This is a genomic window from Propionispira raffinosivorans DSM 20765 (assembly GCF_000381065.1).
In the GTDB taxonomy this organism is placed as follows: Bacteria; Bacillota; Negativicutes; order Selenomonadales; family Selenomonadaceae; genus Propionispira; species Propionispira raffinosivorans.
Window position 1 is genome coordinate 1 of the sequence record NZ_KB905860.1, and the last position, 57,671, is coordinate 57,671.

A 57,671-nucleotide genomic window follows, 5' to 3' on the forward strand; every position below is an offset into this window, starting at 1 on the left:
GCCAACCGAATGATTTTGTTTACGGTTTTCTTTGAGGCACCGCAGCTATATGCGATGTTCTGTTGGCTGAATCCTAATACGTGCAGGCGTAGGATTTCGCGATAGTGAGTCATAGAAATAACCTCCATAAAAATGAATTTACACCGAATGGTGTATAACTCCATTATAGGTCGAATTGGTTTCCATGACCGGAATCGCGGTTTCCAATTTTCCGGTAGGCCGGTTTCCTAAAGCCGGGCTGATGGTGTAGTTTGGACCATATTATTCAGCGGGATAGCAATATGATTGCCTAAACCCGTTTTCCCTTCCTTTTCACGGCGGTATACATCTTTCACAAAAAGCGCCCGATCGCTCACTTTTCCTTCTTTGTACAGACTCTCGGTTAATTCCCAGATTGCCTCTTCTTTGGTGGTCGCTTTCATGTCTAGATGAATCAAGTTTTCATTCACAATTTCCGTAAGATCCATCAGTGAATCCCTCCTATCTTTTTTATGCAAATCTTGCTCTCCCCCGAGTTCCCTCTCACCTCCTTATGTTGACAGAATTTTCCGATTTTAATTTCCAATTTATGGCCTGCGGACTTTTACCTGCAGGGCAATGTCAAAACCTAAAGCCTTAGCCAGCTTCTCTAACGTTTCAAGCGTTGGTATTACATTTCCATTTTCAATATTAGCTATATGCACTTGACTGACGCTGCTTTTCAAAGCCAATTCGTTCATGGTAAGATTTTGTGCCATACGTTCCTGTTTGATATACAGTACCAAGTCCCGTATCACGGTTCCTCACCTCGATGTTTTAATTTTCCTTATGGCAGGTACGGCATTCCCTCTTTAAGATTGCCTCATATTTTGGAAATTGAACCGTACCCTTAAAAACGTAGAAACTTTTACCTGCAAATTTGGCATTATTTATGTTAAAATAACGATAGTACATTAAAATAGGGAATTATAGAGTATGGATAGCACCGCTAAAAATTACCTTAAGAATCCTAGAACTTTGCCAAGAAAAAGGTCTTACGCTTAATAAATTAACTGATTTAGCTGGTCTAATAACGACCTCAATAATTTACCAGAATCCGTCAAATAAGAACTTGCTACAGTCAAAGCCTATGTGCTACATAAACACGGTATCAAAAATCCAAATGATACTAAATCATAAAATTTAAGTTTTTAAAGATACTTTATTTTGATGGTAGAGGAATATATATCTACCGTCTCGAACAGTAAAATTAAGGTTATTGAACTGATGACCTCAATGTATCAACCGCTTCATATAAACTATCTATACGGATGTTTTGCGACAAAATGTATCTTTATATTTTATATAATACAATACATTTTGTCGCAAGTCAATATTTTTCTACTCCGTTTCGTAGCAAAAAAATATAAATTTCAACTGATTTACTTTTATGAAATAATATTGGAGGAAAACTCATGTATGGCGATAGAATAGCAACATTACGCGAAGAAGCTCACTTAACACAACAAGAACTTGCTGATGAAATTGGAATCAAACGCTCTGCACTCTCCCATTATGAAAAAAGTCGACGTGAACCAACGTATGATGTGTTACAAAACATAGCAAACTTTTTTCATGTTACAACAGATTATTTACTAGAAAAAACCGATCTTCCAATAGTGAACAGCCCATCTACAGATACAGTAAAAAATAATGCTGTGATTTCACAACAAGCAATACATAAAAAACTCAATAAACTCTCAACGAAAAATTTAAACTTAGTGATGCAAATCATCGATGCCTTGTCGATAAACAAAAAATAAAATTGTGTGCAAAAAAGCGATATAGAGTTGGCGTGTAACTGCCAACCCTATATCGCTTTTTTGGTTTTTAGCTTTTACAATTGAGTAGTACGATGATTTACATTTTTTATACGACAAAATAAAATTCAGAGATGTATTTACACTACTCGCATCATCCCCAGTATATACTTCTAATATTTTTTACCACTTACAATCGCATTAGTATGTATTTCTGTTTCTCCTTTTTTATCTAAAATGAATTTTTTTACAACCCCAAATACCTCCAAGTGTCCTCCCCTATTTTCAATTACGCCATCGACTATACCATATATATAAACTTGTGCAGATGGACTAATATATACATCTCCATTTAATATGCCATTAACATCTAATCTTTTATTAGAACTAACAAATGCGTTACCATTCAACATACCGCTTATTTTAGTATCTTCATTAACCTTAATATCGCCCTCAACTAGATTCTTTATCTCAATCATAATCTTTCTCCTCTACTATTTTATATTAGATTAAATTTATAAAAATTAAACTCATTTCATCATCTTTTTGTAATGTTCCGCATAGCCAAGTTCTACAAAAACTAACCTAAAAGCTTCTTTGAAGCTAGCATAATCAAACTCTTTTAAATCAAAAACATTTTGCCCTTTTGAATGTGATTCTCTATTCATATATCTATAAAAAGCATCAAATCTTGTACTTCGCAGGTTTGGCTTTTGAAAAACATTAGAAAAATCTTGTTTCTCAACGAAGTTAAAAAAATACTCCATGATATTACGCATACAATTAGCTATTAAAGCTGAATGTTGATTCTCATCTTTAATAATATGCCAATATGCCTGATAATCATTTTGTATTTCTTCATATTTCATCTTTAGAAAAACACTACCATTTTTATTTTTAATGAGACGAAAAAGTTTTTGAGTTTTTTCTCGATCATCATGTTGCAAGCATGTAAGTTCATAGTAAAAATATAAACTATGTGTCAAAATAAAAATTTGATCATATTTATCAGTTCTTAAAAATTCATTATGAATTAGTCGACCTATATTGAATATATATATATGTGATAAACTTGAAATTGGATCATCAATCATAACAATTTTATTCGTACTAATCTGATCTGTAGTTCTCTCACCTTTACATAATTCAATAAAATATAAAAAACTAATAACCATCTTCTCACCTTCACTCAATGATTTAAAGACATTTTCTACTTCGTCTTCTCTTCTTAAGTGATATAATGCATCTTCTTCTGAATACTTTTCTATACTAAATACATCAATGCCAATATCGAGCAACCCTTGATTTATATTGCCAATTGCCTCATCAAGATTCACTGTTTGTTTCTGATTAAGAGTGAGCACCTTCTCTTGAGATTTTATTTCTTGTTTTATAGTACCAATCTCACCCTCTATGGTAGCTATTGATTTTTTAAAAAAAATATCATCTTTTTTTAAAGTTTCGATAACTGAATCATATTCCCATCGCATAAGTTGCCAAAACTTTATTTTTATTTTTTCTAATTCTTTCTGTCTGTTTGAAATTTTATCATTTAAAATTTTTATTTCTTCATTTATTTTTACAATTAACGATGCAAGTGCACGGCTCATTTCTTCCGAAGATTCGATTTCTATTTCAGCACTTGGTTCTTTGCATTTTTGTTTCATTTTTTGGATATTTTTCTCAACCACTCTTTGTAAACTATTAAATAACAATCTCAAATCTTTTTCATGCTTTTTCCCTACAAAATTATTTAAATAGATCTCTAAACTTGATATTATTTGAGATTTCAAATGATATTCTTCTAAGATCTTATTTATTTTTTGAATATCTGATTGATAACTCTCATCAAAGTAGTCTTTAATACTATTCAGTAATTCATTATTCAGCGTTTTGTTTTGACAAAATGGACATACCCTATCGTCGTCCTGCATTTGAACATATTTTAAGCCTTCTTGCACCCAATCTGAATTTCCCAACTTATCTATAACTTCAGACACTGTACTATTCTTATTTCCTACAATGATTTTTGAAAAAAGTTTTGCCCCCTCAAGTTCACTCATATCGAAAGCAAAGTTAGGTACATATGAATAAAAATCATCACCATCTTGTAACATTTTTGCCTGTTCTTTCAAATCATCAATTGTATACTTAGGCTGTAGATCAACCTTTTTAATATTGCCAATGTGATCGGATAAAGCTTCTTTTCTACTCTTTAAATTAGTTAAACAATATGCCAGTATTCTATCACCACCAGAATATTCTATTTTTATTTTCCAAATTTTATTTTGAGCATTTTCCACTTGCTTAACATGTGTTTTTTGTAATAATTCTTTACTTTCTTCTTTTTTTCTTATTTTCACATTTAACTGCTTTAATTGAAGTTTTGCTTGTTCTATATTAATTTTTGCTTTTGCATTGGTTTTTGACAAAGTAAAAATACCCTGTATATCTTCTGTCTCATAAAAATTATCATTAATAAATCTTTGGTTATATACTAAAACATCATCTATGTCAGCTAACCCGTCAACACTACAAGACGCATATTTTGAATCATTCATATTATATAGATAATTCGATAATGTACTTTTCCCAGTACCATTTAATCCATAAATTAAATTTATTTTTTTATCGGTTAACAATTCAGCTTTCTGCTTATAACTAGCTATATTTTCCATGACAATTTTATTAATCAAAGTTATTCGCCTCTTCAATACGCCAACAATGACGCTTCTTTTTTGTCATTTTTACTAAACATTATATTTTCCACAACGCAAAAACAGACGACTGAAACCATACTATCTAGCCATTCAGTCGCCTTATAAAAATCTTACGATATAGTAAATTTTGTTTCTCCCAATGGATTTCACCATTTGCCAAGCATCTGCCATTTCGTCACTTCTTTTCGTATTGATTGCCGTGCATTTTCTTACAAAAATCGAACAGTTCCATACTTTAAGCGTTACAAGAATTCTTGATGTCGACATAAAAATCAACAAAACTTACATTTTTAAATTTATTCAAAATAATTAATTTTCATACAATTATAAACCTTTTGTCCTATGAGTTCAAGTAAACACAATAAAAAACTACCATTAATCTTTTTCACGAATAATATATAGATCAAAGGTTGTATATATTAAAACAATAGCGCCTTATTATTCACTTATAGATTACAATCAGAATTCCTTAATGTTGGTGCATTTTTATCCCCTTCTGAAAGAATAGGTTTTAAAATATTAAACGCAATGTTAAGGTCAGGATCTGCATATGTGATCGTTCGTGATAACGCTGCATCAAAATAATTATCAATTTGCATAACAACTTGAGTGTCATCCTCTAAAGATAGAAAAGCGTGTCCAAAGCCTGCGGGGATATATATTTGCTTTCGGTTTTGAGCCGATAATTCGACAGAAACCCACTTTTTATAAGTAGCTGAATTTCGTCTTAAATCTACTGCAAAGTCAAGCCCACTCCCTTTAATACAAAATAAAAGTTTGTTTTGCGCTCTGGGATGATTTTGAAAATGAATTCCATACAATGTTCCTTTTTTTGAAGGACAATTTAAAATTTCTTCAACAAATTCCGTATAAATGCCAACTTCTTCTAATTGTCTTTTTGAAAAAAGTCGATAACCAATCCCCCTATTGTCTTCTTTTGTATCATAATTTAAAACACATACTTCTTTTAGATCTAAATGTGTCAAATGTATCATAACTACCCCGCCTCCCTTTCTAACTTACAAATTTAGAGAACTATTGCCTGTATCAACAGGCATAAATTTACATGCATTTCCCACAACACAAAATTAGATGACTCAAAGAATATTATTTATTCATTCAATTTGAATTAATTTATTTGCCAAAGTAATCACAAAAAAATGAAATAACAGCAAGTAAAATCAAGCAGGAATCTCTGTATATCTTTATAATACATACAGAGTGATCAAAACGAGGTGAACATCAAATGTATGAGTGGCAAAAACAAATTCAAATAATTGTTGATGAAATTGACAAATGTATTAAAAATTATAAGGATGAAGCCTTAACATTACGCTTTCTTTCTCGCAGTCTGGGCTATTCCCAATTTTATACAACGAGAAAGTTCAAAGAAATATCAGGTATGCAATTCAGAGATTATCTGCGGCATAGAAAATTAGCCTTTGCATTAAAAGAGGTACGAGATAGTAAAAAAAGCTTTTTGGATATTGCTTTTGATTATGGTTTTTCGTCACATGAAGCTTTTACCAGAGCTTTCAAGGGAACCTACGGTATAACTCCAAGTGCATACCGAAAAAGCCCTAAGCCTGTCGTTCTTCGTACAAAAATAAACCCTTTTGATCGCTACTTTTTCGGATTTGGAGAGATTGGTATGATGAAATCTACAGATGATGTTAAAATTTATTTTGTAACCATTCCCGCGCACAAATTTTTGCACATTAAAAACTATGAGAGTAATGGGTATTGGGATTTTTGGCAAAAACAAAGTCTTATTCCAGGGCAGGACTACGAAACAATTTGCGGCTTACTCGATAGTATCAAGGGCAAATTAGATGACGATGGTGGAAGCGAAGCGAACAGCAGCAGCGGTCAGATCATGGCATACATTAATGATCCGGACGGCAGACTCTGTGATTGGGGTATTCCACGTACAGAGTGTTATGGTGTACGTCTTCCTGCTGATTATAAAGGCGAATTACCCGAACAAATGCTTCTGATTGATGTTCCCTCCGCCGAGTATATTGTTTTTGAACATGGCCCATTCGATTATGAGCAAGAAAATCGTAGTGTAGAAGAAACGATGGAAAAGGCAATGGCAACTTTTGATTTTGCAGGTACTGATTACTGCTTTGATACTTCCCCCGGTAGAATAATTTACTTTTCATTTAATCCTGAGCGGTTTTGGAAATATATCCGACCTGTACGAAAGTAAAATCATTATTTTTCCAAACAAAACTAAAATACAAAGGAAAAAAGTAACTTTTAAAAACACCCATATCAAGTAAATGAAAACAATATGCTTTAAGAGACTGTAACGATTCCGCTCTGGTCTTATATTGTCACACCTGATATATGTTTTGTTGAGTCTGCTAGACTTATACATTTCACAGTTATTAATTTTTACATATAAATACAAAATTCCTGCAACTTGTTAAAATATGTTACAGAAATTCCGTCCCTTCTAGATTTTTATCTTTTATTACAAGCATTTTTCGCCGTTACCAATGATACTTCGCTTCCTGTCTAATATTAAACGTCAAAAAAAGGTTATTTGTCTATTATCGTAAAAATTGAATTTACATGGTGGAGGCGTGCCGTGGCCCTACACCCCACCTTTTTAACTATGTCAAAGTCATCGATTGATCATTGTTCCATAACATGGCATCAATGGCAGCACGAATATCCACTACTAAAGAACACTGGCTTATTTTCTCGCTTTGCTTTTTCAAATGCTTCATCGCACCAAGGATACCAATCTACTGTATTATAGGCATGTTGGAGAAGATACGGGCTCTTTTCCTTTATCAAACGATTAGGCTTTTTGTCCACGAAATCACCCCTATGTATTAGTTACATTACATGGCACGTTCATGATTAGTATATACAAAAAAGTATCAGCATTACGCCAATACTTTTATTAAAAAATTTACCCCCTTAGAGGCTTTTCCTTAAATACTGAATATGTTTTCTTTACATTGAATCCAGCATATTTATCTTTGGAATAATCAAACCTGGAAATTATTAATGTTTCTTCATACTTTATAATTTAACATTTTATGTAATTCTCTAAATCTCTCTAAAAACCCTTTACAATTTCTATCTCTTGAATATCCCTTATTTTTTGATAAAAGAAATTCCTTTAATAATTGGCAATATATCGTTTTTATAAAATAATCCTCATATATTTCAAAACTATATTCCAAAAATATATCCTCTTCTTTTGCTTTATAGTAATTTTTCAATTGTTTCAAATTAATGTTCAATTTATGATGTTCTTTAGAGTTTCTATTTATTATCCATAAAATACTTCCTGGTTCCTCATACCAAATTATTTTTATTTCATTTTCTCTATTAACCAACTTAATTAATCCATCAATCAAATCGTAAGTTGGGTCTGAAAAAACATGAGTAATCAGAAATTCTATTGCAATATTATTACAAACTACTTCACACTCTGTCCAACCATGTTTCTTGATTGAATAATGAAATTCAAATTCTTCAATAAAACCAAAATCTCTATTATTGTCTTTTTCATCAAATAACCCCATTTTTTAATACCTCGTATTATTCATATATTTTAGATGCAAGCAATATACACCCCATTAATTTCCAGATGCCATTTTTGATGTATCAATATTGCATCTCACATCCATATCTTCTTTTCATGATTCAGTTTTACCATTTATTCGAGGTCATTGCCACCTGCATATAAATCAATGTCAATATCTAATCCTAAATCGATAATTTCTTAATGATTTTCTTATCAAAATGAAAACCCCACATCTCATCTTTATATCCATAATATGTAACCTGTATTTCAACAGATGCAACATCTGAAAGCTTGCTAATCTCTTCTTTATAGGGTAACAATCTATTTAATAAATTGGTTAGCTTATCTTCTACTTCTCCAGTCTTTTTTTCTATAGGTTGATATATAATTCCGCTTTTCTTCCTTTTTCCACCAAACTTTGTTTTATCGTTTATATTCCATCTTTCAGTTGGCTCAAACCCTAAATAACCAACTAATTCTTCAGTACAAGAATTTCTGAACAAGCAAATAATCAAACTCTATTTCCTGCTGACATACCCATCCAATTTACTTCTAGGTTTTCAACATAAATTACAAAATAGAAATTTTCTTTTTTTATCGGAAAGTAAACAGCCGCTGTGTTTGCATCTCTGTCTATTTCAACATCATCAATCTGAGGGATATTGTTAGAAAAGCATCATTCATTCGCTTGCAAATATTGTTTAGTTAATTCAAATGTTGGATTTAATACTTCATTAATAGCAATTTCTTTTAATCTACTAATATCCATCATATCTCTTCTTTCCACAACAATTTAGAGAAAATTATTTGTGATTAAAGCTCCAGTCTACAAATCTGAGTTATTTGCCATTAAATATACTATCGATAGAATCGCGCCAATAATTGACTATCCAGTTATTATATTTATGATACATATAAGCTAATTTATCCGATGAATTCGAATAAACAATACAGCCTCTATCATCGTACATATGAAATAAAATGTCTTTCTCAAGATTAATGAAATAAACAGCTTGGCTGATTGATGGTTCCCGTCCTTGTTCATAATGTGCAATACCTTTAAGTATTTCTTTATACGGAATTCCTCCTAAACGTTCATACAATAACCTGACATTGTATTCTTGCGTAATTTGTACTGTGTTACCCATTTCATCAATATCTTCATCAACTTTGTACAAAACCTTTTCCTCAAGAACATGGTTTGCAAGCAAACGATATATATAGTTTGGTGTTGTATTACCAAACATTGGGTCATTTATTATATCCCAATCCTGAATATAAATATATATATCATCTTCCGCATCAAATAAATCTTCAAATATTGAAATCACTCTTGTCATTACTTGATTGATTCTCTCCTCAGAACCATTTTTAAAAGGTTCACCTAGTTCATATCTTATATTAATTTCATTATGTAAGTTAGGAAAATTCTCATCTATATATTTAAACAAATTATCTTTCATTTGATTTCTCCTATTAAAAAATTACGCTTACCTCCGAACCTATAAAAACATTATAAATGTCCATTTTGGGTACAAATAATCAAATCACTTAATGACCCCATTCCACCGTAAGCAGAAATATGATGATGAACAGACTTTTCATTTTCCCATTCATCTAAATCTTTCTCAATCCATTTTGCTCAATAATGCACTTCTGTTTGCTCAAAAATAAATTTCAAAGCACGTAACGATTGACAATAATGTATTTCAATATCATTTCTGTTAAAGTTCATTTTAATTACCTCCGAATCATTCCCATTCCTAATTCCAATATTAAACAAAACTGCATATTAATCCTGCAAATATAAAAATCAGCACGCAAATGCTGATTTTTACTAAATGTATTATAATATAAATAAAGTCTAAGTATATGGGGGCAAAAATGAAACCGAACTATTCTAATTATGGGTTGTCCATTTCTATGGGAAAACTTTTGAGAAAAGAAGTTGAAACACAACTAATAAATGATTTAACAAAATACGGTATAGATAATAACGAGCTACTTTTTGATTGGTCTGATAGTTGTATTGAAGGCCGTTGTGCAAACTATTTAGATGGTTCAGTTGACTGTTTTTCTGTAATAAAACTATTTGATACAAATGATAATTTAATTGTTGACGGATGGATGGACTTTATATCTGAAAAATCTCACGATATCTTTATCGTATACTGGGACTTTCTAAGTATCTACGAAAATAAGAAAAGATTAAAAATAAAAGAGACTCCAGGAATTCCATCTCATATCATTGAAATATTGCCAGCTAAATTAAAAGAAAATTTTGCGCTCTGGGATGGAAATGTGCATGTTCGTTGCAAGCAAGTTTATCCTTAACGGCCCAAATAGCAGTATCGGTGTCATGTACTGAAAAGCAGTAGCGCTCGTATCGGCAGTTCGCTACTGAGCATACAAATTATTGGTCGCTTCCACTACTTTGCCTGATGCGCTATTTTATAGATATTATCAGCACAGTTGAGAGCTTTGAACGGTGTGTTTTTAATATTCGATTGCAAAACAGCGGTATGTAAAAATGATTGCTTTTTTGCAAGAAAAGAACTATACTTTATATCATAATTAATAACGTAAGCGTTCACGTAAGCCAACGCACTGTTTGCCATGTGGCAGATGGTGCGTTTTTTTTGTACCATTTTACTAGGTGGTTTATAGTCTAAGGGGGTCATATGTCTCAAGTATCATTAAAGCAAAGTCTCGCAAAACTTGGTTTTGCAATTTTTCTCACCTATTTATCCGTCGCGATGGCACTTCCTGTTGTTTCTGTATTCGTAACAGAAGAGCTCAAACTTCCTAACTGGTTAGGGGGAGCCGCTGTCGGTGTCTCCTTCGTTGCAACGATTCTTTCCAGAAAGCACGCGGGGAATTTTGCTGATGCAAAAAGCAGCAAAAAATGCTTTATGCTCGGCTTTTTCTTCTACATGGCTGCTGCACTTGTTTGCATGGCTGCCGATACAAGTGGAATGAGTGCCTCAATCGCATTCGCAATTCTTATCGCAGGACGGCTCCTGCTCGGCATAGGAGAAAGTATGGCAACCGTCGGGCTTCTAAGTTGGCATTTCTCACGCCTCGGCCCTAGCCAGTCAGGAAAGATACTCTCGATTTTGGGGATGGCAATGTACGGTACATTTGCATTAGGCGGTCCTGTGGGACTTACACTCTATAAGTATTTCGGTTTTAGTTCGGTCATGCTAGCGTCATCCATTGTGCCAATTCTCGGCGTTATCATGTTTCTCACCTCTCCTGAAGTTGTTCCTCATAAAACTACCGAAGCGAAAAAATCGTTTCTCAATCTTTTGGGAACAATCTGGAAACAAGGATTTGCCGTTATGCTTCAAGGAGTCGGTTTTGCGGTTCTCGGAGCGTTTATCTCGCTTTATTTTAAAGATCAAGGATGGCCATATGCCGGTGTCGGTCTTTCGTTATTCGGAATCGGATTTGTGATAAGCCGGATTCTTTTCGGTTCTCTACCCGATAAAATTGGAGGAGTAAAAGTCGCTCTCGTTTCGCTTGTAGTTGAAACGGTTGGGCAAAGTTTACTCTGGCTTGCACCTCATTATAGTCTTGCATTGATTGGTGCTCTACTTACCGGTCTCGGCTGTTCAATGATATACCCGGCTATGGGTGTAGAAGTTATAAAGATGGTTAGCCCTGAACAGCGCGGCACCGCTTTCGGAGGATTCTCAATGTTTCAGGATATTGCTTATGCCTTTTCTGCACCGATTGCGGGCCTTCTTGCCGATAAATTTAGCTATTCTTCAACCTTTCTTTTCGGTTTTATTGCTGGAGTCGTTGGTATTATTATAGTTCGTTCAATGCGCATCAACAATTTGCCAAGCAACAGTACCGCGAATTAGCATTCTCGGTATTGTTGCTTTGACTCTTGCGTTGATTTTCGTCCGAGAATACGGCAATTGAACATGTCTTCCCGTACATGGCATTAAAAATCACATTTTTCAGGCTCTGATCCCATACGTTGTATGGTTTCGAGTCTTTATCAATGTACTTCCATGACATTCCAATCTGCATAATTGAATCAAAAAATAGACATTAGACAATCATTTGCCTAATGTCTATTTATATTGGCATCAACAAAATTATTATCTGTAAGCCCCAGACACCCCAAAGGTACTTGTGCCCATTCCACTAATAAAAACTTATAATACCTCTATATTTGAGTTAGGTGTTGTTTTTTTGTCTTTTAAGTAGCTTAAAAGTGACTTTCTTCCCGTTACACATTAACCAATTACTACTGTTTCCATTGAAAAAAGCGAACCCACAATCACAGCATTTTTTGCATTTTTTGCTTTTTTCTATAGCGCATTCTCTAAAATTTTTCGGCTCACATCCAGCGAAAGATCTTGAGTTTCTGAGAGTGCGGTCATGCCATGCGCCTTTAACTGTTTAATGATAACCAGTAGTTGATCTTTGCCAATATTATAGTCGGACAGCCGTGTTTTTACGCCTAGGCTTTCAAAGAATTCACGCGTTTTTTGTATCGCTGAATTTATTCGAACAGCTTCGCTTCCTTCCGTTATGTTCCAAACACGTTCGGCATATTGTAGAAGTTTAGCATGTTTTTGCTCACGGCGGATTTCCAGCAATGACGGTAATAGGATGGCTAATGTTTGCCCGTGATCAATGCCGTATAAGCTGGTCAATTCATGTCCAATCATATGAGTTGCCCAGTCCTGCGGAACACCTGCACAGATTAATCCGTTGAGTGCCAGTGTTGCGCTCCAGACCAGGTTGGCACGCGCATCATAATTTTCCGGTTCGGCGATTGTGTTTTCACCTATTTCGATCAATGTTTGCAGGATACCTTCCGATATACGATCCTGAATTCTGCCATCTACAGGATATGTGAGATATTGCTCCGTCGTATGTACAAAGGCATCAATTACGCCGTTTGCTACTTGGATCTTGGGTAGTGTAAAGGTGAGATTTGGATCCAATACCGAGAAACGAGGAAAGACTAATTCACTGAAAACCGGGTATTTACCTTGTCCGTAACTAATTACACCACCGCAGTTCATTTCTGAACCGGTAGCGGGTAGTGTCAGTACGGTACCAAGTGGAATCGCTGTTTTTATAGTATCCGGGCCAATGGGCGTAAAACCGTAATGCAAAAGATCAAGTGGTTCTCCTTCGTATGAAGCGGCAAGAGCAATGAATTTTGTTCCGTCAATGACAGAACCGCCGCCGATAGCAAGTAAAAAATCAATGCGGTTATGGCGCACTGCCTCTACGGCTTTTAACAGGGTTTCATAATGAGGATTTGGCTCTATACCTCCAAAGTAATGAATTCTTCTGTTTCCCAGTGCGGTTTTTACTTTTTCCAGCGTCCCGTATTTTTTTGCACTTTCGCCTCCATATGTAATTAAAACATTTGCGTCGGCTGGAATAAGTTGATCAATGTTGTTAAGCATGTCCTTACCAAATAAAATGCGCGTTGGATTATAAAAATTAAAATTTAACATAATAAGCACTCCCCTTCTATATATATAAGGATAAAGCATTATAGAAGCTCTAAGTCAAGAATATTTTTATAGTAAGAAAACAAAAACAATAAATCCGCGCGATATCTTAGATATCATAGCAACTGCGATATATAATTCGTACTTAAAAATCCAAATTTATCGCGTATATTCTTGTTGGAAAATTCATTCTATGATAATATCTACATAGAGTCACTCTAAGATATCCTTTCGATTAGGAGATGAATCAATGGCAATTTCCATCAAGCAATTTGCAAAAGAAACAGGTGTTTCCGAGTATACTTTACGTTTTTATGAAAAGGAAGGCGTATTGCCTTTTGTAGAGCGTGATAAAAATGGCAATCGAATCTACAACGAACAAAATTTCGAGTGGATATACTTTATTATATCTTTGCGCGAAACAGGTATGCCTCTTTCGGAAATCAAAAGGTATGCGGAATTATTTAAACAAGGGGATAGTACAATCTCGGAACGCAAACAGATGATGCTGGAGCATAAAACAAAAGCAGAGGAACAACTGACGCAGATTCTAAAGCATCTGGAAAGAATCAACTATAAGCTAGCATTATATGATGTAATGGAAAAGACAGTTAAATTCCCATAATCCAGGTTGGTTTACTCCATATAATTATTGTTCGGTCTTAATGATGGATACAATAATAGCACTTATTGTTCAAATATAAAATGTTACTTTGATGGATGTGGCACCAATGGCATGTAATAGACTGCCTCAAAATCAGTCGCCAATCAACCAGTTTCTAATAGGGCACTAGCTATTACTAGGAGCACATCTGTCACTTTGTTTTAAATTACTACAATTATGTATGGATTCCCTTGAAAAATCCACAATTGACAGAATAATTAAATTATTATAACATTAACTCATCTCACTGAATGCATTCAATTAAATAGGGGGAGTATACAGTGCAAAAATATCAAAAGTTATTCGAACCAGTAAAAATAGGTTCCATCGAAATTAAGAACCGTTTTGCCATGGCTCCAATGGGCCCTTTGGGCCTCGCAGACTCGGAAGGCGGCTTTAATCAGCGGGGTGTCGAATATTATACGGCGCGGGCACGTGGCGGAGTAGGCCTTGTTATTACAGGCGTTACCTTTGTTGATAACGTAATCGAAGAACACGACGTCTGTCATGTTCCTTGCTCTACTCATAATCCTGTTCATTTTATCCGTACCGCCAGAGAAATGACGGAACGTATCCATGCCTATGACGGCAAAGTCTTTCTTCAACTAAGTGGCGGATTTGGCAGGGTAACCATTCCTACAAATTTAGGTGATCATCCTCCGGTTGCACCATCTCCTATTCCTCACCGCTGGCTTGATAAAGCCTGCAGAGAATTAGCTGTTGATGAAATTAGACAGATTGTACATAAATTCGGCGAAGGCGCTTACAATGCCAAAAGAGCTGGCTTTGACGGTGTCCAAATTCATGCTGTACATGAAGGATACTTAATCGATCAGTTTGCCATTGCCTTTTTCAATCAGCGTACTGATGAATACGGCGGTTCTTTAGAAAATCGCCTGCGTTTTGCCAAAGAAATCGTCGAAGAAATCAAAAAAACCTGTGGAGCAGATTTTCCGGTAACGATGCGTTACAGTCCTAAAAGCTTTATCAAAGATTGGCGTGACGGAGCGCTTCCAGGGGAAGAATTTGAAGAAAAAGGCAGAGACATCCCTGAGGGAATTGAAGTAGCCAAGCTTCTAGCAGCGTTTGGTTATGATGCCCTTGATATCGATGTAGGCTCCTATGATTCCTGGTGGTGGAGTCACCCGCCTATGTACCAGGCAAAGGGTCTTTATATTCCTTATGCTAAGATTATAAAGGACGTAGTAGATGTGCCTATTATCTGTGCCGGGCGCATGGATAATCCTGATTTAGCATTAGGTGCAGTAGAGGATGGCGCTTGTGATATGGTAAGTCTTGGGCGTCCCCTACTAGCTGACGAAAGCTATGTAAATAAGTTGCGTAGCGGAAAAACAGCTAATATTAGACCATGCTTGTCCTGTCAAGAAGGCTGCATGGGACGTATTCAGGAGTTTTCTTCCTTAAATTGTGCGGTCAATCCTAGAGCTTGCCGGGAAAGAGAAACGGAGCTTATGCCGGCACTGAAAAGCAAAAAGGTACTGATTATAGGTGGTGGAGTAACAGGCTGTGAAGCAGCCAGAGTTTTAGCCCTTCGCGGACATAAACCCGTAATTTATGAAAGCACCGGGCGCTTAGGCGGCAATTTGATCCCAGGCGGTGTGCCAGATTTTAAAGAAGACGACCATGCTTTAGTCGATTGGTATGAAACTACGTTAAAAGAACTCAATGTGGAAGTTCACCTCAATACTAAAGCTACCGCTGAATTGATCCGTAAAAATCAAATAGATGGGCTAATTATTGCCACAGGCTCCAAACCAAAAATGTTTAACCTTGGCGATAATAGTAAAGTTTACTCTGCTGCCCAAGTGTTGCTGAAAAATGTGGATGCTGGCAACAAGGTCGTAATTGTTGGTGGCGGACTTGTTGGCTGCGAGCTAGCTCTTTGGCTGGCTGATCAAGGGAAAAAGATTACAATCGTAGAAGTACAAAATAAGTTGCTGGCAATAAATGGTCCACTGTGCCATGCTAACTCGGAAATGCTGAAAAGATTGGTTCCCTTTAAAGGCGTGGAAGTACTAACATCCGCTAAAATCATAAAAACTACAGACAAGGGTGTCTTGTTGGAAGTCAACAACCAAACAGAAGAACGCCCTTGTGACAGCGTAATCCTAGCTGTTGGGTATAGCTCTGAAAATTCTCTTTATAATGAACTTAAGTATGAATTTTCCGATATTCATGTAATTGGTGATGCCCGTAAAGTTTCAAATATCATGTATGCCATTTGGGATGCCTTTGAAGTAGCCTCAAGAATGTAACCCCTTATAATTTAAATATCCCCTGGTAAGATCTTTTGCTTATCAGGGGATATTTGTGTGCTGCTATTCTTTTATTTATTGAAAATGAAATTTGAATTATATATAATTAGGCTAATTGTAAAAAGCCCCAAGCAGTTCCTATACTATATGAGGTGAAAGTTTATGACAAAATTGACGAGCCGGGCGAAACAAGCTGAGGCGTCAAAAATGCCGTTACCTTGACAACAAGTCAGTTGGTAACGGCATTTTTGACGCTTATTGAATAATGATCACCCAGCTAATCTAGAAGCACTTCAACCTGTACAATTGATATAAAATATTATACTGGCTGGTCTGAACTACTAGATAGCACCACAGTTTCGGCTTAGTTTTTTTCTACATTTTTATTAATGTTACGTCCGATTCCTTTACTAGCCATACTGTTGCTGTCTACAAATTCTATCCACGTAATCAAATTTTATGCCTCAATTTTAATATTCTTTTCCTGAAAAACTTGTTTTACAACATGTAATGCATTTAAAGTTCTTGGTAAACCAGCAGGAAGTGAACAGTGGACAATAGTTTCAACTATCTCTCTAGGAGCAAGTCCAACATTTAAGCCAGCATAAATATGCGTGCTAAGCCAAGACTCGCAGCCTCCCAATGTCGTAAGAGAAGCAATTAATATAAGCTCTCTTTGCTTAAGACTAAGACCATCCCTGCAAAAAATGTCCCCGAAAGCAAATTCAATAATGTGTTTACCAAATCCAGGTGCTATTTCCTCTATAGACTGAATTGCCGCTTGATTCCCCTCGCCAAATACTTCCGCGAATGTTTCTTGCCCTTTTTGAAATTTATTATCCATTTCTTTCAACTCATCCTCTCTATATATTTATAGTTACACTATACAGAAAGGACCTAAAAATTTCATTAACCTATGTTAATGAAAACAAAATTCATATAAATTCTGCTCAAAGACACTGGTAAGACTGTGGTAAGCGGTAAATTATTAAGCTATGTTAATTTGATTTTATATGCGTACGAATTCTGCTCAAAGACACCGGTGATACCCCGACATATGAGGCAATATGAGATTGCTTTATCCGATGCTCTAAGCTGGGAAAATCTTGTAGAAAGTTAAAATATCGAGTTTCCGCATCTGCTAGTAACAACTGCTTGATTCTACGTTCTTCAATTGTATGTACATGTTCGATCTCTTTCGCAAATATTTCTTGCCAACAAGGATGTGATAAACACTCCCGTTGTTCTACCCGATCAATCTTTAACACAGTTGAGTCTTCTAAAGCTTGAAAATAATAGTCGGACTCCTTTTTCACAAAATCCTTATCAACAAGTGATCGGCTATTCGCCGTCATAAAGTCATTTTCCTTAAAAAAATGTTTTGTGAATTCCGCCCCTGTATCATCAACATGAAATCCTCGAAAAACCCCCGAAATTATAAAACCAAGCCAAGGTTCTAGGTCCCCCGCTTTGATGAAATACTCACTTTTTTTCACTTCTACAGGGTGCGCAACAGTAATGAATTTGATCAATTCATCGTCAGGAACACTCGCATATGTGTTTATGGCCTTAGATAACTGGATAATATAACTTTCACTCATTATTAAGTACTCCAATCCCCAATTAGATCAAATAATTCTATAGCTCTTCACCAAGGCAGTAACCATTATATTTTTTTAGTAAACGGTTGTAAATTCACTTTCGTCTTAATGCATTATAGATTTTTGCTGATTCGGTTGCTATGAAATCACTAGAATACTCATGATCGGCTGTAACGGTATAGAAGCTGATTAATATGGGATCATGCCCATCTTGAACGACACCCACATCACAAAGTACTTGGTCTAATTCCCCCACTTTATGAAGAACTGGGGTCATCATATAACGTGGAATTTCATCGTGAAAAATTGAATTAGCTAGTTCATACTTTAACGTTTCATTTTTGTCTTTATCCAGATACTTATCCGTATAAATTTTTTCGAATACTTTTGCCATTTCGTAAGGTGTCGTTACACTATGATAATTATACTTTTTAAAAGCATCCTCACTATGAATTTGTGTCTGACGAAGATGGAGATCTTTAATCACCTTATTCAACGCATCTTTCTGATTGGCATCCATCTCATCTAGTAGACTCTGAAATGAATCATTGTCACTAATTGTCATCATTAATTTTATTTCTTGGTCATACTCACTGGTTTTCTCTATTCCAGCATTGGGATAGAGGTATTTGTATGTAGCCAATGCCACAACTAATTTACTGGTGGAAGCTGTAGGGAAAACAACATCTTGATTAAACGCCATAGTTTTCCCAGTATTTAAGTTTTTAGCAAAAAATCCTGCCGTCCCACTAAAACCTTTTAAATCGTTCTTTATTTCCTTTTCGAATGAAGACGCCGCTAAAGCAGTTGTACTAAAGATAGTTAGTACAACTAATACCGCAACAATTATTTTTTTCATTTTCATTTAGTCACCTCCATGAAAAGTATTTTATTCATTATTATACCACTGTGGCTCATTATTTTCTGCAAGTCTGTATAAATTATACCTCCAAGCCCCTTATGTCGTTCAGTCGCCTTATAAAAAACCTACGATATAGTAAATTAAAGGTTTCTACGGATTAATCTTTTGTCTCTGGCATAATTCAAATGACTTTAGCAATCAACTGAACAAGATTAAAATACTTTCCGCCCTCAGCCTTCATCATTTTGATGTCCTCAGCGACAATGGGATGATCCCCTGTTTGCCATTCTTCCCATGCCTGTCTGCAACAGGCCATTTCGCGACTGTCTACCATTTCAATGCCCTCAGTTCTCTGCCACAAATCTTTCCACCAAGCAAGAGAGTGCAGGGTTCTTTCCATCTCACTATTCCAAAAAGGCTGCATATCATCGGGAACATTTTTCCCAAATTCGTATTTTAAACCGGGAATAGCCACAGCAATATAGCCGCCCTTTTTCACAAAAGGAAGGAGCGACGGTAGCATCTCCTCTGTATCACCAAAATAGTGGTAAGCATCCACGGTAAACAGCAGGTCAAAATATCCGTTTGCGAAAGGCAATCCTTTGGTCGCGTCTACTGAAATCGGAACAGCTTTATCGTCAAGCCCGATCGCTTTGAAACGTTCATAGTTTTCAGTCGGTGAAATCCACAAGTCGGCGGCAAAAACTTTTGCGCCGTATTTTTGTGTCAGCAAGAGCGTGGAAAGACCACACCCACAACCGAGGTCAAGTATACGCATATTCTCATTGATATTTAGGTATGACGCTAATTCCTCTGCTACTCGCATGGCATTAGGCCCCATCATGGAAGCTTTCAAAAATTCCATGTTATTCTCACTGGAAATAAATTGATTTGTAAATGTGTACATACTATTCTTCCTCCAATAATCTTTTATCTTACTGCTATAAATCAATTATAGGAGTTGTATTATGACAATGCACCCTGTAAGATATTTCAGAAACAAAAAAGCGACACGGCAAAATCACCATGTCGTTCTCACTTTTCATATAAAACTGCATTTAAAGATTCTAACGCTTAACAATTCCCCGTAAAATCAGTTACATTACATGGCACGTTCCTAATAGTATATACAAAAAAAGTATCAGCATTACGCTAAAACTTTTTTAAGAAATAATAAAATATCTTTACTGGCTATAAGAGTTGATTTATTATTATAGTTCTTCGAAAATTGGTTGGCAAAGCCATGCTTACCATATATTTTTATAACCTTGGTATTATTTAAACAATTTAATTTCACAGTCAAATCGTTCACATCGAAAGCTATTTCTTCAGTAGGAAAAAACAGTAAGACAGGGCATTTAGGCTCTATCTCAAGATAATCTCGTATCCTTGAACCATAAAATCCAACATTAAAATTACATAAACCAGTTTCACTACACAACCACGCAAGTGTAGCACCTACGCTATAACCAAGCACGTAAACCTTTTTATAATTGGCTCGTATATTATGTAGAACTTCTTTTACTTGATTAAACGCACTCTCAATACCAATATTATTCATAAAATAATGATATGCTACCATTTCTTGGTCATAACTAAATGCCCCTCTACCATTAAGCAAGTTAGGAGCAATGACATCATATTTATATTTTGATAATTTTTCACATACATTCACGATATGTTCATTAATCCCATAAATTTCATGAAGAACAATAATTACTGTATCTGATTGATTATTATGAGTCAGCATTGATAACACCTCACTCTAAGAAAAGTTTGAATCGTCAAGCCGTTCGCAATGTATTCAGCGATGATTTTCGTCCACTTTTGCAGACGATATCGATGATGTTTAAACAAAATCAAATTTAACACGTTTGTTAAATTTGCTAGCAATTTCTGTAAGTGTTTTTGTGGATGGACTCATATTGCCGTTTTCTATTCTGGCAATTGTTGATTGTGGTTTAGCAACAATATTAGCAAATTCTCTTTGAGATAATCCATAGGATTGTCTAAAATTCTGCAGAGCAATTGCTATATCAAGATTACTTGATTCTTTAACAATTCTATCGTAAATTTCCGGATCAGTTTTAGCTTTTTTATCTATATATTTTCTAATGTCATTCATTTAATAGTTCCCCCTTTAAATAAGCATCCAGTATTTGTTTAGCATGTTTTATATCTTCAGCAGGTGTCTTTTGTGTTTTTTTAGTAAGTCCATGCGTAATAATATATCGATTATTCACAACATGAAAATAAAAAGCTCGTTGAATGTTACTAGCACGTTTAGACCGAACTTCAAAAACATGATCAGTAAATTTTTTAACCCATTCCATTTTACTTGCTGTTATAATACCAACTTCCTCAATTTTTAATATTAATGCTAATAGTTTATCTCTATCTGGATTTGGTAAACTATCTAAAAAATCTTCAAATTCACAGGACCCATTTTTTTACGTGCAAACTCAAAATTAATATTTTCCATAACTTAATGATAGCATATACGCTATCACCAAGCAACAAATAATCTATATTTAAACTAAACAATTGACGAGAGAAACATTTATTGTGAAAACATTTCCCAGAAAAATTCGTATTAAACAGACATAATTAAATGGGAATTTTTATAAATCAATTATAGGAGTTGTATTATGACAATGCACCCTGTAAGATATTTCAGAAACAAAAAAGCGACACAGCAAAATCACCATGTCGTTCTCTCTTTAGCATAACTTTTCATATCAACCCAATATTTAGGAAGACAATAGGACTGTTTATTTTTCCGGCAAAGCAAGATCCGCACCATTTGTACTAATAATTTTTTTGTAGTAGTCAAAAGAGGCTTTTTTACGACGTTTCAATGTGCCATTTCCATCGTTGTCTTTGTCAACATAGATAAAACCATAACGTTTCTTCATCTCGCCGGTACCAGCACTTACGATATCAAATGGACCCCACCATGTATAGCCAAGAATATCACAGCCGTCCGCTATCGCTTCACGCAATGCAGCGACGTGTTTCGCAAGGTATTTCATGCGATCGAGGTCGTAGATACTGCCATCTGCAGCTATGGTATCCACTGTGCCAAGACCGTTTTCGACAATAAAGATTGGCTTTTGGTAGCGGTCATAGAGTTCATTGCAGGTATATCGGAAACCAATCGGGTCAATAGCCCATCCCCAATCCGATTTTTCAAGATAAGGATTGTCAATACCGACGCTGCCACCCGTATTGTATTTCATCTCCACGTTAGAAGCAAAGTTAGAGGTACGATAATAGCTGAAGCCAAGATAGTCATTTGTATATTTTGCGATAAGCTCAAGTTCACCTTTTCTGATATCTAGCTTGACACCCATTTCCTCCATCATTCGCAGTGAGTATCCAGGATATTTACCTCGCATCATAACATCTGAGTAAAAAAGCGAGCGCCGGCGGAAGTTGTAAGTTTCAAAGATATCCTCAGGTTTGCAGGTATTAGGATAGACGTTGCTCAACGACAGCATGCAGCCAATACGCGCGTTAGGCATAAGCTCATGGCATAGTTTCACCGCCTTAGCGTTAGCAACAAACATATTATGACTGGCCTGAAAGGCATCTCCAAACCAAGAAGTATCCTTGTTTTTAATATCGATGGCTGCCGCCAAATATGGAAGACGAAGCGTATTATTAATTTCATTAAAAGTCATCCAATACTTGACCTTGCTCTTATAACGTTTAAAAATAGTTTCACAGTAATGTTCAAAGAGCGGAATGAGCTTTCGGCTTGCCCAGCCATTATATTTTTTTGCGAGATAAAGCGGTGTTTCATAGTGTGAAATCGTGATGACTGGCTCTATGCCATACTTCAGACATTCGTCGAAAAGTTCATCATAGAATCTTAGTCCCTTTTCATTTGGTTCTATTTCCTCACCAGTTGGGAAGATACGTGCCCAGGAAATCGAGGTGCGAAAACATTTAAATCCCATCTCTGCCATGAGTTTAACGTCTTCCTTATAATGATGGTAGAAGTCAACAGCTTCATGTGATGGATAGTAATTTTTCTCGTCAATTTCCGCTACAATGTGCGCAAAACGATCACTGCCACCCGGAAGTACATCTGAGATATTTAATCCCTTGTCATCTTCCAGATAAGCTCCTTCACATTGGTTAGCAGCAACTGCACCACCCCAAAGAAAGTCTTTTGGAAAAGTTGTTGTCATTTGAAACCCTCCTCTACTCCAGATCATCACCATTGGAATCGATGACTTTTTTGTACCAGTAAAATGATTTTTTGCGTGAACGGTTATAGGTTCCCCTGTTCTCATCGTCGAGATCAACATAGATGAAACCATAGCGCTTGCTCATTTGGCAGGTTGACATACTCACCATATCAATACAGCCCCAGGGTGTATACCCCATAATATCAACTCCATCATCAATGGCATCAGCAATAGCCTGAATGTGCTGACGGAAATAATCAATACGATCATCGTCTATTATGCTGCCGTCCGGATGCAAAACATCTTTGCTGCCAAGTCCATTTTCTACTATGAAGAGTGGTCGGCGATAGCGATCATACATATCGATGAGTGCATAGTGCAGCCCTGTCGGATCGACCTGCCAATTCCATTCGGTTATGTCAAGGAATGGATTCTTAACCCCTTGTGAAAGATTGCCATTAACCTTTTCTTTTTTTGCAGCGTCGATACTTGAAACCATCGACATATAATAGCTAAAGGAAACGAAATCGACTGTATAGCATTTGATAATCTCTTCATCCCCTGGTTCCATATGAATCTGGATGTTTTCTTTTTTCCAATAATTTTTTATGAAAACCGGATACTCACCGAAGACCTGTACATCGGAATAGAAATAGTTATTACGATTGTCTTTAAGTGCCAAAAGACAATTCTTGGGATTGCAGTTTTCCGGATAAGTAAGTGTGCGCGTTACCATGCATCCCATTTTGGCATCCGGAATAATTTCATGCAGGTATTTCGTAGCAAGCGCACTACCGACAAATTGATGATGTAGTGCCTGATAGATAATTTCCTCCTGCTTTTCCTTCGGATAGCGGTCTGTTACGACGCCTATAGTCGTAAATGGATGACGGAAGACGCTGTCGATTTCATTGAAGGTCAACCAATATTTGACAAGATTTTTATAGCGCTTAAAAACAACCTTGCAATACTTTACAAACAGATCCGTGACAGGACGCTGGTACCAGCCGTCATAATGGTTAACAAGGTATAGAGGCATTTCGTAATGATGCAGCGTAACAAGCGGCTCAATGCCGCGCTTTTTCATTTCACTAAAAAGGCTTTCATAGAAGGCCAGTCCCTTTTCGTTGGGTTGATCCTCGATTCCAGTCGGAAAAATGCGTGTCCACGCAATCGAAACACGCAGAACTTTAAAGCCCATTTCAGCAAACAAATCAAGATCTTCCTTATAATGATGGTAAAAATCAATGCCATGACGTTTCGGATATTGCATAATATCATCTGTCTTCATAGCCTTTTCAATATCAGCGGCGGTAATGCCGTGCTGAGCCTTGTAGTCTTTGGGATCTGCCTTTGGTTTGTAGTTGCTGCAATCAGCAACAGACATCCCCTTGCCATCTTCATTCCAGGCACCCTCGCATTGGTTGGCCGCTGTAGCACCACCCCATAAAAATTCTTCTGGGAAGTTATTTTTTCTCATGCTGTATATTCTCCTTTTGATGTTTTTAGACTTCTTCCGCTTCAGCAGCCTTCTTCATTACTTCTTTCTCTGCTTCCTTATTTGCCATAAGAACAAAAGGAATCCATGTAACGACAGCTACTGCAATACTGATAATTTGAACGACAGTTCCCTGCCAGCCGTGGCCTATAAAGGCCCCTAGAATTAATGGCACACCGAAGGGAACGTCAACAATATTACATGGCATGAAGCCAATTTTAGTAAAGAAAAGTGCAATGGCACAGGCAATACCGGAATTGAAAATAAACGGAATAGCAAAAGTTGGATTTAATACCAGCGGCAATCCAAATACGACCGGTTCACTAATGTTGAAAATCGCCGGGCCCAAACCAAGTTTTGCAATCATACGGTGGTCTTCGCGTTTCGAAAACATAAAGATTGCCAAGATGAGTGAAAAAATCATGCCTGCGCCACCTGCTACAACAAAGTTCATCCAAAAGCCATAGGTAACTGCCTGATCAGGAACCTGACCATTGGCGGCCGCGGCAATGTTTGCAGCGATAGCAACAGCCATGAGCGGATTACGGATTGGTGAAATGACGAGCCCGCCATGTATACCGAGGAACCAAAAAAGCTGAGAAAAAATGACAATAGCAAGAATACCAGCCGGACTCTGAAAAACAATCTCAAGCGGTGCTTGCAGAACCTGATAAACAAACTCATTTATGTAGACACCGGTTGCAAGATGAAAAAGTGCTCCGGCGACACTTGCTGTGACGAGCGTAACCATAATAGGAATGAGCGTATTAAATGAAGTTGTAATGCCTACCGGTACAGATGGCGGCATCTTAATCTTAATAGCATTTATTTTGGTAAGTTTCGAGAACAGTCTTACAATTACAATTGTAAGCAGCATACCAACAAAAAGACCTTGTGCACCAAGTGCTGCGCTGGGAATACCAGCGGCTTTTCCCGTTACACTATCCACGGTTATAGTTACAACTTCCGGGATAACAGAACAATAGGAAGCTACAGCAACAACACCTGTGATGTATTCCGGATTTTTATCGTGTTTGGCAAGATTCATTGCAATAAGAAAAATAACAGGAATACTCATAATACCTAATGTAGCAAAGTTCATTGCCGTAAAAGCTACACTCAAATTGCTCAACCAGGGAATCCACTGTGCAAGACCCGTTTTCGGGCTGCAGAGAACCGAATTGAGCAACACGGCAAACGAACCGGCGATAACAAAGGGCATAAATACAGTGAAGGAATCTTTTACACTATTGAGATATTTATTCTCATCGACTTTTTCAGCAATAATCATCAAAGTATCTTCAAACTTTTTTGAAAACATGATATCATCTCCTTTTTTCAGTGACCTAAAGCAGAACCGTATGCTTCTTTGTAACCATATTTTATTATTTTTTATTTACTAACTTCTCTGCTTGTTCGAGTACCGCTGCTCCATCACAGCGTCCATAGGATACAGAATCAATGACATCGACAGGAACTTGTCCGTCAAGAATTTTTGTGACTCTTCGCAGCATATGGCGTACCTGCGGTCCAAGAAGCAATACATCGAAATTACCAAGTTCTGCTTCGATTTTTGTCTGGTCAACAGCCCAGATTTTATAGACCTTCCCTTGTGCCTTAGCGGCTTCTTCCATTTTACTGACAACAAGATTTGTCGACATTCCTGCACAACAAGCTAACATAATATTCATAATGAACACCCTTCCTTTTTGTTAATCTTCCACAATATTTTCTATTCCTAATTTATCGGTTACTTTTTTAAGCATTTTATAGATATGAATAAATTCTTCAGCATTCTTGGTAGTTTCAATAGCCATCGTCAAATGATCCTGCGCATGAACGAGAATAATATTAAGGACAATAGGCTTACCAGCGGCCTCTTGCTGGAGCATTTCGGTCTGGATGCGATGCGCCTCGCAGATGGCCTCCGAGGCTTCTTTCATATTGTTTTCCGCTCCGACAAAATCAAATTCTCGAGCCGCTTCGATGGCCATAAGAGCCGACGAACGTGCAGTACCAGCACTCGTGATCAGCTGAAACGCAACGGTATAATTTTCTTCTTCCATATTCATTCCTCCAGTTCGTTTTCTACCTCGGCAAGCAACTTCTGCAATGCCGAATAGCTTTTTTTCTTGATAAGCTCTGTAATGCCTTCTTTATTTAGAAGAAATTTGGATGTTACACGATAGAATTTTTGCAGTTCTTTATCGGGTTGCTGTCCGATGGATACAAGAAATACAACTTGGACCTCCTTGTCATCCCACCATACAGGCTTTTTAAGAATACCAACACAGACAAATGTACACCGGGTAAGTGCCTTATAAGGATGTGGCATTGCTACACGATTACCGAACGCTGTACGGGCGAGTTTTTCACGCTTAAGAATAGCCTCCAAAAAGTTTTCCGGAAGCTCTTGATATTTTTTAATATGCCTGCACATAAAGTCAAGAATTTCTTCTCGTGAGCCTGTTGGAACCTCTGCTATAAATATTTCCGGACTGAAATAACGTTCACATATACCGGATGGTCCTTGTGCAAGAGCTTTCTTCATAACCTTGATATCCTGATCATCCAGGAAATATTTAATTTCCATAATTGGAACAGGAACCTTGGCAACAATCGGTACCGTAGTAAATATATAATCAATATCGGAAAAATCAACGGTGGCTACAGAGTTGACATTTGATGTTCTGACTTTTTTAATCTGGTCCTTGAATTTTTCCTGGTATTGATATGCCAGAAGCTTTGCGCTGCCCTTGCCAGAAGAACAAACAAGCAAAATGTTTTTCTTTTCCCTCTTCCTATTTTGGCGTTCCAAAGCCAATGCAAAGGAAAGAGCAATATAGCCGATTTCGTCATCTTTAAGTAACTTTTGATAACGATCAGCAATAATGCTGCTGGCCTGGCTCGCCATCGCATAAGCAAGGGCAAAACGTTCTTTGATATCCTTTAGAAGAGGATTACGAAAATTCATGCCACATTGCACACGAACCTTAAGCGGTATAAGATGCTGACAGAGTGCCATTCGAAGCTCAAGATCCCCGCTAAAATCGAACTTGAAGGCCTCATATACGGACCTCAGCATTTGAATAACCATTTCACTTGTTTCATGATCAATTACGATGTTATTACTGCTTTCGTCACCCAACGTGCGCTTCCCGGCTAAATGCAGTGCAGCATAGCGCACTTCTGACTCTGGAAAAGTTAGTTGAAATTTATCCTGGATTTTCCCAACAATATCTTTAGCGATATTATACTCTTCCTGCCCGTAGATTACAGTAAGCCATTCCTCTTCGAGCAGCACATAATGATCTGTTTCAATTCTTTTCACGGCAATAAACAAATGCACAATGAGACTTTGCATGGCTACGTCCGAAAGATGGTAGCCAGATTTTTCCAGACAGCTTAGCACGCATTCAGTTATTACATTTATACCGCTTCCCCGAATAATTTTTGTGAGCGAGTTCTGTGCAACGTAGTTCGCGAGACAAAGTCGCAGATTTACTTCTTTTCCCTCAATTTTGATACCATGCTTTGGCCTGCGAATGAGCTCAATCTGATATTCATGCAAAATATCTTCGATTTCTTTTATATCATTTGTCAGAGTACGCTTAGCGACATAAAGTGCTTCACTCAAATCGTCAATTCGTATATATTCCTTCCGGTGCGACAGATATTCCAGAATATACTGAATTCTTTCCTTATGCGATTGTGGCAGCCCAAACTGTTCAAATTGCTGGCGGGATGTAAGGAAAAATTGATTCCAAAGGCCTTGGTTATAAATCTCAAGCCTATAGCCCACACTAGCCTTGGATTTAACTCCGGCTCCATGATGTTTAATTTCCTTATCAAGCTCCTTTAAAAGATTTCGTACAGTTTTGCTGCTCACATGCAGTTTTTCGGCAAAACATTCTGCCGTCTGGTACTGGTCTGAAAGAGCTCTGATTAATACATACAGGCGATTGTCACTCATTTAGACCCTCCCCTTATCTTTTCCGTAATTTATTATAGCAAATAAAAAAATGAAACTCTACGACGACTTTTTCCATTATAAAGGTGGAAAAACATGCGCGCATAATTCCATTCACTCTGTCAGTTAACCCTTAATTATTCACGTAAATTACAAAATTCAACCCAATACCAATAAATTCAATCATTACATTGTTTGTCGTTTTTCTAAATATTTACATTTTACCCAACGCAAAAATAGGCGACTGAAACCATACCCGCTAGCCATTCAGTCGCCTTATAAAAACCCTATGATAAAAGCTGCTGCATCGTTAATTCTCGAAAGGATTCTCACTGTCCGTAACTTCTGAGTTTCAAATGCTGTTTTCATTGCTAAAGGAACCATTCCATGCCACGTTCTTGATATCAATTTTTATTAAGTCTCTTATTAAACATAATTCATCCTGAACTATTCATCGTGAAGCCAATCGAAAAAGCAGTGCCTTCGCTCGAATATATCGAAGATCTGCGAACTGATTATCATCATATGGAAAGTTTATCTGTAATTTTTGAAACTATATATGTTAATTAATTTCCCAAGTATTGTCCTCTTTAAGTACTGCTGTCAACTTATAAATATTTTCACCAAATATAACTTGTATACTTTGAGGAATTGTCTGCTCTAAAATAGTTCCTTTCTCAAGATCATTATTACTTACAGCCACATAATACATAATCTTAGGGTTATATTTTTGAGGTGTATTTATGAAAGCCGCCTGTACAATGGTACCTATTTCAGACATCCCAATTCCTGTAGCAAAAGCTCTATTAGGAATCATTTTACCTCCCTGAATTGTAAAACTCCCTGCTTCCCCTTTATTTGTCGGTACAGAAAATTTAGGAACCCCATTTAAAAGATCAAATGTAGTGAAATTCTCATTATTTACAGAACAAGACTCATAACCACCTGTAAAAAATGTATTTCCAGGCTGCAGCATTGTCATTTTAGCATCATACCAAACAAAACAGTATTCTTCTGTCCATTCAAATCTTATTTCACTATTAGGTGCCATTTTATAAGGACTTACAAGCCATGCAAGTGAAAAAACATCGTCTGACTGTTGTAATAGTTTTTGGTACATATAAAATGTCCAATCACATGAACTGCTGTTTTTGCAAGTTAAACTATATGCAGGACTGTCCGTATTGGATAACGTAGCATTTAAAATATACATAAAATTTCTCCTTTAAGTTGCTAAATTAATTACAGTCATAACCAAAAAAGTTTATGTAATATTTAATTACACAAACTTTTTCAAAATCCTATTAATTTGTTACAAATAACACTAATAGAAACGTTTTTTCTATTAATCACATTGTAAATAGTTCTTAAGTAGTATACAGTTACCATCGGATTTAGTCTTCATATAAAACCCTGTTCCATTTCCCCCGCTATTGCCACATGCGTAACTATTGTGATGATTACAAATAGGAATTAAATATACCGAGCTCCCCTTCTCCACTATTTTAGCCTCACAACCTAAAATAATATGACCACCTAAAATATAATCACTACACTTATAACCATCAAATGCTTTGTTTGTCTTTGGATCATAAAATTTACCATCTGTAACACATTCCGTACAGGCAATACCATTATTCGTCAAAAGTTTTAACCATGACGAGCTTGGGTTCGGATCATCCTTACTGCCAATAATATTTGCAAATTCCATGCCAGCTGCATAACCTTGAACACTTCCAAAAACGGAACGAACTGGCACAATAATATATTCTTCATTATAATCATTGATCGGATTCCATAAATCATGAAACCTGTATATTTTGGGATCATCCGTCTTTTTATAAACTACTTTACATAAATGTTCTTGTTCATGAGTTAATTTTAAGCTTTCCCCCGCTTCGGTTGAAGGTAAATAAATATGTTTATTTTCCATAATAATTACTCTCCTATATTCGTTTTTAAGATTAATAATTGATTTAATGGTCATATGGTATCAAATCAAATAGAGCCTTGTTATTTTAACAAAACTCTATTCAATTCGATTTTATTTAATTTTATTTTTTCATAGCTGCAAGTAATCTTGCATTACTTGCTTTTAGAGTTGTACTTTCCGACCAAGTATTATTTTCATTGAATGTCAAAGACTTAGAATATACATTTATTGGATATGCAACTTTCATTGTTTCGCTAACCGCATTTAAATCGATAACTACACCTTCTTCATAACGACCAAATGCAACCCAATATTCTGGATGCGGCAAGAAAGAAAAGTTGAAGTTTGGTGTTGCCGGTATCGCAAAAGTAGGATTTCCAGACATTCCTATACCAATAGAAGCTTCACCATCTGGTATTGTCGCATCTGTAAATATAGCTAACGATCCCGCATTGGCTGATTTTGTAGCAGCAGTAAACAAATATGCACCATTTTGTTTTGAAAAGCCCGTGGTATTCTTACTTGTATCTGATGGATCACAATCTTTTAATTCTGAAGCATCAAAATAAACGCCTGGTGACAATATCCCCGTTTCACTCCACGCAAAACTATAATCAATTGTCCATCTAAATTTAAGGCTTGTCCCAGGATGGCATGATTTTGAAAACCACGCAAGTGAATATAAGTTATCATACTGATCTTGATTCGGGCATTTCTGATAAACAACGACACTTCCACTTTGTTTAGAACTGTTTGTTACATTTAAAGTATACTGGGTTGACATAATAAACCACTCCTTTTAAAATAAAATTATTTTTATAAAAAATGAGTTTCCCCATTTTCTAACAGGATAAGACTAACTCTTTTAAATAATCTTTTTTATTAAGGTTTATCTATTATCAAAATAAAATCAGTAATGATTATATTTATTACTTACTCTCTATGCATGCAGTATAGCATTATCAATCGGAATAAAATTGGAATATTTTCCGATTTATTCTCGTAAATATTCTAAAATATCTTCAGCGGCTTTTTTTAATCCTTTATTTTCATAGTAAGTTGCTAATTTATCCAATAATTCTAGATAACGAAAATCATAATATGCTTCTAATACTTCTGTCCATTCATAAGAATCTTCCATCAAAAGAGGTCCCCTATAAAGCCCTAAAGCTTGTTTCCAAGCCTCTTGATTCTCATTTTCTTTATACAGTACATCAAATTCGATAATATCACATCTAAGATTTTCTAAAACCAACGACAATTTACCATATGTTTCTAAAATAATTTTTTTTTAAAACAAGAACGAATATATTGACAAATTTTATACAAACTATCTAATGCATGTTTTGAATCAACATCTGGCCATAATCTTTCTGAAATAATTCTTTTTTCTAAACCAACTCCACGTTCACATACTAATAATGCAATCAATTCTTCAGCCTTTTTATGTTTTAAACAAATAGGCTTATCATCTACAAAAATACCAAAGTGTTTAAAGCACTGTATAAATATTCCTTCATTATAGATTTTTATGCTTTTATAGTCTGAAAATTTTTTTATTTGAATCTTTTATACTATCGTTGCATTTTTTCTGTTCAAACCTAACTGGTGATAATACAATATCATTTTTTTCTATTCTACAATTTATTTTATCGCCTTTATTTAAGTTTAATTTACGAACGATTATAGCTGGAATAGTAACTTGTGATTTACTCCCAAATTTTATTATCATAATAAATCAGTCCTTTTTAAATTTTTAGTTGAATATTATTTGATAACTTGCATTCAATTTAGATAAATTATGCATTCCCCCTATATTGTCACTGTTACTAAATATTCACACTTTTCACAGCACAAAAATAGACGCCCAAAAGAATATTACCTATTCGTTCAGTCGCCTTATAAAAATCCACTATATCGTAAGTTTTTAATTTCACCTATTTGCCAAGCATCTGCCATTTCGCCACTTCTTTTCGTATAGATTGCTGTACATTTTCTTACAAAAATCGAGCAGTTCCCTACTTCAAGTGTTACAATGATTCTTGATGTCGACATTAAAATCAAAAAACTTACATTTTAAAATTATTCAAAATAATTAAATTTTATTCAATTATAAACCTTTCGTTTTGTGATTTCAAGTAAATACTAGATAAAAACTTGCATTCAATTATTGCTTCATTCTTTTCCTTTATTTTAATGATTTTATAAAAAAGTACATAGGCTGCCCATTCGGACTTATCCATTCACGATATATCTCAAAGCCTAATTTCTTTTGCAATGCAATACTGGCGGGATTATCGACTCGTACATTTCCAGCCGCAATTTTATAACCAAGATTTTTCGCATATTCCAGGGCTAACTTTTCCCCTTGAAAACCATAACCCTGCCGATAATATTCCAGAAAAATTTCAAGACCAATGCTTACAGCCGAACTCGTATGCTGATAAAGAGAAACGGTTCCTTTTATCTTTTGATCTTCTGTAATTGCAAACATTTCAAAATAACGCCCTTGATAGTCCTTTTTATTCCACTTCTCGATCATAGTCTTTACCTCTTCAATTGGCTGATCATAGATCGGTTGCTTTTGCAATATAGCTATATCCTGCAATGTAAAATTTCGAATAGAAACCATGGCTGTCTCCTTTTTATGGTAGTAATTATCTACCAATTTCTGTTTATTAATAAACCTACAATAAAGCAAATTACTGTCGGATTCATATTATTTATTCTTTTCGTTTTACTACAAAACCCCACTTCTGGTAATAATTATATTACCAGAAGTGGGGTTTTAAACTTTTTTACAAGTCTGCATTTATAGAAAAATTAATTTTCTCAATTATTCAACCGTTACTGATTTTGCAAGATTACGTGGCTTATCTACATCACACTGACGCGTAATTGCAGCATAATAAGCAAGCAATTGAAGCGGTACTACCGTTAAGATCGGAATCAAAAGTTCATCGGTTTCCGGAACTTTAATTACATGATCGACATATTTTTCCAGTTCTGAATCATTAGCTGAAGCAATACCAATTACAACAGCATCGCGAGCTTTTACTTCTTTGATATTGCTCAAAGTTTTTTCATAAACATTTTTCTGTGTTGCCAAAGCAATAACAGGAACACCTTCGATGATGAGCGCTAACGTACCATGTTTGAGTTCCCCTGCTGCATATGCTTCCGCATGAATATAGGAAATTTCTTTTAACTTCAAAGAGCCTTCCAAGGCTACAGCATAATCTAAAGAACGACCAATGAAGAACACATCTTCATTAAAACCATATTCTTTAGCAAATGTCTTGATCGGTTCTACGTCTTCTAATGTTTCACTGATCTGCGCTGGAATCTGATGAAGCTGCGTAAGCAGTTCTTTCGTGCGTTCTGGCGTAACAGTACCTTTGATGCCAGCCATATACATTGCTAACATGAACATCGTAATAAGCTGCGTTGTATATGCTTTAGTTGATGCTACAGCAATTTCCGGACCTGCCCAGGTATAGATAACCTGATCCGCTTCACGAGCGATTGAAGAACCAACTACATTGGTAATAGCCAATGTTTTTGCGCCTAAACGTTTTGATTCTTTAAGGGCCGCTAAAGTATCACTTGTTTCACCAGATTGACTAACCACGATTGTTAACGTACGATCATCGATGATTGGGGAACGATATCTAAATTCCGAAGCAATATCGACTTCAACCGGAATTCGTACTAATTTTTCAATATAATATTTACCAACGAGCGCTGCATTATAAGCTGTACCACAAGCTACAACAAAAATCTTCTGGAATGAATCTAAATATTCTTTATTCCATTTGAGTTCCTCCATAATAATGGCACTATTGTCTTTCGCAACACGAGCTGACATTGTTTCACGAACTGCTTTTGGCTGTTCATGGATTTCTTTGAGCATGAAATGTTCATAACCGCCTTTTTCAGCTGCTTCCGCATTCCAATTTACTTCAAATATTTTTTTCGTTACCGGCTGACCTTCACGATTTGTAATCCAGATTGAATCTTTTTTGACTACAGCAACCTCACCATCATTGATGATATACGTTTTGCGAGTCCGTGCAATAATAGCCGGGATATCGGATGCAATGAAATTTTCACCATCGCCAAGACCAATAACTAATGGATTATCTTTTTTCGTGCAAATCAATTTATCTGGATCATTTTTGGACATAAATACCAAAGAATATGAACCATCAATACGTTTTAATACTTCACGCACCGCAGCTTCAAAATCGCCAGTATACAATTCTTCCAATAAATGAGCAATGACTTCTGTATCTGTTTCTGATTTAAATTCATGACCTTTTTTAATAAGCTGTTCTTTAAGCGACATATAATTTTCGATAATCCCGTTATGAACCACAACAAAATCACCAGAACAATCTGTATGCGGATGTGAATTACGATCCGAAGGACGACCATGCGTTGCCCATCTTGTATGACCAATACCTACACAGCCTACCGGTACGTGTCCTTCAAGTTTTTCTTTAAGAGCAGCTAAACGTCCCACTGTTTTTTCAACATTAATTGTTTCACCATCAAAGACAGCAATTCCTGCGGAATCATACCCACGATATTCTAATTTTGTTAAACCTTCGATAAGAAATGGCGCTGCCTGTTTTGTACCTACGTAACCAACGATACCACACATAATGTATATCCTCCAATAATTTTTCGTAATTTTTTACATTTTAATAAGATGCTGCATTTTCAGCATCTTTGCCAATCTTATCCTGTTTGTCTGCCATTTATAAACCGTATTGTTCCACAAGTCACCTTGCGGGTTTATCGGCTTTTTTCGACTATGGCTTAGCCGAGAGGCATCCGCTGATAATTCGACAACCTCTTCCTCGTCCTCTTGCTTCACAAGCAAGAGCTAGCGCTAAAGTTTTCACTTTTTCCGTAAACTCGTTTTCCCTCCAGTCTCAATTCATCAAAATAAACAACAGGATCAATTTAATTCAATTTTATTATAACATTACAAAGGAGCACGCAAGTGCTCCTTCGCATGTTTCATATTCTAATATATCTTGATCAAATAATCAAGCCCTAAGATTTTTAAACAGTTTGCTCACCAAGGAAAAATTCTCCATATTCTAATTTTTAATGACCGTAACGCTGAAAAATATAACATAAATTCACTTTAATTTTTATTAAAGTACCTTTCGAAAAACATATTTTGCAACAACGGCCTGAAACAAGAACAAAATGGTAAGCATTCCAAAGGCAGCCGTCAGACTAGTCCGTTGTGCGACAAAACCTATCACAGCCGGCCCCATAAGTATCCCCAAATATCCCATAGTCGTAACCGCAGAAACCGCGATTGGAATTGGCATCACCTTTTGGCGGCCTAGCAAAGAATAAAACACCGGAACGATATTTGCAGCCCCTGCACCAACAAAGAAAAATCCAGCCAGCGACAAGATTGCCCCTGGTGCCAGCATCGCCAGTAAAAATCCAAAGCCGGCTAAAACACCGCCACCAATTACAATGTATTTTTCGCCAAATTTCTGCACAATTCTATCACCAGCCAGCCTTACAATTAACATTGACCCTGAAAAAGCTGCATAGGCAAAACCAGACAGCGATAAATCAAAATCACGCACCGAAGTCAAAAAAACGCCCCCCCAGTCAAGCACTGCACCTTCTGCTAAAAAAGAAATAGAACATAATATCCCGATGACAGCCACAATTCCTTTTGGAAAGGCAAGTGAGGACGAAGCAGGCCCATCACCACCATAAGGCAGCAAATGAGGCACAAATATACCTAATACAACAAACATAATAATCACAATACTCAAGATCGTCGTGATCGGAGATAACCCCATATACATAAGCATACTAAAAATAGCCGCCCCCATAAAACCACCGACGCTCCAAAGTCCATGCATTCCCGACATCAATCGTTTACCCGAAGCCTTCTCAACAAGCACAGCGTGAAGATTAACTACAACATCCAAAGTTCCCATCGCTGCACCAAAAATGAATAATGCTCCAATCAGCATTGTCAGGTTTGTCATCAAACTGATAGCAAATAAAACCAAGGCATACAAAATACCCACCAAGCCTAGAACCACTCTACAGCCAAAACGTGAAGCCATAAGGCCAGCCAAAGGCATTGTAACCGCAGACCCCAGACCAATACATAAAAGCAGCAAGCCGAGTGTATCTTCCGCCAAGCCAAAGCGGATTTTGATAAAAGGAACGAGCGGTGCCCACGCGGCAACACCAAACCCAGCAATAAAAAACAAAGCTTTTGTCGCTCGCTGCTGCCAGATACTCGATGGCACACACTTATGTTGTCTTACATTCTCTATAATTTCTTCCATAATAATCTCCAATATATATATTTTCAATCTCCATTTTTTCCTTTTTGTCGTAATAAAATAATCGACTAGAGATCACTTTTTTTATTATGTTCCTGTCTATCATGGATCAGCCTAAGTAGGCGAGACAACATTTCGGATTCTTTTTCCATTCCCATTTTCCCCAAATGAATAGCTGGTTTTGTCGCACCATGAAAATCACTGCCAATTGTTGCCAAAAGGTCATATTCTTTACATTTTTTCCGATAAAACTCTACTGTTTCTATATCATGATAACTACTATACACTTCAATGCCATCAATACCCTCATCAATGATCCCTTCGGCTAGTTTTTCATCCACACCGATATTAGCTCCCGGGTGAGCCAGTACCGCTGCACCACCAGTATCATGGATGATTTTAATTGCTTCACCTAGTTTCATGAACTGCATCGGTACATGTGCCGCCTTTCCTTGTGCACAAAAATCCCAATAAAAATTCACATATGGATTATCACTGCGGCTGCCACCAGACCGATAGGGCTGCAGCAATATATTTTCATCATTTCTTCTATCACTTAAAGCAACCTCTGCAAGTATTTCAGCCGTAACAACACCACGAACAGCAAGTTTCATAACTTGTTGTTCATCAAATACAATTCCCAAATCTTTTATGAGCCGCATATATTGACGTGAAGCTTGTTTTTCCTGTGTCTGAACTGCTGTTTTAATTTCAGCAAAAATCTCTGCTGAACTATCAATTCCATAGCCTAATAAATGCAAATTACGTCCTAAATGTTCACAATCCAATTCAATACCGGAGATCAACTTCAACCCGCATTTATTTGCTACCGCCTCAGCTTGCTTAACACCAGAAACCGAATTATGATCTGTAACAGCTACTGTTTTTAAATTCGCAGCCGAACAGGACTCCATAAGCTGTTCTGGTGAAAACTCACCATCATTACTGTTATTCGAATGCATATGCAAATCTAACCAATATTCCATACAACAACCTGCTTTCTATTTTTTAATGGGTTTTACATTTTCCGTCAAATTTTCCAATGCAAGCTGACGGATTCCTCTGGCAAAATCTTCATTAAAGTTTTTATTTATAATCAATTCAGGTAAAAAGGCTTGGTTTATTGATTGTTCACACAATCTTGAAATTTCCTGCTCCATCCCTTGGGAAAAAGCTTCCCCGTATAAAATAACCTTTGACGGATTGTATAAACTGGTAATAGCAAGAATCATCCGCTGTGAAGCTTCTTGGAGGGAAAATTCCGTGGGCCCAATCTCGTTCCACTTAATCCCTATGGGCAGATATTTAATCTCCCCGGCAAAACCATCCCGCCCTTTATAAATTTTCCCATTTATAAAAATCCCGGCTCCTGGTGGATAGTTCGTTGGAAAATAAATGCCCACCACACATTCATCCGTAAAATTTTTTTTGGTAGAACAATACCCAATAACTGCAGCACAGACATCATTTTCAAAAATGACTGGCAAATGAAATTGTTCTTTGAAATGATCCGTAAACGCGATGCCGCGCAGTCCCCTATAATCAAAAATGGAGAGCTTCCCATTTATTTCTCTGCCGGGTATTCCACAAGCAAGCAAGCTGATTTTAGGATATTTCTGCAAATAAAATTCAACAATTTTATCAAAATCATCGATTTGAATATTTTGCAGAGTTTTTATCTCTGTTTCAATACTTTCACCGAATAAATTATCAACAGAAATAAACGCGGTGTCTTTGCCATCCACTTCACGCATATAAATCGTTAAGGCCAAGCGATGATTTTCATTAAAATGATATTCTGCTGCGGGTCTGCCCCCAGTGGCTGCTATTGTAGAACCCTCAAAAACCTCACCATTTTCTAAAAGTATTTTAATTAAGGTATTGATCGTAACCACACTAAGTCCGGTTAGCTCCGCCAGCTGTGGCTTAGATGCCTGTTTACAGCTTTGTATCGTGCTACGCAATACATTGAGATTCATTTCTCGCATAAGCGTAATATTTACACTCATTATCAAAATTCACGTCCTCTCCGCTTAGTAAAGTATATTTATAAACATACTTTACTAAATAAATTATAAAATGTCAAGCTTTTGATAAACCTATATTTCCGCTTAACGCGCAGCCACCTCCATATAAACGCAAAAAGCCCGCACAACCTGCGGGGCTTAAATTGCAAATGATGCGGAACACAGGACGTGAACCTGCACGTCATGGGACGATTGTGCTTTTCGTTGTTGCTCTGCAATTGTATCAGCTTGACTTTCTGCTCTCATTACCTTCCATATCGATTAATCTTTTTATCTTTCTTTCATTGAAAACCTACGGCTGCAATGTTAAAATACTATGAATATTGTATAAAACCAATCCGGTTTAAACATTTTATAAACAAGCAAAAAAATCATTGTAAAGAAGTGGATATATTATTTTGAAAAAAATCATTTGTATGATCATTGTTCTAATAGTCATGCCATCTTATTATTTTATTCAAAAAGATCTTAATCATAATGAACAAAAGGAGCCACAGTCTGAGCCAACATCCACATTTACAGAAACACTTGCCCCATCAGACACTTTTGTGGAAATAGGCGATTCTTTTGTATATAAGGATCAATCCATTCAGTACATGCTTATTTTCCCTGCAAAATATACCAAAACTGAAAACGAATGGCCTTTAATTTTCTTTTTACATGGTAGTTCTCTCCGTGGAGAAAATTTAGATTTAGTAAAAGAATATGGTCCAACGTGGATAGCTGAACAACGCCCAAATTTTCCATTTGTCGTTCTCGCACCACAATGCCCTGAAGGTGATGATTGGGTGAATAAATCAGACATTCTTATTGCCCTACTTGATGATGTTTTAAAAAAATATCGTATCGATCAAAATAGAGTTTATTTAACTGGAGTAAGCCTTGGCGGTAGAGGTGCATGGACACTAGCTTCTCATTATCCAGAGTACTTTGCCGCACTAGCACCATTAGCTGCTGCTAGTCAAAGCCTCCCAGCTTGTTGGAACAAACAATTACTTACTATACCGGTTTGGGCTTTTCACGGTGAAAAAGACCCCATTGTTCCATTGAAAAATGATGAAGCACTAATTGATTCACTGCGTAATCAAGGCGGTACACCTCGTTTCACAATACTGCCAGGACAAGGGCACAACATTGCTTGGGTATATAAAAACAAAGAACTTTATGATTGGTTTCTGAGTAATACTCGTCACCCTTGATACACAATGCCATTTTACGATAGCATCCCGCCCTTTGATAAAACCGTGCAGTTTGCTTTTGCAAAAGTGAGGAATTTTCACTTGCAAGTCAAGACCGCCTGTAAAACAGGCGGCTTGCACCGAGCCTATAAGGCTCCTTTACTTGCCTGCACCTAAAAGTGCTGACTTTCTCTTTGTTCAAGCCACTTTGCACTTATTACCTAACTAACCCCTAAAAGGGTCTTCTAACTCTTTTACACTTATTTTATCTATCATTTGATCCGTTTTTTCTTGTTCTCGAATATATTTCGCTATTGTTGCTTCATTAATGCCTACTGTACTCACATAGTATCCTCTAGACCAAAAATGTCTGTTCCCAAATTTATATTTCAAATTCGTATGCCTATCAAATATCATTAACGAACTTTTCCCTTTTATGTATCCTACAACATTTGATACACTATATTTAGGCGGTATCGACAATAATAGATGTATATGATCTGGCATTAAGTGCCCTTCTATTATCTCCACGCCTTTGTACTTGCACAAATCCTTAATAATATCCCTTATATCTAATTTAATTTATTGTATATGATTTTGCGCCTATACTTCGGCATAAATATGATGTGATACTTGCACATCCATTTTGTGTGTGCTAAACTTTTATCCATAGATCTCATTCCTCCGTTTATATAATGTGGCCTGAACAATCACATTATATCTCTTCGAATGAGATTTTTTTGTTTAACATATCATATTATCCACCCGTTTAACGGGTGGTTTTTAGTTTCGGCTTATGGGCCTCAACTCGCTGAAGCGTACAAGAAAAGGCAGCCTATTCATAAGCTGCCTGCATTGTGCTATAATATTGTCTGGAGATAGTTGATGGTGTCGGTTTTTCCTACTCCCAGAGTAGGGGGTGGTTCTATGACAATTTTTGAAGCTTTATCGTTAATGATAAGTTTCGGTATACTGATCGTAACCATTCTTTCATCCCGTAAATAACGGCATGAAAAAAACCGCCTAAACGGTTAAGCGGGTTCTTTTCAAAAGATTATTTTAGAGGAGAGCCGACGCATCCGACATCAACTATCTCTTTGTTTATATTATAGCAAAGTCTTGATAAATTATCAATGGATATCACTCGCTACGGCGGGTGATTTTTTATTTGCCGTAAAATAGAATTCATACAAATTTTCTTCTTCATCAATATTCTAATAAATTATCTTACTGTTGTTTTTCCCTCTTACTCAAATTGCTAATGTTTCGCTCTTTGCTGGTCATTTCTTTCTTTTTGCGTTCATCTTTAACCGTCTGAGGTTTGACCCCCACGTCTTTGAGCTTTGCAGCATTGTCAGAAGAAGGATCTTTAATGTACCCATCAAGGGCTTTTTGCTTTTCCTTTATTAATCTGTCTTTATCAGATATTGCTATGGATTTTATATCAGACATTTTAGATTCTTCAATACTTCTAAAGCCGATCGCTTTTAATAATCGGTCATCCCATTCATCATGCGTTTGATGATATTTATCGCTGTCGTCGTTGATTTTTTGCTTGCACGCCTCCCCTGACAAACACGACCTTTAAAATTCCAAAAGTCAGCATAGCCTTTGCCGATGACTGCAAAGAAACTTTATTTTCGGCAGGCATTGGCACCACCGCCTCTACTCCGTGACATCATCGACGAGCACCACAGGAACAGCACCATTGGTCTCTTTCGATTTATTACTGCGCATTAATTCTAGCTTCTGCCGATCAAGATCAAGCTTAGCGATATCCATGCGCTCTTTCTGTAATTGGGCTTCAATCTTTCGTACAAAATCAAGGCCACGCTGAATCGATTGCTCGTAAAAATCATCCTTGAGGCTATAATTAAAGCCGGCAGAAAAACCTTTCAATTTTTCATCCGGCTTTTTGTTTTGCTGTTCACGAATTAAGCGATTGACTTTATAGCGGGCGACCTGCAGCTCATATTCCAAACTGTCGATCTTGCCCGACTCCTCAAACAGTTCCATATCGTCAATAGGGATGATCTTCGCATACAAGCCATGCGTAACAGCGTTATGATTACCTGGTGGCGCATGACCACCTTTGTTACCTTTGGCATATTGATTGCCCTTTGGTGCCGGCTTTGGCGCACTCTTTTTTGTGTGCACACTTTTTTCATTTTGTGTGCACACCTTTTTTGACCACTTATATCTCGTTTTCCATGACTTGACGGTATTGAGAGATACACTGTATTTCGCCGCGATATCCTTATATTTCAGGCCTGCAACATAGTCTTTCTCAGCCTGCTGTATTTTGTCGTTGCTCACATAATCACCACCACCTCATTGAGTGTTTGTTTTGTTTTTGGACATTAAAAAAGCACCCCGAAAGATGCTTATAGCAAATTGCAAAACGTGCAAGTTACCTTTTATATTATTATTTTTGCAATATAGATAAATGGTCAAAATAGTCTTTGGCGTTTTCTACTACAGTATAATAACTAAGCGTTTGATCCTCATTGTTTATTAATTCACCTATCTCTTTTAGTTCCTTATTATATTGGTCATAGCTTTCCCTTAATCTTTCAATTTCCGCCTTCCCAATCGGGTCGTCAATAATCATTCCTACCGTTGATTCTAATTTACCACCAACAAAACGGCTCACTTCTGATATTGCTTTAAAATCATTCAATTTCTTTACTACTTCTAAAATCTTAGAAGATAAGTTTTTATTAATATATAAATTATTTTTGAAATAAAATATAGAAAAATCTTCTAGTTTAGAACTAAAATCTGTTATAAGTTCCTTATATTTTTGATCGTCAAATGACATTTGATAATGATAAACATTTTGGGTTAATATAGCACATTCATAAATATATTCTAAAACTTTACTAACAGATTCATATTCTTTGTCAAATCGTTGTTGTGTTACATATTTTTTTACATCAAGTTCTGCTTTCGTTTTTTCTATATACGATTGAATAAAGGTGTCGGTAATTTTTGCACCCCAAAATTTTATTATAACTAGAATTGCTCCTGTACTGCCAAGCAATGTACCCAAAAACGATGAAATATCCATATCTATCATGTTGTCAGCTCCTTTTATCTTTGTTTATAATATTTGACAAAACAAAAGGGATATCCTGTAAACTTGACTTTTTTCTCTTTGAACTCCATGCAAATCAGCAATAGCCATTCAGAATCAAAATACACAACAATTGCCCCACCAAAGATTAACCACGCAATAAATGCCATCATCAAATCCCGATCTTTATTTACCAGCTTCCATATTCACTCTTAACCAGTTCCTTAATCTCAACCGCCTTTCTTTCTAGCCACTTTTGCTTAGCTTCCTGCACTTCTTTATCAGTATTTGCATAGGCATTGATGATCGTCTGATTTCCCGCTTTGAGGTCTGCTCTGCAATTGCGCCAATCTTTGCCGTACTGAGCAAAAGACCATTGATACTATACACCTCAACAGCCTTGATATTTAGAAAAGCACGTAGAAAAAGCCACCAGCAGAGTTGCCAGCGGCTTATGTGTGATTCTTCACGTTCTCTTAGTATATCATATAAAATGGGGATTTTTTTCCGAAATTATCTAATATTACAAGCATTTATTTTATAAATTATCCCATTCCATTCTCATTGAATTACCATATGCTTGTTCAAAAACTGCAATCGCAGCCCTATTTACCGTAGAGAAATCAGCAAAATCTCTATTTTGACCTGTTATTTCATTCGCATGAAGACCATCTTGTATTTGTTCCGCTGTATTTATTAAATTAAGATATACAGCCTTTGTATTGTTATAGCTATCACAAGTCAACCCATCACATTGTTTTTTCAAACAATATAAATAATGCCTATGCGAATCGCTTTCTTTGTAGTTTGTTACCGATGGAATATTTCCATTAAAAAGCACCTGACAATATTCATTCATCATTTTTTCTGATGGCTTCAAGAGTTCTAAAACATTAAGTCGTTTTGCTATATCCAAAAAAATAACTTTATATTCTGATAAAACTTGTGGCGCATAATACCATAGTGAACGTTGCCCTCCACCGGAAATTAGCGTCTCAAAATGTTTCGATTGAAACCATCGTAAATTCAAAAAACTACCTGATGCAATTGCATCACATTTTGCCAAACTCAAACAAAGCAATTGATGATTTGCATACCCTACAATAACTTTTTTATTAGATAATTTTATTCCTGCAACCAAATTCATCAAATTAGCAACCCAATTTGGATTTTCTACCAAATACTCACTTTTTGTATTCTTATTAGTCATTGGGGGATGCTCACAAACAATATATACACCTTCCACGTCCCACTTTTCAACACATTGGATAATACTTTCAACTGCACTTTCATCATTAAGGATGTTGCTTCCCAAGGCTAAAGTATGATAAATCTTTTTATTCCCATATTTTCGCCCAAAATCTATGATTTTATTTTGTATCGTATTCCATCTAGCATCAAATTTATTTATAATTTCTGTTGGCAAAATAAAAAAGTCTGTACTTGCCATTTCATTCAATACATGTAATTTTTCAATTACAGTGTCATAATTTCCATTTTGCATATATGTTATATTTTCATTTGGCCAATAATCATACAATTGAAGATTCTTTTGATGTTTTCGAGGATAATATAATTGTGGGTCAATAACAATTTTCCCATTGAAATTTTTTGCTGATTTTGCAAAAGTTTCTATTTTTCCAGGTTTAATATTCATTGGGCTAAGGATAATTGAACCCCCACTGAATTTTTTTATTAAATCAATAGATAATTGCTGCGTACCATGACCCATTTGAATGTATAGTTCCATTTTAACAACTCCTAATAAATAAAAGTTTTTTCTGCCGTAACTAACCATTCCAGTGCTTTCTTAGAATTACGAGGACGTCGAGATGGATATTTTGACATCATAGAACTTATCAGTCCCATAAACTGTTGTTCTTGGTCTCCAGCTAACACATAATTAATTGGAATTATAGTTTCCGTTCTTTGAAGAATATCTAGATGCCCATTAGCACCCTTAGTAAAAGGATTTACACCCGTCACACATTCATAAGTCACCACTCCCAATGAAAAAAGATCTGCCCGTGAGTCAATGTCCATCTTTAAATTATTGAATTGTTCTGGAGCTGAATACCCTGGTGTGTGTGGGCCCATCATTGCTTGAGTTGCTGTTAACGAGGGTAATTCTAAATTTCTAGCTATTCCAAAATCTAAAAAATAAACCTTTTCATTATTAAGGATAATATTATCTGGCTTAATGTCTCTATGCACAACATGTATTTTTTCTAAAGCAGCGATAAATTCCAAGCCCTGTTTTAGAAAGCCTGCCGCATCTTTCAATGAAAATTTATATCCACTGTTTATTTGCGATTTTAAATCAGTACCATTTATTTTTTCTTCCACAATGTATAGCGTCTCCGCACCCTCATAGCAAACATACCCTGAATCATAAATCTTAGGTACAGCCTCACTATTTATACCCCTACAAATATCTATTTCACGCAAAACTCTTGGATCCCTTGGTTCATAACACAGCTTTATTACAACATCTCCATATATAAGATGTTTTCCTAAAAAAACCTTTTTCTGTCCACCTCTACGATACATACTCACATCATCATAATCTTTAATTAATTCTTCAAATGTATGCATAAAATATTAGCTCCTTAATCTAACTATAATAGTTTCCTATCCACTCGTTAAACTGTAAAGATAAATAACTTACTGGTGAAGAAAGTTTTTGAGCTGGAACAATTTTTTTAAAATTTCTTTTTTTACAATATAAACCTATTCCTATTTTCGAAAAATTTTCTATTGTATTTTTCTGTGGTGAATTAGAATTTGTTAACGCATATGATTGTGATGCAAACCATGTATTTATAAAAGACTGTTTTGCAACTTTTTTTATATCACCAATTTTAGCCTCGACTGAAATTAAGTCTTTTATACTATAAATCTGTTTAATCTCTTTTGCACGCCACGAGTATCCCCTACGATAAATTAGTTTAGAATCATATAATTTTTCAATTGATGTTATTATTTGCTTTTCTGGGAATTTCAGCATATCAATTAGATTTGCTCCACTCATTCCCTTCGAGTGGACAATTTGGAATAATATTTTTAAGTCATATAGATTAAGTGTCTTTCTAGCTTCAGACCACATATCAACAATATTGGGGTTATATACAGCAAAAACAATATCTGGAAATCCTGACAATATTCTAGGTTCAATGAATACCGCTAAATTATAACGATTACCTTTCTTTAAAAAATTATCACTATAATAATCTATAAAATCATTTACTAAATTTAGTTCGGCCCCTTCTGTACTATTTCGCTTATATAACCCTATAGATGATATATCGTGATTGAAAATTTGAATACGTTCCATCTTGTCCCTGCTTTTCATTACTTTTTTTGTAGTTTATTATAACATACTTTTCTTAATTCTAATTTAAAGTTTTCTAAAATACTCCCACCAGCACAAGCCAATGCATACTGCTGATACGCCTTACCATTAAACCTGTATTTCGACAAATCCCTAGCAATTCCTCCCTGATAATTTCCATATGTAATATCAACCACTTGTAGCCACAGCTCCGATTGCTTCATCGCCTCAATCTCATTTTTGGTATAAAAAAACATACTGAAGAATGCTTCAATCTTTAAAGTGGTGCTCATTAAAAAAATCATCTACTTTATATAATTCATAAATATCTTTTTTATATAATGCAGATAATTGCCTCGTATTTTTTAATAGTAATTCATAATTGTTTTCTCCATATTCTACAAGTTCAAGCTCATTACTTGCTGACGATAATCCTTTATCAAGTATCTCATCTATTTCATATATTTTACAATATATTTCCTGACTAAACCATGGATTGTTATCTGCCGTAGATAAAATTTTCGAATGATATTCATGACAATCTTGCATCGTAGTGAATATCGTATGACGTTCAATGTATTTGTCATCAACCGTTCGAGCAATCCATGAATTTAGTGGAGCCAACACTTTATTAAATATTTCTTCATAAGCAAGCATCCTTTTATCTATAACCTTTTGTAGCTATTCAGTAGCCACTTAAAATGGTCATTTTTTTCATTTGGCTAACAAAGCATTGGAAATAAGAAAATTTGTGTAAAATTCTTTGAAATCTGTGGATAAGTATAGCTTGTACCCCCTTTAACATCAGCGCTTCTATCGGTATAATTAATTGTATTAAATGGTAGAAGGATGTGTTTACTTTGAACATACAAGAGGAACGATTTATACAGCAACTCATTGCTACGAATGCTCACTTATCTCAGCAAATTGCATCCTTAACGGCACAAGTCACAGCCTTGACGGAGTTAGTTGCTCGTCAAAATGAACAACTCCATAAGAATAGCAAAAATAGTTCTAAACCACCTTCTTCTGATGGTTTGAAGAAAACTAAGACACGCAGTTTGCGTAAATCTACCGAAAAAAAGCCTGGCGCCCAAAAGAATCACAAGGAAACAGGTCTTAAACTTCCTCATAAACCAGATGAACTCATTGACTGTGAACCAAATGAATGCCTGCATTGTCCTAATGCTCAGCTCTGTACCTCAAAAGTGAAGGAATCTCGCTATGAAATTGATCTAAAAACAGTTGTCATGGTACGTCAATATCGGCAAATCATGCGAACTTGCAAACAGCATTCTGATATAGTCCTTACGGGTGAATTCCCTGTAGGAATTACTGGCACAAAACAATATGGCAATGGGGTTAAAGCAATGGCGGTTGCGCTTACTTCTGACGGTGTTGTTTCCATAGAACGTACACACAATCTTTTGAGTGCTGTCAGCGGTCTTTCTATTAGTACTGGTAGTATTTACAAGATGAACCATGAATTTGACACTGGTTTGACCGATGTCGTTGAGAATATCCGGTTGGCCTTACTCCAAAAGACTACGCCTGTACATTGCGATGAAAGCGGTGCGCGGACAGCTGGTCGTTTGGTCTGGGTTCATAATGTATCCGATACAGATTTTACGTATCAGACGGTAAGCTGGAAACGCGGTACCTAAATATTTTCCGTGCCATTCAATTTGCTTTGGATGGTGCACCGGAAAAAGCTGTTTTTATTGGGGCTACTGAATAGTTACAATCATTCTTATACTCTAATTCTTTAATTTCTCTTTCTCTATTTTCACTCCACATATAATACGCACCGACCCCAGCTATAGCAGGTGAGCATTTCGCAACCACATCGAAGTAATAATATCCCCAGTTATTAGACCAGCAATAGTAGAGCGCACCTAATAAAATAATAATAATAATACCTGTAACGCATTTATATTTTTTTATTAAATCCATAAACTCATCTCCTCCAGCCTATTATACTCTTATAAAAGATAATTTTACAAATATCATCCAATGCCACTATTACAGCAGCAACTTCCCTATAATAATAGGCAACCCTATGTTAGCGGTTGCCTATTATACATCGTTACCTCAATCGGTCCAAGACCACAATTACCACGATCAAAGTAAGAATACCCCATAAATCATGCATAACCATCACCTCCAATGGTTATCATAATCGACAATAGGATTTTTAAAATCTTATGTTTTTGCTCTTTTTAATTTAGTACCGTAGATATAGGAGAAACGCCCTTAACCAAATTAGCGCGTAGAAAAAGCCACCAGCAATTACTAGTAGCTTGTGTGTAATTCCCAGAATAAGACGATTATTTATAGTAATGTATATAAATTTGATTTTTGAAATAGTACGTTATGTTGATCAAATCCCCTATTTTTGCAATATTCTAGAAATGTTTTCTTATGACTTTCAGGTGCTCTAGGATCTAGTATAACTTCACATATACTATCAATAGGAACATCATAATGTATTACAGGTGGAGTCTGTATTTTTTCAAAAATATCAGCCAATTCTATCTCGCTCATCATTGACGAGTTATTTTTTCTCATTGTATCCGCTAATTTAAGTGAACATGAAATTCTATATTCCGCTTCATGTTCAAAAGCAGGTCTTTTTAATTCACAAATTGCTTTATCTGTCATAATAATCCCCATTTTGTCTGGGGTTCTACAATTATCTACATTGTAACCTTGATGATACTTCACTTTATAATGATTTACCTTTATAGTTGAATTGATTTTAGTAACGGCTTCTGTTATTTGTTGAAGAATCTGTGCTAGTTTTACCGTAATTCTTACACCTAACTTATCTTGGCTATAAATTCTCCACATGGCATCAGATTCTTCCCGAGTATCAGTCCACGACTGTGCATATGTATGTTGCAACACGCTATTTTTCCCTGCCTCTATTAATTTTTTATTCATCTTTTCAACAACCCATGTTGGTATTCCCTCATTAAAATTTTTTTTAACAGGAAACCCTTCATAAGGGTCCTCCCAAAGGGTTATTTTAGTTAAATACAACCGATGCAATTCTATTAACTCTACAAATCTACTAAATGATATATATTTATATAAGAACACATCATTTTCCATTAAATAATCCTCCTCCAAAGTTTTAAATTAAACTAATTAAACTCGTACCGGTCCACCTGGCAAGTACAAGCCACTGCTTACTGTTGCACATATGTAAGCATTTACTGTACTGTTTTATAAATAAAGAGCTGGAGGAATATCCGCATAATATGCCCTGAATTTCCATTCCCCAATTCCTATATATCGAACATAATCAACCTTTATTTTATCCGTTTCTTGGCTTTCTAATTCAATAATATAATTACCGCAGTTATTTTCATTTAGCCATTTCTCAAAATCAGCGTAATTGTCAACTTTGATTTTTATATTAATATCTTTATTGAATGTAATCATGTTAGTGCCATCAGCAGCGATGTCTCTCCCCGTCTCTGGAGTTATCATTTCAATTATCAGATATCCTTTATAATCTGATAATTGATACGGTGGCAATCCGTTACCCTTTTTATTTTCTATGCTGACCCGGTATTGTTCAAAATCATATTTTTTCCCCATACACTCAGCTCCTCCATATTGTTTGCAATTATTTGCAACTTCCAATATAGCATGAGACTTTTCATACAGCAATAGCAAACACGTCCATTTTCAAAATCTGCCTTACACTTCCATCTTCCTAATTTCCACAGTATTCTATGACCTGCCGATATTAGGGTAACACAAAAGCCGCTCACACATTCGTAAGCGGCTCATTTATAAACTTTTGATAATATTATTATAGCACCGTAAACCCTTGAAAAACGGAAGTAAAAGGGAAGTATCCGACCGTGAAAATGCTGTCATTTTGCTGTGAAAAATCACCATCAACTTATCCACAGAATACAAAGCGCAGCTGTTCCGGTCGTACGGCTGATCCAAACATCATGAAAGCAATCTCTTTAACCGCCTTGTTTTCCCTCTCACGCGCCCATAATAAACGCACATCAAGGACGGCTCATCACCGTCCTTTTTTAGATCTATTTATTCAACTGATTCATAGGTTTTTTCGAATATATCTGGCTTGCATGGATATATTTCGCCGCTTATTCCCCTAATAATGTAATCCCCCATACTAGCGTGCATATTTTCCTCAAGTGTTTTTATGAAAAGTTCGCAAGGAGGCTCTATTCGATCTAACGAACTAAAAAATATTTCGCCTTTCTCTATAGCTTCCCACGCCCATGCCGGTGTACTGTCACCGTTCACAAAATCTCCGTCAAATTGAAAGGCTTCTATCTCAATTGGTTTCTTACGATACTTTGTCATAAATAATCTCTCCCTTTTAGCGATATTCTTTTCCGGTTTTAGTATTCTTCAACGCAATGCGCCCCACGGTCTCAAACCCTGCTGCCCCAAACATTGCCTTAGCCATATCTTAAAAGCAGAATCATCGCAAAAAAAGCCGCCCCCATTTAAGGAGGCGGCAAAAAAAATAGTCTACACAAGGAACGCACGTACTAAAAAGGAGGCATACTATGCCAAGATTAAAAAAAAGAACAGACGGTCGCTACCAATCAAAAATACTCATCGGGCATGATGAATTGGGGAAATCTATTTATAAATTTGTTTATGCAAAATCTCAAACGGAACTGAAAGAAAAAGCCGAACAAGCTAAAATAAACATACAGCAAAAACTCTCTAGGACACACTATATTGATTCGGATACGTATCCCCTAGGCAATTAGACGATTGGTTGAATAACGTCATGCAGGGTCATGTGCGCCAAAACACATGGGAATCGTACGAGATCATAGTGCGAGTTCATCTAAAACAATCCCTTGGAATGATCCACTTGCAAAATTGCAACCACAAGCAATACGTGCTTTTTATGATGAAAAGAAATCGACTGGATTATCAGATCGATCTGTACAATATATGCATACTGTTTTAAATGCTGCGTTGAAACAAGCTGTATTGGATGAAATCATAGAAAAGAACCCTTGTACCGTTGCCAGTGTTAGAATAAAGAAACCTCAACGGACAAAAGAAATTAACGTCTTATCCCAAGAACAGGTAAATAAATTATTAGCAGCCGCAACGGACTGGCGTAAAATTATATTTTTTATTGCCTGGGGTACAGGTTTGCGGCGTGAAGAACTTCTTGGCCTGCGCTGGCAGGATATTGATTTTAAGCAAGGTACCCTATCCGTTAATACGACCGTTATCTGTACAAAGGCATTTGGATCTATGATCAATAAGCCCAAAAATACATCGTCTTATCGAACCATTCCGATATCAAAAGAAATTCTGCACGATTTGCAAAAGTATCGGGTCGTTGTAAAATCTGAACAACTCAGCAGTTTGAATTATGAAAATAATGATTTGGTTTTTGCTAGAAAAGATGGAAAACCACACGATCCAAGACGACTGAGTAAAGATTTTAAAAAATTTATTATTTCCGCGGGATTGCCTGAAAAATTTCATCTACATGATCTGCGCCATACACACGCTACACAACTATTACAGCTTGGTGTTCATCCAAAAGTAGTTCAATACCGTTTAGGACATTCAACATTCCAACAAACTATGGATACCTATTCGCATGTATTCCCGCAAATGCAGGATGGAATCGCCGATATGATGTCGGCAATGTTACCAAATAAAAAACAGTCTTAAAATCCGTTACTTTTTTCAATAGTAGTCAAAAGGTAGTCAAAAGGCATTAGATTTTGACTACCAAAAAAGGCACCCATGATAGCATGGATGCCTACGTTTATTGAGTTGGTGCGGAAGACAGGACTTGAACCTGCACGTCGTGGGACACTAGATCCTAAGTCTAGCGCGTCTGCCAATTCCGCCACTCCCGCATTTGTTCGGTTAACTCGTTAACCAACTTCTATATCTTAGCACAACTTTTTTTAATTGTCAAATATTTTCACTCTGCTTTTTGATCTTCTTCTAAGATTTTTTTCAATAAATCTTCCGTCAAATCTTCTTCCGAGTAAACCTTTATCCCATTTTGGACAAGCAGGGCCGCACAAACACCTTGACCACACACTTTTGTATTCGAAAAAGTTCCATCATAAATCGTATTAACACCGCAAGAGGGACTATCTTCTTTTAAAAAAGCATATTTTACTTTATATGCTTGGGCAATCTTTAGTACTTTGTCTGCCCCTTCACAAAAATTAGCTGTGATATCTTGTGTATTCGTCTTGCTTATTACCTTTGCTTTACCCGCCAAAACCATTGCACCATCACCATTTTGAATTTCGGATGGTGGATGCGGAATTGGCAATTGTCCGAAACACTCCGGACATACAGCAATATATTGTGCCAAACTATTATAACGCAATAAAAGCGCATTCGGCGCTGCCCCGCCATCATATCTCGTTTTATTTCCTAAAAGGCAGGCACTAACTAAAATCATTGATACATCCCCTAACATTTAAACGGCTTGACTGGTACATCGATTTTCTGCACGAGTTCTGCAAAATTATCCACATGGATTTTTTCACTTGCAAAAAGTGGAATTGCAGCACAAGTACGTGCATCATCAAGTGCATTATGATGATTAAAATCAATATGTAAATGATCCCCAACCGTATCGAGCTTATGATTTTCAAGCTCTGGCCAAATCTTACGAGCGATGCTTACTGTACAACAATGATGAAACTTTGCCGGCACCAAATTATATTCCTGGATTGCATATTTTAAAACACTCATATCAAAAGATGCATTATGGGCTAAAACAATTTTATTTTCCAGACGAAGCTTAAGTTCGGGCCATATTTCAGCAAATGTTGGTTTATTACGCACATCCTCAGGTGTAATCCCATGGATTTGTATATTAAAGTAATCAAACTTCATGCCAGGTGGCTTAATTAGCGCATAATATGAATCATGGATTTTTCCATCTTTTACTTCAACAACAGCCACACTGCAAGCACTATTTCGTTTACTATTGGCTGTTTCAAAATCAATTGCTACAAAATTCATCATACTTTCTAATCGTTCCTTTTCTTGAAAATTTACTCCTAATTATAACACAAATCCACGTACTTATTGCGAATAATAAAATCCTCTGCCAAATACAGGCAAAATAATGACGCTTTTCTATTTTTATATGCAAAAAAGGCGCAGTACTTATACCACGCCGTTTCTTTACTATACTTACTGTTTTTTTGTTTTCAAATAGTCATCAATGGCTGCGGCAGCTTTTTTACCAGCCCCCATAGCTAAAATGACAGTTGCGGCACCCGTTACAATATCACCGCCGGCAAAAACGCCTGCTTTCGTTGTAGCACCAGTTTCTTCATTGGCAACAATATTGCCTCGTTTATTCGTATCCATCCCCGGTGTTGTCGATTGAACGAGTGGATTTGGTCCCTGACCAATGGCAACCACCACTGTATCAACATCAATTTCAAATTCTGACCCAGGAATTTCAATCGGACGTCGACGGCCTGAAGCATCCGGTTCACCTAATTCCATTTTAATGCAGCGCATTTTTTTAACCCAGCCCTGCTCATCACCAAGAATTGCCACTGGATTATGTAGTAACTTAAAGTCAATACCTTCTTCTTTAGCATGATGGACTTCTTCAAGGCGAGCCGGAAGTTCTTCCTCACCGCGGCGATAAACAATATAGACATGTTCTGCTCCAAGACGAAGTGATGTCCGCGCTGCATCCATAGCAACATTACCTCCGCCAATTACTGCAACATTATTGCCGACATGGATTGGCGTTGCATGTGTTGGAAATTGATACGCTTTCATTAGATTGCAACGAGTCAAAAATTCATTCGCCGAATACACTCCATTGAAATTTTCACCTTCAATCCCCATAAAATGAGGCAAACCCGCACCAGTTGAAATAAAGACCGCACTAAAGCCATCTTCATCCATAAGTTCGTCAACCGTAAATAATTTTCCGGCTACGGCATTAACTTCAATTTCCACGCCCATTTTCTTGAGACTATCGATTTCCACTTTTACAATATCATCTTTCGGCAGTCTAAACTCTGGAATTCCATAAGATAAAACACCGCCAGCTGTATGTAGTGCTTCAAAAATCGTTACTTTATAACCTTTTTTCGCCAGTTCACCTGCCGCCGACAAGCCAGCCGGACCTGAACCAATAACAGCCACTTTTTGTGCATCAGCAGCATAAGCAATCGGCTGCGTATTATCGCCCTGAGCTAAGCTGCGATCCGCTACAAAACGTTCCAAACGACCAATTGCAACCGATTCACCACGTTTGGCGAGCACACAATATTTTTCACACTGACTTTCCTGCGGACAAACCCTGCCGCAAATTGCTGGTAAACTATTTGCTTCTTTAACCACAGCAATTGAACCAGCAAAATCTTTTTCTTTGATTTTCGCGATAAATCCCGGAATATCTACTTCAACTGGGCAACCCTTACGACACTGCGGCACTTTGCAATTCAGACAGCGATTTGCTTCGGCAACAGCATCTTCTTCACTATAGCCTAGAGCAACTTCCTCAAAATTTGTTGCACGAATTTTCGGATCTTGTTCTGGCATTTTATGTTTCATCAATGAGATTGGCATTCACAGTCAGCTCCTTTCGTAAGCCCCTGTTGTTCACAGCGACAAACATGATCCTTCTCTTGTGCTTCCTGCGTTTTATACGTACGCTGACGCATCATAAGACCTTTAAAATCAACCTGATGTGCATCAAACTCAGGACCATCCACACAGGCAAACTTGCTTTCATTGCCGATCTGAACACGGCAGCCGCCGCACATACCAGTTCCATCAACCATAATAGGATTTAAGCTGACAACTGTAGGTATGCTATAAGGGCGTGTTGCTTCAGCCACACTGCGCATCATTACAACTGGGCCAATTGCGATTACTTCAGCGATTTTCACACCTTTATCAATAAGCTGTTGCAATGCCGTAGTAACAAACCCTTTGATTCCATAAGAACCATCATCGGTTGTCACATAAACTTCATCACTTACCGCTTTCATTTCATCTTCAAAAATTAAAATTTCTTTTGATTTAGCACCCATAATAGAAATCACCTTATTACCCGCTTGTTTTAAACCACGAGCAATCGGATAAACCGGAGCAACACCAATGCCACCACCAATACAGACAATCGTCCCCATATCAGGTTCAATATGTGTTTTTTTACCTAAAGGACCAACGAGATCTAAAATAGATTCGCCTTCATTTAGTGCCCCTAATAACTGCGTTGAAGCACCAACTTCCTGGAAAATAATCGTGATGGTTCCTTTATCACGATTAAAATCAGCAATCGTAAGTGGAACTCTTTCGCCTTCGTCATTCACACGAAGAATTACAAACTGTCCCGGCTCCGCTTTTTTTGCAATCCGCGGTGCTTCAAGATCAAATAAAAGTACGCCTGGTGATAACACCTGCTTTTTTAAAATCTTAAACATAATCCACTCTCCCATATAAATACATGAATACTGACTTTATAGTACATCAAAAAAATCTCATAGGCAATATTTATTTCACAGAGTATTTTGATAGCACAATGAGCTTAAACGACTAACAGCCTTAACTTTATTTAGCAAAAGCACCGCTTAAATACGGCAATAAATTTGTTTTAATTGGCATCAAATAAATATTGGCATCTTGTTTTTTTACAAAATCTAAAGCTTGTCTGGCAAAATCAATGTTCCATTCCAGCGTCGGTTGAAAAGCTTTTGGGAAAATCACATTGTTTTTGCTTTCCCAATAATTGACGGATCGCTCCGACAAAACAGGAGATACTCCCCAATAAACCTCTACCCCAGCAAGAATTTCCGCATAGATTTCCAAATAGCGCAGATCAAAAAAAGGCTGGGTGAAAAACCCGGCTGCGCCGGCTTGAATCTTGCGGCGAATATTATATTCTTCCTGACGCATACTGCTGCGATACTGGTCAAGTCCTGCATAGACTTTGATATGTGGCAGCTCATCACGAAATTTACGGATTACATCGGTACTAACCGTTGGATAAATCGTCCGCCCCATATCCTGCGGTGGATCACCGGTAATAACCAAAACCTCACTAATTTTATGCTCAACCAAATAAGAAGCCATTGGCAATGGTTTGTCTAAATCAATATCAATGGCCCGAATATGCGGCATAGCTTCTCGATAAAATTCTTTCGCAACCGTTGCGCCTTCCCAGCTATGCAGTTCATAACGCAAAAGCTCCGGTACATTAATCAGATCGATACAGGTAAAATTATTTTTTAACAGTTCCAATTCTTCACGAATTGCAGCTTCTCCGCGTGGAACTAATTCAATTGATATTCTAGGCATATAAAAGCTCCCATCATAAAATGTGATGTACTGTTTTATCTTATTCTATACAAAAAAAGTAAAAATTACAACTATATTTAAGTTGCATTAAATATTCTATATGGCAAACGGCAGGTATCAAGCTCCACAAAACTCAACCCTGCCGATCTTTTATATTCCGTTAAAAAAGTCCAGTTATTTTCCCATCATTTGTAATATCCATTTTTTCAGCAGCTGGATGTTTGGGTAATCCAGGCATCGTCAGTATATTCCCTGTTAATGCTACGATAAATCCGGCACCAGCAGAAATTTTAATTTCCCGGACTGTAATTGTAAATCCGGATGGTCGGCCTAGTTTTGTTGCATCATCGCTCAAGGAATATTGCGTTTTCGCCATACAAATCGGCATTTTATCAAGGCCGAGATCCACAAGCTCTTTGATGCTTTTGCGAGCTGACGCCGTGAATTCGACACCATCTGCACCATAAATTTCCCGGGCAATAGCATTGATTTTATTTTCAATAGTTGCTTCTGTTTCATAAATAAATTTAAAAGCCTTTGGTTTATCGACTGCTGCTAATACTTTCTCAGCAAGTGCAATCCCACCGGCACCACCTTTTGCCCAAACTTCAGAAAGAGCTACTTGTGCGCCCATGGCCCTGCACTGTTCTTCTACAAAAGTAAGTTCTGCTTCAGTATCTGTAGGGAATGCATTGATGGCAACTACCACCGGCAAGCCAAATTTATGTATATTTTCAATATGTTTTGTAAGATTACTTAAGCCCGCATTAAGGGCTTGCATGTCCACCTGTGTCAATTGATCTTTAGACATTCCACCATGCATTTTAAGAGCGCGAACCGTAG

The 57,671-nt window shown here is 36.5% G+C and carries 64 protein-coding genes, 1 tRNA gene and 2 pseudogenes (1 of these 67 running past the window's edge); 12 read left to right on the forward strand and 55 right to left on the reverse strand.

Going from position 1 to position 57,671, the window contains the following annotated elements; translation table 11 throughout:
- Positions 1–227: 227 nt before the first annotated feature.
- Together F606_RS21300 and F606_RS21305 are read right to left on the reverse strand one after the other, a co-directional pair.
- Complete coding sequence (locus F606_RS21300) at positions 228–467, reverse strand: PTS sugar transporter subunit IIA (protein ID WP_019554745.1); 240 nt, start codon at positions 465–467, stop codon at positions 228–230.
- Positions 468–566: 99 nt separating this feature from the next.
- Positions 567–776 carry a type II toxin-antitoxin system RelB family anti-toxin gene (locus tag F606_RS21305; protein ID WP_019554746.1) on the reverse strand — a complete coding sequence of 70 codons (210 nt, stop codon included), beginning with the start codon at positions 774–776 and terminating at the stop codon, positions 567–569.
- A gap of 657 nt (positions 777–1,433) precedes the next feature.
- On the opposite strand from F606_RS21305, the gene F606_RS22765 reads away from it, so the two are divergent.
- Positions 1,434–1,781, forward strand: coding sequence for a helix-turn-helix domain-containing protein (locus F606_RS22765; RefSeq protein WP_019554747.1), 348 nt, complete (start codon positions 1,434–1,436; stop codon positions 1,779–1,781).
- Between the two features lie 170 nt (positions 1,782–1,951).
- Here F606_RS22765 and F606_RS0115210 read toward each other — a convergent pair whose 3' ends face one another.
- From F606_RS0115210 to F606_RS0115220, 3 genes are all read right to left on the reverse strand, one after another.
- Positions 1,952–2,257: a hypothetical protein gene (locus F606_RS0115210; protein WP_019554748.1), complete on the reverse strand. Its 306-nt coding sequence runs from the start codon at positions 2,255–2,257 to the stop codon at positions 1,952–1,954.
- A gap of 51 nt (positions 2,258–2,308) precedes the next feature.
- On the reverse strand, positions 2,309–4,474 hold the full coding sequence (locus F606_RS0115215; protein ID WP_019554749.1) for an AAA family ATPase: 2,166 nt from the start codon (positions 4,472–4,474) through the stop codon (positions 2,309–2,311).
- A gap of 470 nt (positions 4,475–4,944) precedes the next feature.
- Positions 4,945–5,493 carry a dTDP-4-dehydrorhamnose 3,5-epimerase family protein gene (locus tag F606_RS0115220; RefSeq protein ID WP_019554750.1) on the reverse strand — a complete coding sequence of 183 codons (549 nt, stop codon included), beginning with the start codon at positions 5,491–5,493 and terminating at the stop codon, positions 4,945–4,947.
- 251 nt (positions 5,494–5,744) lie between these two features.
- Between F606_RS0115220 and F606_RS0115225 the strand changes: the two genes are divergently transcribed.
- The gene (locus F606_RS0115225; RefSeq protein WP_019554751.1) at positions 5,745–6,710 is read left to right on the forward strand and encodes a helix-turn-helix transcriptional regulator; all 966 of its coding nucleotides are present in this window, start codon (positions 5,745–5,747) and stop codon (positions 6,708–6,710) included.
- A gap of 452 nt (positions 6,711–7,162) precedes the next feature.
- Here F606_RS0115225 and F606_RS22770 read toward each other — a convergent pair whose 3' ends face one another.
- The 5 genes from F606_RS22770 to F606_RS23985 all read right to left on the reverse strand — a co-directional run bounded on the left by F606_RS22770 (position 7,163) and on the right by F606_RS23985 (position 9,681).
- Entirely contained in the window at positions 7,163–7,327 is a 165-nt protein-coding gene (locus F606_RS22770; RefSeq protein WP_211210082.1) for a DUF255 domain-containing protein, read from the reverse strand.
- 203 nt (positions 7,328–7,530) lie between these two features.
- Entirely contained in the window at positions 7,531–8,046 is a 516-nt protein-coding gene (locus F606_RS0115230; RefSeq protein ID WP_019554752.1) for a hypothetical protein, read from the reverse strand.
- A 184-nt stretch (positions 8,047–8,230) separates the two neighbouring features.
- Entirely contained in the window at positions 8,231–8,563 is a 333-nt protein-coding gene (locus tag F606_RS0115235; RefSeq protein WP_019554753.1) for a DUF4279 domain-containing protein, read from the reverse strand.
- A 324-nt stretch (positions 8,564–8,887) separates the two neighbouring features.
- Entirely contained in the window at positions 8,888–9,511 is a 624-nt protein-coding gene (locus F606_RS0115245) for a DUF3885 domain-containing protein (RefSeq protein ID WP_019554755.1), read from the reverse strand.
- 50 nt (positions 9,512–9,561) lie between these two features.
- Positions 9,562–9,681, reverse strand: a complete 120-nt coding sequence (locus F606_RS23985; RefSeq protein ID WP_407635981.1) for a DUF6966 domain-containing protein — start codon at positions 9,679–9,681, stop codon at positions 9,562–9,564.
- A 251-nt stretch (positions 9,682–9,932) separates the two neighbouring features.
- Here F606_RS23985 and F606_RS0115255 point away from each other — a divergent pair, with 251 nt between their 5' ends.
- Positions 9,933–10,382: a hypothetical protein gene (locus F606_RS0115255; protein WP_019554757.1), complete on the forward strand. Its 450-nt coding sequence runs from the start codon at positions 9,933–9,935 to the stop codon at positions 10,380–10,382.
- 347 nt (positions 10,383–10,729) lie between these two features.
- A complete protein-coding gene (locus F606_RS0115265) occupies positions 10,730–11,917 on the forward strand; it encodes an arabinose transporter (protein WP_019554759.1) in 1,188 nt (395 codons plus the stop codon).
- Positions 11,918–12,373: 456 nt separating this feature from the next.
- On the opposite strand, the gene F606_RS0115270 is transcribed toward F606_RS0115265, so the two are convergent.
- Entirely contained in the window at positions 12,374–13,540 is a 1,167-nt protein-coding gene (locus tag F606_RS0115270; RefSeq protein ID WP_019554760.1) for an iron-containing alcohol dehydrogenase, read from the reverse strand.
- 247 nt (positions 13,541–13,787) lie between these two features.
- Here F606_RS0115270 and F606_RS0115275 point away from each other — a divergent pair, with 247 nt between their 5' ends.
- Both F606_RS0115275 and F606_RS0115280 read left to right on the forward strand, forming a co-directional pair.
- Positions 13,788–14,162 carry a MerR family transcriptional regulator gene (locus F606_RS0115275; protein WP_019554761.1) on the forward strand — a complete coding sequence of 125 codons (375 nt, stop codon included), beginning with the start codon at positions 13,788–13,790 and terminating at the stop codon, positions 14,160–14,162.
- Between the two features lie 320 nt (positions 14,163–14,482).
- Complete coding sequence (locus F606_RS0115280) at positions 14,483–16,477, forward strand: oxidoreductase (protein ID WP_019554762.1); 1,995 nt, start codon at positions 14,483–14,485, stop codon at positions 16,475–16,477.
- A gap of 457 nt (positions 16,478–16,934) precedes the next feature.
- Here F606_RS0115280 and F606_RS0115285 read toward each other — a convergent pair whose 3' ends face one another.
- The 24 genes and pseudogenes from F606_RS0115285 to F606_RS0115400 form a co-directional block, all read right to left on the reverse strand.
- The gene (locus F606_RS0115285; protein ID WP_026329427.1) at positions 16,935–17,321 is read right to left on the reverse strand and encodes a carboxymuconolactone decarboxylase family protein; all 387 of its coding nucleotides are present in this window, start codon (positions 17,319–17,321) and stop codon (positions 16,935–16,937) included.
- A gap of 154 nt (positions 17,322–17,475) precedes the next feature.
- Positions 17,476–18,078 (reverse strand): Crp/Fnr family transcriptional regulator, encoded by a 603-nt coding sequence (locus F606_RS0115290; protein WP_019554764.1) that lies wholly within the window; start codon positions 18,076–18,078, stop codon positions 17,476–17,478.
- Between the two features lie 94 nt (positions 18,079–18,172).
- Positions 18,173–18,943 carry a serine hydrolase gene (locus F606_RS0115295; protein WP_019554765.1) on the reverse strand — a complete coding sequence of 257 codons (771 nt, stop codon included), beginning with the start codon at positions 18,941–18,943 and terminating at the stop codon, positions 18,173–18,175.
- A gap of 178 nt (positions 18,944–19,121) precedes the next feature.
- Positions 19,122–19,847 (reverse strand): SAM-dependent methyltransferase, encoded by a 726-nt coding sequence (locus F606_RS0115300; protein ID WP_019554766.1) that lies wholly within the window; start codon positions 19,845–19,847, stop codon positions 19,122–19,124.
- Between the two features lie 240 nt (positions 19,848–20,087).
- Positions 20,088–20,690: a dienelactone hydrolase family protein gene (locus F606_RS0115305; RefSeq protein WP_019554767.1), complete on the reverse strand. Its 603-nt coding sequence runs from the start codon at positions 20,688–20,690 to the stop codon at positions 20,088–20,090.
- 99 nt (positions 20,691–20,789) lie between these two features.
- Positions 20,790–21,065 (reverse strand): helix-turn-helix domain-containing protein, encoded by a 276-nt coding sequence (locus tag F606_RS0115310; RefSeq protein ID WP_019554768.1) that lies wholly within the window; start codon positions 21,063–21,065, stop codon positions 20,790–20,792.
- Positions 21,058–21,354 (reverse strand): annotated as a pseudogene (locus tag F606_RS21315) (type II toxin-antitoxin system RelE/ParE family toxin); the annotation flags it as partial. The gene F606_RS0115310 and the pseudogene F606_RS21315, both read right to left, overlap by 8 nt.
- Positions 21,355–21,711: 357 nt before the next feature.
- Entirely contained in the window at positions 21,712–23,136 is a 1,425-nt protein-coding gene (locus F606_RS0115320; protein WP_019554770.1) for a glycoside hydrolase family 1 protein, read from the reverse strand.
- A 13-nt stretch (positions 23,137–23,149) separates the two neighbouring features.
- Positions 23,150–24,616, reverse strand: coding sequence for a glycoside hydrolase family 1 protein (locus tag F606_RS0115325; RefSeq protein ID WP_019554771.1), 1,467 nt, complete (start codon positions 24,614–24,616; stop codon positions 23,150–23,152).
- A gap of 25 nt (positions 24,617–24,641) precedes the next feature.
- Positions 24,642–25,955 (reverse strand): PTS sugar transporter subunit IIC, encoded by a 1,314-nt coding sequence (locus tag F606_RS0115330; RefSeq protein WP_019554772.1) that lies wholly within the window; start codon positions 25,953–25,955, stop codon positions 24,642–24,644.
- Positions 25,956–26,019: 64 nt separating this feature from the next.
- Positions 26,020–26,325 carry a PTS sugar transporter subunit IIB gene (locus F606_RS0115335; RefSeq protein WP_019554773.1) on the reverse strand — a complete coding sequence of 102 codons (306 nt, stop codon included), beginning with the start codon at positions 26,323–26,325 and terminating at the stop codon, positions 26,020–26,022.
- 21 nt (positions 26,326–26,346) lie between these two features.
- Entirely contained in the window at positions 26,347–26,700 is a 354-nt protein-coding gene (locus F606_RS0115340) for a PTS sugar transporter subunit IIA (protein ID WP_019554774.1), read from the reverse strand.
- A 2-nt stretch (positions 26,701–26,702) separates the two neighbouring features.
- Positions 26,703–28,607, reverse strand: a complete 1,905-nt coding sequence (locus F606_RS0115345; protein WP_019554775.1) for a BglG family transcription antiterminator — start codon at positions 28,605–28,607, stop codon at positions 26,703–26,705.
- Between the two features lie 559 nt (positions 28,608–29,166).
- Complete coding sequence (locus F606_RS21320) at positions 29,167–29,817, reverse strand: RhiA family protein (protein ID WP_019554776.1); 651 nt, start codon at positions 29,815–29,817, stop codon at positions 29,167–29,169.
- Between the two features lie 132 nt (positions 29,818–29,949).
- Positions 29,950–30,537: a hypothetical protein gene (locus F606_RS0115355; protein WP_019554777.1), complete on the reverse strand. Its 588-nt coding sequence runs from the start codon at positions 30,535–30,537 to the stop codon at positions 29,950–29,952.
- Between the two features lie 121 nt (positions 30,538–30,658).
- Positions 30,659–31,321: a RhiA family protein gene (locus tag F606_RS0115360; protein WP_019554778.1), complete on the reverse strand. Its 663-nt coding sequence runs from the start codon at positions 31,319–31,321 to the stop codon at positions 30,659–30,661.
- A gap of 210 nt (positions 31,322–31,531) precedes the next feature.
- Entirely contained in the window at positions 31,532–31,792 is a 261-nt protein-coding gene (locus tag F606_RS0115365) for a hypothetical protein (RefSeq protein ID WP_019554779.1), read from the reverse strand.
- Between the two features lie 282 nt (positions 31,793–32,074).
- Positions 32,075–32,269, reverse strand: a complete 195-nt coding sequence (locus F606_RS23990) for an AbrB/MazE/SpoVT family DNA-binding domain-containing protein (RefSeq protein WP_019554781.1) — start codon at positions 32,267–32,269, stop codon at positions 32,075–32,077.
- Between the two features lie 167 nt (positions 32,270–32,436).
- A complete protein-coding gene (locus tag F606_RS23525; RefSeq protein WP_211210083.1) occupies positions 32,437–32,592 on the reverse strand; it encodes a hypothetical protein in 156 nt (51 codons plus the stop codon).
- 133 nt (positions 32,593–32,725) lie between these two features.
- Positions 32,726–33,169, reverse strand: a complete 444-nt coding sequence (locus F606_RS0115380) for a GNAT family N-acetyltransferase (RefSeq protein ID WP_019554782.1) — start codon at positions 33,167–33,169, stop codon at positions 32,726–32,728.
- A 204-nt stretch (positions 33,170–33,373) separates the two neighbouring features.
- Positions 33,374–35,203 (reverse strand): glutamine--fructose-6-phosphate transaminase (isomerizing), encoded by a 1,830-nt coding sequence (gene glmS / locus F606_RS0115385; RefSeq protein WP_019554783.1) that lies wholly within the window; start codon positions 35,201–35,203, stop codon positions 33,374–33,376.
- A 502-nt stretch (positions 35,204–35,705) separates the two neighbouring features.
- Entirely contained in the window at positions 35,706–36,881 is a 1,176-nt protein-coding gene (locus F606_RS0115390) for an MFS transporter (RefSeq protein WP_019554784.1), read from the reverse strand.
- A gap of 65 nt (positions 36,882–36,946) precedes the next feature.
- On the reverse strand, positions 36,947–37,864 hold the full coding sequence (locus F606_RS0115395) for a PHP domain-containing protein (protein ID WP_019554785.1): 918 nt from the start codon (positions 37,862–37,864) through the stop codon (positions 36,947–36,949).
- Between the two features lie 15 nt (positions 37,865–37,879).
- Positions 37,880–38,887: an ROK family protein gene (locus F606_RS0115400; RefSeq protein WP_019554786.1), complete on the reverse strand. Its 1,008-nt coding sequence runs from the start codon at positions 38,885–38,887 to the stop codon at positions 37,880–37,882.
- Positions 38,888–39,303: 416 nt separating this feature from the next.
- Between F606_RS0115400 and F606_RS0115405 the strand changes: the two genes are divergently transcribed.
- Positions 39,304–40,104: a carboxylesterase family protein gene (locus tag F606_RS0115405; protein WP_019554787.1), complete on the forward strand. Its 801-nt coding sequence runs from the start codon at positions 39,304–39,306 to the stop codon at positions 40,102–40,104.
- A gap of 204 nt (positions 40,105–40,308) precedes the next feature.
- On the opposite strand, the pseudogene tnpA reads toward F606_RS0115405, so the two are convergent.
- Positions 40,309–40,763: pseudogene (gene tnpA, locus F606_RS21980) on the reverse strand (IS200/IS605 family transposase).
- 247 nt (positions 40,764–41,010) lie between these two features.
- Here tnpA and F606_RS23995 point away from each other — a divergent pair.
- Complete coding sequence (locus F606_RS23995) at positions 41,011–41,088, forward strand: putative holin-like toxin (RefSeq protein ID WP_407635982.1); 78 nt, start codon at positions 41,011–41,013, stop codon at positions 41,086–41,088.
- A 222-nt stretch (positions 41,089–41,310) separates the two neighbouring features.
- Here F606_RS23995 and F606_RS23260 read toward each other — a convergent pair whose 3' ends face one another.
- The 8 genes from F606_RS23260 to F606_RS0115450 all read right to left on the reverse strand — a co-directional run bounded on the left by F606_RS23260 (position 41,311) and on the right by F606_RS0115450 (position 47,147).
- Positions 41,311–41,658, reverse strand: coding sequence for a hypothetical protein (locus tag F606_RS23260; protein ID WP_026329433.1), 348 nt, complete (start codon positions 41,656–41,658; stop codon positions 41,311–41,313).
- 90 nt (positions 41,659–41,748) lie between these two features.
- Positions 41,749–42,399: a terminase gpP N-terminus-related DNA-binding protein gene (locus F606_RS22405; RefSeq protein ID WP_019554791.1), complete on the reverse strand. Its 651-nt coding sequence runs from the start codon at positions 42,397–42,399 to the stop codon at positions 41,749–41,751.
- A 109-nt stretch (positions 42,400–42,508) separates the two neighbouring features.
- A complete protein-coding gene (locus F606_RS0115425) occupies positions 42,509–43,162 on the reverse strand; it encodes a hypothetical protein (RefSeq protein ID WP_019554792.1) in 654 nt (217 codons plus the stop codon).
- Between the two features lie 535 nt (positions 43,163–43,697).
- Positions 43,698–44,909 carry a hypothetical protein gene (locus F606_RS0115430; protein ID WP_019554793.1) on the reverse strand — a complete coding sequence of 404 codons (1,212 nt, stop codon included), beginning with the start codon at positions 44,907–44,909 and terminating at the stop codon, positions 43,698–43,700.
- A gap of 11 nt (positions 44,910–44,920) precedes the next feature.
- Positions 44,921–45,754: a serine/threonine-protein kinase gene (locus F606_RS0115435; protein ID WP_019554794.1), complete on the reverse strand. Its 834-nt coding sequence runs from the start codon at positions 45,752–45,754 to the stop codon at positions 44,921–44,923.
- Between the two features lie 19 nt (positions 45,755–45,773).
- Positions 45,774–46,493, reverse strand: a complete 720-nt coding sequence (locus tag F606_RS0115440) for a hypothetical protein (RefSeq protein ID WP_019554795.1) — start codon at positions 46,491–46,493, stop codon at positions 45,774–45,776.
- A 17-nt stretch (positions 46,494–46,510) separates the two neighbouring features.
- On the reverse strand, positions 46,511–46,747 hold the full coding sequence (locus F606_RS0115445) for a hypothetical protein (RefSeq protein WP_211210084.1): 237 nt from the start codon (positions 46,745–46,747) through the stop codon (positions 46,511–46,513).
- Positions 46,748–46,760: 13 nt separating this feature from the next.
- Entirely contained in the window at positions 46,761–47,147 is a 387-nt protein-coding gene (locus tag F606_RS0115450; protein ID WP_019554797.1) for a hypothetical protein, read from the reverse strand.
- Between the two features lie 203 nt (positions 47,148–47,350).
- Between F606_RS0115450 and F606_RS0115455 the strand changes: the two genes are divergently transcribed.
- Positions 47,351–48,154, forward strand: a complete 804-nt coding sequence (locus tag F606_RS0115455; protein WP_019554798.1) for a DUF6444 domain-containing protein — start codon at positions 47,351–47,353, stop codon at positions 48,152–48,154.
- A 16-nt stretch (positions 48,155–48,170) separates the two neighbouring features.
- On the opposite strand, the gene F606_RS0115460 is transcribed toward F606_RS0115455, so the two are convergent.
- The 4 genes from F606_RS0115460 to F606_RS0115475 all read right to left on the reverse strand — a co-directional run bounded on the left by F606_RS0115460 (position 48,171) and on the right by F606_RS0115475 (position 50,843).
- Complete coding sequence (locus tag F606_RS0115460; protein WP_019554799.1) at positions 48,171–48,443, reverse strand: hypothetical protein; 273 nt, start codon at positions 48,441–48,443, stop codon at positions 48,171–48,173.
- 378 nt (positions 48,444–48,821) lie between these two features.
- Positions 48,822–49,604 carry a DUF2971 domain-containing protein gene (locus tag F606_RS0115465; protein ID WP_019554800.1) on the reverse strand — a complete coding sequence of 261 codons (783 nt, stop codon included), beginning with the start codon at positions 49,602–49,604 and terminating at the stop codon, positions 48,822–48,824.
- A gap of 114 nt (positions 49,605–49,718) precedes the next feature.
- Positions 49,719–50,096 (reverse strand): hypothetical protein, encoded by a 378-nt coding sequence (locus tag F606_RS0115470; protein ID WP_019554801.1) that lies wholly within the window; start codon positions 50,094–50,096, stop codon positions 49,719–49,721.
- Positions 50,097–50,558: 462 nt separating this feature from the next.
- Positions 50,559–50,843 (reverse strand): hypothetical protein, encoded by a 285-nt coding sequence (locus F606_RS0115475; protein ID WP_019554802.1) that lies wholly within the window; start codon positions 50,841–50,843, stop codon positions 50,559–50,561.
- A 209-nt stretch (positions 50,844–51,052) separates the two neighbouring features.
- Between F606_RS0115475 and F606_RS0115485 the strand changes: the two genes are divergently transcribed.
- The 3 genes from F606_RS0115485 to F606_RS21985 are packed head-to-tail and all read left to right on the forward strand — an operon-like array spanning position 51,053 to position 52,193.
- Entirely contained in the window at positions 51,053–51,262 is a 210-nt protein-coding gene (locus F606_RS0115485) for a hypothetical protein (RefSeq protein ID WP_019554804.1), read from the forward strand.
- A 20-nt stretch (positions 51,263–51,282) separates the two neighbouring features.
- On the forward strand, positions 51,283–51,468 hold the full coding sequence (locus tag F606_RS24000) for a hypothetical protein (RefSeq protein WP_071595061.1): 186 nt from the start codon (positions 51,283–51,285) through the stop codon (positions 51,466–51,468).
- Positions 51,453–52,193: a tyrosine-type recombinase/integrase gene (locus tag F606_RS21985; protein WP_071595062.1), complete on the forward strand. Its 741-nt coding sequence runs from the start codon at positions 51,453–51,455 to the stop codon at positions 52,191–52,193. The genes F606_RS24000 and F606_RS21985 overlap by 16 nt, the downstream gene beginning before the upstream one ends.
- Before the next feature lie 106 nt (positions 52,194–52,299).
- Here F606_RS21985 and F606_RS0115495 read toward each other — a convergent pair.
- The 7 genes from F606_RS0115495 to F606_RS0115525 all read right to left on the reverse strand — a co-directional run.
- A tRNA-Leu gene (locus F606_RS0115495) sits at positions 52,300–52,384 on the reverse strand.
- Between the two features lie 68 nt (positions 52,385–52,452).
- The gene (locus F606_RS0115500; protein ID WP_019554805.1) at positions 52,453–52,947 is read right to left on the reverse strand and encodes a 2-thiouracil desulfurase family protein; all 495 of its coding nucleotides are present in this window, start codon (positions 52,945–52,947) and stop codon (positions 52,453–52,455) included.
- 11 nt (positions 52,948–52,958) lie between these two features.
- Positions 52,959–53,519: a 3'-5' exonuclease gene (locus F606_RS0115505; protein WP_019554806.1), complete on the reverse strand. Its 561-nt coding sequence runs from the start codon at positions 53,517–53,519 to the stop codon at positions 52,959–52,961.
- A gap of 171 nt (positions 53,520–53,690) precedes the next feature.
- Positions 53,691–55,094 (reverse strand): NADPH-dependent glutamate synthase, encoded by a 1,404-nt coding sequence (gene gltA, locus F606_RS0115510; RefSeq protein ID WP_019554807.1) that lies wholly within the window; start codon positions 55,092–55,094, stop codon positions 53,691–53,693.
- Positions 55,079–55,954, reverse strand: coding sequence for a sulfide/dihydroorotate dehydrogenase-like FAD/NAD-binding protein (locus F606_RS0115515; RefSeq protein WP_019554808.1), 876 nt, complete (start codon positions 55,952–55,954; stop codon positions 55,079–55,081). Before F606_RS0115515 ends, gltA begins: the two co-directional genes overlap by 16 nt.
- Positions 55,955–56,081: 127 nt before the next feature.
- A complete protein-coding gene (locus F606_RS0115520; RefSeq protein ID WP_019554809.1) occupies positions 56,082–56,828 on the reverse strand; it encodes a methylenetetrahydrofolate reductase in 747 nt (248 codons plus the stop codon).
- 160 nt (positions 56,829–56,988) lie between these two features.
- A protein-coding gene (locus F606_RS0115525; protein ID WP_019554810.1) for a formate--tetrahydrofolate ligase crosses the window boundary here: on the reverse strand, positions 56,989–57,671 show its 3' portion. Its footprint extends 985 nt past the window's final position; the window shows 683 of its 1,668 coding nt (coding positions 986–1,668); the start codon falls outside the window, past its right edge; its stop codon occupies positions 56,989–56,991.

Coding starts and splice junctions, on each gene's coding strand:
- F606_RS21300 (WP_019554745.1), bottom strand. CDS start 467: ATGGATCTTACGGAAATTGTGAATGAAAACTTGATTCATCTAGACATG.
- F606_RS22765 (WP_019554747.1), top strand. CDS start 1,434: ATGTATGGCGATAGAATAGCAACATTACGCGAAGAAGCTCACTTAACA.
- F606_RS0115210 (WP_019554748.1), bottom strand. CDS start 2,257: ATGATTGAGATAAAGAATCTAGTTGAGGGCGATATTAAGGTTAATGAA.
- F606_RS0115220 (WP_019554750.1), bottom strand. CDS start 5,493: ATGATACATTTGACACATTTAGATCTAAAAGAAGTATGTGTTTTAAAT.
- F606_RS0115225 (WP_019554751.1), top strand. CDS start 5,745: ATGTATGAGTGGCAAAAACAAATTCAAATAATTGTTGATGAAATTGAC.
- F606_RS0115230 (WP_019554752.1), bottom strand. CDS start 8,046: ATGGGGTTATTTGATGAAAAAGACAATAATAGAGATTTTGGTTTTATT.
- F606_RS0115245 (WP_019554755.1), bottom strand. CDS start 9,511: ATGAAAGATAATTTGTTTAAATATATAGATGAGAATTTTCCTAACTTA.
- F606_RS0115255 (WP_019554757.1), top strand. CDS start 9,933: ATGAAACCGAACTATTCTAATTATGGGTTGTCCATTTCTATGGGAAAA.
- F606_RS0115265 (WP_019554759.1), top strand. CDS start 10,730: ATGTCTCAAGTATCATTAAAGCAAAGTCTCGCAAAACTTGGTTTTGCA.
- F606_RS0115270 (WP_019554760.1), bottom strand. CDS start 13,540: ATGTTAAATTTTAATTTTTATAATCCAACGCGCATTTTATTTGGTAAG.
- F606_RS0115275 (WP_019554761.1), top strand. CDS start 13,788: ATGGCAATTTCCATCAAGCAATTTGCAAAAGAAACAGGTGTTTCCGAG.
- F606_RS0115285 (WP_026329427.1), bottom strand. CDS start 17,321: ATGGATAATAAATTTCAAAAAGGGCAAGAAACATTCGCGGAAGTATTT.
- F606_RS0115290 (WP_019554764.1), bottom strand. CDS start 18,078: ATGAGTGAAAGTTATATTATCCAGTTATCTAAGGCCATAAACACATAT.
- F606_RS0115295 (WP_019554765.1), bottom strand. CDS start 18,943: ATGAAAATGAAAAAAATAATTGTTGCGGTATTAGTTGTACTAACTATC.
- F606_RS0115300 (WP_019554766.1), bottom strand. CDS start 19,847: ATGTACACATTTACAAATCAATTTATTTCCAGTGAGAATAACATGGAA.
- F606_RS0115305 (WP_019554767.1), bottom strand. CDS start 20,690: ATGCTGACTCATAATAATCAATCAGATACAGTAATTATTGTTCTTCAT.
- F606_RS0115310 (WP_019554768.1), bottom strand. CDS start 21,065: ATGAATGACATTAGAAAATATATAGATAAAAAAGCTAAAACTGATCCG.
- F606_RS0115320 (WP_019554770.1), bottom strand. CDS start 23,136: ATGACAACAACTTTTCCAAAAGACTTTCTTTGGGGTGGTGCAGTTGCT.
- F606_RS0115325 (WP_019554771.1), bottom strand. CDS start 24,616: ATGAGAAAAAATAACTTCCCAGAAGAATTTTTATGGGGTGGTGCTACA.
- F606_RS0115330 (WP_019554772.1), bottom strand. CDS start 25,955: ATGTTTTCAAAAAAGTTTGAAGATACTTTGATGATTATTGCTGAAAAA.
- F606_RS0115335 (WP_019554773.1), bottom strand. CDS start 26,325: ATGAATATTATGTTAGCTTGTTGTGCAGGAATGTCGACAAATCTTGTT.
- F606_RS0115340 (WP_019554774.1), bottom strand. CDS start 26,700: ATGGAAGAAGAAAATTATACCGTTGCGTTTCAGCTGATCACGAGTGCT.
- F606_RS0115345 (WP_019554775.1), bottom strand. CDS start 28,607: ATGAGTGACAATCGCCTGTATGTATTAATCAGAGCTCTTTCAGACCAG.
- F606_RS21320 (WP_019554776.1), bottom strand. CDS start 29,817: ATGTATATTTTAAATGCTACGTTATCCAATACGGACAGTCCTGCATAT.
- F606_RS0115355 (WP_019554777.1), bottom strand. CDS start 30,537: ATGGAAAATAAACATATTTATTTACCTTCAACCGAAGCGGGGGAAAGC.
- F606_RS0115360 (WP_019554778.1), bottom strand. CDS start 31,321: ATGTCAACCCAGTATACTTTAAATGTAACAAACAGTTCTAAACAAAGT.
- F606_RS23990 (WP_019554781.1), bottom strand. CDS start 32,269: ATGATAATAAAATTTGGGAGTAAATCACAAGTTACTATTCCAGCTATA.
- F606_RS23525 (WP_211210083.1), bottom strand. CDS start 32,592: ATGTCGACATCAAGAATCATTGTAACACTTGAAGTAGGGAACTGCTCG.
- F606_RS0115380 (WP_019554782.1), bottom strand. CDS start 33,169: ATGGTTTCTATTCGAAATTTTACATTGCAGGATATAGCTATATTGCAA.
- glmS (WP_019554783.1), bottom strand. CDS start 35,203: ATGTGTGGTATCGTTGGTTACGTAGGTACAAAACAGGCAGCGCCATTT.
- F606_RS0115390 (WP_019554784.1), bottom strand. CDS start 36,881: ATGGAAGAAATTATAGAGAATGTAAGACAACATAAGTGTGTGCCATCG.
- F606_RS0115395 (WP_019554785.1), bottom strand. CDS start 37,864: ATGGAATATTGGTTAGATTTGCATATGCATTCGAATAACAGTAATGAT.
- F606_RS0115400 (WP_019554786.1), bottom strand. CDS start 38,887: ATGAGTGTAAATATTACGCTTATGCGAGAAATGAATCTCAATGTATTG.
- F606_RS23995 (WP_407635982.1), top strand. CDS start 41,011: ATGACAATTTTTGAAGCTTTATCGTTAATGATAAGTTTCGGTATACTG.
- F606_RS0115425 (WP_019554792.1), bottom strand. CDS start 43,162: ATGATAGATATGGATATTTCATCGTTTTTGGGTACATTGCTTGGCAGT.
- F606_RS0115430 (WP_019554793.1), bottom strand. CDS start 44,909: ATGGAACTATACATTCAAATGGGTCATGGTACGCAGCAATTATCTATT.
- F606_RS0115435 (WP_019554794.1), bottom strand. CDS start 45,754: ATGCATACATTTGAAGAATTAATTAAAGATTATGATGATGTGAGTATG.
- F606_RS0115440 (WP_019554795.1), bottom strand. CDS start 46,493: ATGGAACGTATTCAAATTTTCAATCACGATATATCATCTATAGGGTTA.
- F606_RS0115445 (WP_211210084.1), bottom strand. CDS start 46,747: ATGTTTTTTTATACCAAAAATGAGATTGAGGCGATGAAGCAATCGGAG.
- F606_RS0115450 (WP_019554797.1), bottom strand. CDS start 47,147: ATGCTTGCTTATGAAGAAATATTTAATAAAGTGTTGGCTCCACTAAAT.
- F606_RS0115460 (WP_019554799.1), bottom strand. CDS start 48,443: ATGGATTTAATAAAAAAATATAAATGCGTTACAGGTATTATTATTATT.
- F606_RS0115465 (WP_019554800.1), bottom strand. CDS start 49,604: ATGGAAAATGATGTGTTCTTATATAAATATATATCATTTAGTAGATTT.
- F606_RS0115470 (WP_019554801.1), bottom strand. CDS start 50,096: ATGGGGAAAAAATATGATTTTGAACAATACCGGGTCAGCATAGAAAAT.
- F606_RS0115475 (WP_019554802.1), bottom strand. CDS start 50,843: ATGACAAAGTATCGTAAGAAACCAATTGAGATAGAAGCCTTTCAATTT.
- F606_RS0115485 (WP_019554804.1), top strand. CDS start 51,053: ATGCCAAGATTAAAAAAAAGAACAGACGGTCGCTACCAATCAAAAATA.
- F606_RS24000 (WP_071595061.1), top strand. CDS start 51,283: ATGCAGGGTCATGTGCGCCAAAACACATGGGAATCGTACGAGATCATA.
- F606_RS21985 (WP_071595062.1), top strand. CDS start 51,453: ATGCATACTGTTTTAAATGCTGCGTTGAAACAAGCTGTATTGGATGAA.
- F606_RS0115500 (WP_019554805.1), bottom strand. CDS start 52,947: ATGATTTTAGTTAGTGCCTGCCTTTTAGGAAATAAAACGAGATATGAT.
- F606_RS0115505 (WP_019554806.1), bottom strand. CDS start 53,519: ATGATGAATTTTGTAGCAATTGATTTTGAAACAGCCAATAGTAAACGA.
- gltA (WP_019554807.1), bottom strand. CDS start 55,094: ATGCCAATCTCATTGATGAAACATAAAATGCCAGAACAAGATCCGAAA.
- F606_RS0115515 (WP_019554808.1), bottom strand. CDS start 55,954: ATGTTTAAGATTTTAAAAAAGCAGGTGTTATCACCAGGCGTACTTTTA.
- F606_RS0115520 (WP_019554809.1), bottom strand. CDS start 56,828: ATGCCTAGAATATCAATTGAATTAGTTCCACGCGGAGAAGCTGCAATT.